Origin of the sequence: Peribacillus sp. NPDC096379, assembly GCF_044762875.1 — a bacterium.
In the GTDB taxonomy this organism is placed as follows: Bacteria; Bacillota; Bacilli; order Bacillales; family DSM-1321; genus Peribacillus.
Genome location: NZ_JBIWFD010000009.1, coordinates 1 through 57,671, shown reverse-complemented (window position 1 = coordinate 57,671; position 57,671 = coordinate 1). Strand labels below are relative to the sequence as shown.

At 37.4% G+C, this 57,671-nt stretch carries 41 protein-coding genes, 3 pseudogenes and 4 riboswitches (1 of these 48 running past the window's edge); of the genes and pseudogenes, 36 read left to right on the top strand and 8 right to left on the bottom strand.

The genetic code is table 11. The features are described from left to right. The 7 genes from ACIQZI_RS22810 to ACIQZI_RS22780 form a co-directional block, all read left to right on the top strand. Positions 1–1,227, top strand: partial view of a methyl-accepting chemotaxis protein gene (locus ACIQZI_RS22810; RefSeq protein WP_403077809.1) — the 3' portion only. Its footprint begins 843 nt before the window's first position; only the last 1,227 of its 2,070 coding nucleotides appear in the window; its start codon lies off the left edge, out of view; its stop codon occupies positions 1,225–1,227. 166 nt (positions 1,228–1,393) lie between these two features. Then, positions 1,394–3,574 (top strand): amidase family protein, encoded by a 2,181-nt coding sequence (locus ACIQZI_RS22805; protein WP_403077806.1) that lies wholly within the window; start codon positions 1,394–1,396, stop codon positions 3,572–3,574. A gap of 996 nt (positions 3,575–4,570) precedes the next feature. Continuing rightward, the gene (locus ACIQZI_RS22800) at positions 4,571–6,925 is read left to right on the top strand and encodes an ABC transporter permease (RefSeq protein WP_403077803.1); all 2,355 of its coding nucleotides are present in this window, start codon (positions 4,571–4,573) and stop codon (positions 6,923–6,925) included. 167 nt (positions 6,926–7,092) lie between these two features. Beyond that, the gene (locus tag ACIQZI_RS22795) at positions 7,093–7,860 is read left to right on the top strand and encodes an ABC transporter ATP-binding protein (protein WP_403077800.1); all 768 of its coding nucleotides are present in this window, start codon (positions 7,093–7,095) and stop codon (positions 7,858–7,860) included. Between the two features lie 837 nt (positions 7,861–8,697). Beyond that, a complete protein-coding gene (locus ACIQZI_RS22790) occupies positions 8,698–9,060 on the top strand; it encodes a DUF2089 domain-containing protein (RefSeq protein ID WP_062187133.1) in 363 nt (120 codons plus the stop codon). Between the two features lie 14 nt (positions 9,061–9,074). Beyond that, positions 9,075–9,470, top strand: a complete 396-nt coding sequence (locus ACIQZI_RS22785; RefSeq protein ID WP_403077796.1) for an SHOCT-like domain-containing protein — start codon at positions 9,075–9,077, stop codon at positions 9,468–9,470. Positions 9,471–9,475: 5 nt separating this feature from the next. After that, positions 9,476–9,763, top strand: coding sequence for a hypothetical protein (locus ACIQZI_RS22780; RefSeq protein WP_403077793.1), 288 nt, complete (start codon positions 9,476–9,478; stop codon positions 9,761–9,763). A gap of 157 nt (positions 9,764–9,920) precedes the next feature. Here ACIQZI_RS22780 and ACIQZI_RS22775 read toward each other — a convergent pair whose 3' ends face one another. After that, positions 9,921–10,253, bottom strand: coding sequence for a tyrosine-type recombinase/integrase (locus ACIQZI_RS22775; protein ID WP_403077790.1), 333 nt, complete (start codon positions 10,251–10,253; stop codon positions 9,921–9,923). A 347-nt stretch (positions 10,254–10,600) separates the two neighbouring features. Between ACIQZI_RS22775 and ACIQZI_RS22770 the strand changes: the two genes are divergently transcribed. The 4 genes and pseudogenes from ACIQZI_RS22770 to ACIQZI_RS22755 form a co-directional block, all read left to right on the top strand. Continuing rightward, positions 10,601–10,927: a PadR family transcriptional regulator gene (locus ACIQZI_RS22770; protein WP_403077787.1), complete on the top strand. Its 327-nt coding sequence runs from the start codon at positions 10,601–10,603 to the stop codon at positions 10,925–10,927. Further along, positions 10,924–11,571, top strand: a complete 648-nt coding sequence (locus ACIQZI_RS22765; protein WP_403077784.1) for a permease prefix domain 1-containing protein — start codon at positions 10,924–10,926, stop codon at positions 11,569–11,571. The genes ACIQZI_RS22770 and ACIQZI_RS22765 overlap by 4 nt, the downstream gene beginning before the upstream one ends. A 24-nt stretch (positions 11,572–11,595) precedes the next feature. Further along, positions 11,596–11,892, top strand: a complete 297-nt coding sequence (locus ACIQZI_RS22760; RefSeq protein ID WP_403077781.1) for a hypothetical protein — start codon at positions 11,596–11,598, stop codon at positions 11,890–11,892. Between the two features lie 504 nt (positions 11,893–12,396). Beyond that, positions 12,397–12,535 (top strand): annotated as a pseudogene (locus ACIQZI_RS22755) (integrase); the annotation flags it as partial. Positions 12,536–12,620: 85 nt separating this feature from the next. On the opposite strand, the gene ACIQZI_RS22750 reads toward ACIQZI_RS22755, so the two are convergent. Continuing rightward, positions 12,621–13,739 (bottom strand): NAD(P)-dependent alcohol dehydrogenase, encoded by a 1,119-nt coding sequence (locus tag ACIQZI_RS22750; protein WP_403077779.1) that lies wholly within the window; start codon positions 13,737–13,739, stop codon positions 12,621–12,623. A 179-nt stretch (positions 13,740–13,918) separates the two neighbouring features. Between ACIQZI_RS22750 and ACIQZI_RS22745 the strand changes: the two genes are divergently transcribed. The 4 genes and pseudogenes from ACIQZI_RS22745 to ACIQZI_RS22730 all read left to right on the top strand — a co-directional run bounded on the left by ACIQZI_RS22745 (position 13,919) and on the right by ACIQZI_RS22730 (position 17,076). Next, a complete protein-coding gene (locus tag ACIQZI_RS22745) occupies positions 13,919–14,599 on the top strand; it encodes a helix-turn-helix transcriptional regulator (protein WP_403077776.1) in 681 nt (226 codons plus the stop codon). Positions 14,600–14,904: 305 nt separating this feature from the next. Continuing rightward, entirely contained in the window at positions 14,905–15,339 is a 435-nt protein-coding gene (locus ACIQZI_RS22740) for a MarR family winged helix-turn-helix transcriptional regulator (RefSeq protein WP_403077773.1), read from the top strand. A gap of 404 nt (positions 15,340–15,743) precedes the next feature. Further along, positions 15,744–16,016, top strand: a pseudogene (locus ACIQZI_RS22735) (NAD(P)H-binding protein); the annotation flags it as partial. A 67-nt stretch (positions 16,017–16,083) separates the two neighbouring features. Continuing rightward, on the top strand, positions 16,084–17,076 hold the full coding sequence (locus ACIQZI_RS22730) for an LLM class flavin-dependent oxidoreductase (protein WP_403077770.1): 993 nt from the start codon (positions 16,084–16,086) through the stop codon (positions 17,074–17,076). 436 nt (positions 17,077–17,512) lie between these two features. On the opposite strand, the gene ACIQZI_RS22725 is transcribed toward ACIQZI_RS22730, so the two are convergent. Next, positions 17,513–18,427: an AraC family transcriptional regulator gene (locus ACIQZI_RS22725; RefSeq protein WP_403077766.1), complete on the bottom strand. Its 915-nt coding sequence runs from the start codon at positions 18,425–18,427 to the stop codon at positions 17,513–17,515. A gap of 191 nt (positions 18,428–18,618) precedes the next feature. On the opposite strand from ACIQZI_RS22725, the gene ACIQZI_RS22720 reads away from it, so the two are divergent. From ACIQZI_RS22720 to ACIQZI_RS22695, 6 genes and pseudogenes are all read left to right on the top strand, one after another. Beyond that, complete coding sequence (locus ACIQZI_RS22720; RefSeq protein ID WP_403077764.1) at positions 18,619–20,742, top strand: glycoside hydrolase family 3 protein; 2,124 nt, start codon at positions 18,619–18,621, stop codon at positions 20,740–20,742. A gap of 557 nt (positions 20,743–21,299) precedes the next feature. Further along, positions 21,300–22,439, top strand: coding sequence for a YibE/F family protein (locus ACIQZI_RS22715; protein ID WP_403077761.1), 1,140 nt, complete (start codon positions 21,300–21,302; stop codon positions 22,437–22,439). Continuing rightward, entirely contained in the window at positions 22,436–23,212 is a 777-nt protein-coding gene (locus ACIQZI_RS22710; protein WP_403077759.1) for a YibE/F family protein, read from the top strand. The genes ACIQZI_RS22715 and ACIQZI_RS22710 overlap by 4 nt, the downstream gene beginning before the upstream one ends. A gap of 60 nt (positions 23,213–23,272) precedes the next feature. Continuing rightward, a pseudogene (locus tag ACIQZI_RS22705) lies at positions 23,273–23,773 on the top strand (plasmid pRiA4b ORF-3 family protein); the annotation flags it as partial. A gap of 350 nt (positions 23,774–24,123) precedes the next feature. Continuing rightward, positions 24,124–24,840: a 3-ketoacyl-ACP reductase gene (locus ACIQZI_RS22700; protein ID WP_062187120.1), complete on the top strand. Its 717-nt coding sequence runs from the start codon at positions 24,124–24,126 to the stop codon at positions 24,838–24,840. A 429-nt stretch (positions 24,841–25,269) separates the two neighbouring features. Further along, positions 25,270–26,067: a GH25 family lysozyme gene (locus tag ACIQZI_RS22695; RefSeq protein WP_403077755.1), complete on the top strand. Its 798-nt coding sequence runs from the start codon at positions 25,270–25,272 to the stop codon at positions 26,065–26,067. 235 nt (positions 26,068–26,302) lie between these two features. Here the strand turns inward: ACIQZI_RS22695 and ACIQZI_RS22690 are convergent, their stop codons facing one another. After that, positions 26,303–27,421 carry a 5-methyltetrahydropteroyltriglutamate--homocysteine S-methyltransferase gene (locus ACIQZI_RS22690; RefSeq protein ID WP_062187118.1) on the bottom strand — a complete coding sequence of 373 codons (1,119 nt, stop codon included), beginning with the start codon at positions 27,419–27,421 and terminating at the stop codon, positions 26,303–26,305. Positions 27,422–27,547: 126 nt separating this feature from the next. After that, a riboswitch (SAM riboswitch) is annotated at positions 27,548–27,656 on the bottom strand. Positions 27,657–28,182: 526 nt separating this feature from the next. On the opposite strand from ACIQZI_RS22690, the gene ACIQZI_RS22685 reads away from it, so the two are divergent. The 6 genes from ACIQZI_RS22685 to essA all read left to right on the top strand — a co-directional run bounded on the left by ACIQZI_RS22685 (position 28,183) and on the right by essA (position 38,000). Beyond that, the gene (locus tag ACIQZI_RS22685; protein ID WP_062187117.1) at positions 28,183–28,476 is read left to right on the top strand and encodes a WXG100 family type VII secretion target; all 294 of its coding nucleotides are present in this window, start codon (positions 28,183–28,185) and stop codon (positions 28,474–28,476) included. A gap of 77 nt (positions 28,477–28,553) precedes the next feature. Then, a complete protein-coding gene (gene yukD, locus ACIQZI_RS22680) occupies positions 28,554–28,805 on the top strand; it encodes an ESX secretion system protein YukD (RefSeq protein ID WP_403077750.1) in 252 nt (83 codons plus the stop codon). A 45-nt stretch (positions 28,806–28,850) separates the two neighbouring features. Beyond that, positions 28,851–30,170 (top strand): type VII secretion protein EssB, encoded by a 1,320-nt coding sequence (essB, locus tag ACIQZI_RS22675; protein ID WP_403077747.1) that lies wholly within the window; start codon positions 28,851–28,853, stop codon positions 30,168–30,170. Positions 30,171–30,191: 21 nt separating this feature from the next. Next, the gene (essC, locus tag ACIQZI_RS22670) at positions 30,192–34,667 is read left to right on the top strand and encodes a type VII secretion protein EssC (protein ID WP_403077742.1); all 4,476 of its coding nucleotides are present in this window, start codon (positions 30,192–30,194) and stop codon (positions 34,665–34,667) included. After that, positions 34,664–37,528: a type VII secretion protein EsaA gene (gene esaA / locus ACIQZI_RS22665; RefSeq protein ID WP_403077737.1), complete on the top strand. Its 2,865-nt coding sequence runs from the start codon at positions 34,664–34,666 to the stop codon at positions 37,526–37,528. The genes essC and esaA overlap by 4 nt, the downstream gene beginning before the upstream one ends. Then, on the top strand, positions 37,518–38,000 hold the full coding sequence (gene essA / locus ACIQZI_RS22660) for a type VII secretion protein EssA (protein ID WP_403077731.1): 483 nt from the start codon (positions 37,518–37,520) through the stop codon (positions 37,998–38,000). Before esaA ends, essA begins: the two co-directional genes overlap by 11 nt. Before the next feature lie 261 nt (positions 38,001–38,261). Here essA and ACIQZI_RS22655 read toward each other — a convergent pair whose 3' ends face one another. Further along, entirely contained in the window at positions 38,262–38,786 is a 525-nt protein-coding gene (locus ACIQZI_RS22655) for a hypothetical protein (protein WP_403077729.1), read from the bottom strand. A 541-nt stretch (positions 38,787–39,327) separates the two neighbouring features. Between ACIQZI_RS22655 and ACIQZI_RS22650 the strand changes: the two genes are divergently transcribed. Next, on the top strand, positions 39,328–42,855 hold the full coding sequence (locus ACIQZI_RS22650; RefSeq protein WP_403077726.1) for a hypothetical protein: 3,528 nt from the start codon (positions 39,328–39,330) through the stop codon (positions 42,853–42,855). 39 nt (positions 42,856–42,894) lie between these two features. Here the strand turns inward: ACIQZI_RS22650 and ACIQZI_RS22645 are convergent, their stop codons facing one another. Genes ACIQZI_RS22645 through ACIQZI_RS22635 form a run of 3 tightly spaced genes read right to left on the bottom strand, consistent with a single transcriptional unit; the run spans position 42,895 to position 44,610 of the window. After that, positions 42,895–43,059: a hypothetical protein gene (locus ACIQZI_RS22645; protein WP_403077724.1), complete on the bottom strand. Its 165-nt coding sequence runs from the start codon at positions 43,057–43,059 to the stop codon at positions 42,895–42,897. A 48-nt stretch (positions 43,060–43,107) separates the two neighbouring features. After that, on the bottom strand, positions 43,108–44,073 hold the full coding sequence (locus ACIQZI_RS22640) for an ABC transporter substrate-binding protein (RefSeq protein ID WP_403077721.1): 966 nt from the start codon (positions 44,071–44,073) through the stop codon (positions 43,108–43,110). 42 nt (positions 44,074–44,115) lie between these two features. Beyond that, entirely contained in the window at positions 44,116–44,610 is a 495-nt protein-coding gene (locus ACIQZI_RS22635; protein WP_403077718.1) for a hypothetical protein, read from the bottom strand. Positions 44,611–44,810: 200 nt separating this feature from the next. Continuing rightward, positions 44,811–45,029: riboswitch (cobalamin riboswitch) on the bottom strand. Between the two features lie 375 nt (positions 45,030–45,404). Here ACIQZI_RS22635 and ACIQZI_RS22630 point away from each other — a divergent pair. From ACIQZI_RS22630 to ACIQZI_RS22595, 8 genes are all read left to right on the top strand, one after another. After that, on the top strand, positions 45,405–46,361 hold the full coding sequence (locus tag ACIQZI_RS22630; RefSeq protein WP_062187100.1) for an AAA family ATPase: 957 nt from the start codon (positions 45,405–45,407) through the stop codon (positions 46,359–46,361). Then, positions 46,361–47,569: a DUF58 domain-containing protein gene (locus tag ACIQZI_RS22625; protein WP_062187099.1), complete on the top strand. Its 1,209-nt coding sequence runs from the start codon at positions 46,361–46,363 to the stop codon at positions 47,567–47,569. Before ACIQZI_RS22630 ends, ACIQZI_RS22625 begins: the two co-directional genes overlap by 1 nt. After that, positions 47,566–49,788, top strand: a complete 2,223-nt coding sequence (locus tag ACIQZI_RS22620; RefSeq protein WP_403077714.1) for a transglutaminaseTgpA domain-containing protein — start codon at positions 47,566–47,568, stop codon at positions 49,786–49,788. The genes ACIQZI_RS22625 and ACIQZI_RS22620 overlap by 4 nt, the downstream gene beginning before the upstream one ends. Positions 49,789–49,817: 29 nt before the next feature. Then, positions 49,818–49,919: riboswitch (purine riboswitch) on the top strand. A 135-nt stretch (positions 49,920–50,054) separates the two neighbouring features. Beyond that, positions 50,055–51,608 (top strand): glutamine-hydrolyzing GMP synthase, encoded by a 1,554-nt coding sequence (gene guaA, locus ACIQZI_RS22615; protein WP_062187097.1) that lies wholly within the window; start codon positions 50,055–50,057, stop codon positions 51,606–51,608. Positions 51,609–51,844: 236 nt separating this feature from the next. Further along, positions 51,845–51,946: riboswitch (purine riboswitch) on the top strand. A 117-nt stretch (positions 51,947–52,063) separates the two neighbouring features. Continuing rightward, positions 52,064–53,395, top strand: a complete 1,332-nt coding sequence (locus tag ACIQZI_RS22610; protein WP_062187095.1) for an NCS2 family permease — start codon at positions 52,064–52,066, stop codon at positions 53,393–53,395. Positions 53,396–53,669: 274 nt separating this feature from the next. Beyond that, positions 53,670–54,512 (top strand): glucose PTS transporter transcription antiterminator GlcT, encoded by an 843-nt coding sequence (gene glcT / locus ACIQZI_RS22605; protein WP_062187093.1) that lies wholly within the window; start codon positions 53,670–53,672, stop codon positions 54,510–54,512. Between the two features lie 243 nt (positions 54,513–54,755). Then, on the top strand, positions 54,756–56,816 hold the full coding sequence (gene ptsG / locus ACIQZI_RS22600; protein WP_403077710.1) for a glucose-specific PTS transporter subunit IIBC: 2,061 nt from the start codon (positions 54,756–54,758) through the stop codon (positions 56,814–56,816). 244 nt (positions 56,817–57,060) lie between these two features. After that, a complete protein-coding gene (locus ACIQZI_RS22595; RefSeq protein WP_403077707.1) occupies positions 57,061–57,216 on the top strand; it encodes a hypothetical protein in 156 nt (51 codons plus the stop codon). Positions 57,217–57,671 lie beyond the last annotated feature (455 nt).

Here is a 57,671-nt window from a genome sequence, read left to right as displayed (position 1 = left end):
ACAATCTCTTCAAAAAATGAAGGCTGGAAGTATATCGCTGTTATTGAGAAGAGCGAACTTTTAACTACTGCAGATTCTATACGCTCGGCGATTTTCATTATAGGCGGGATTTTCGCTGTTGTATCTTTATTAGTTTCCATTTTTGTTAGTTTGAGGATAACACGAAGTATCAAAAGTATTAGTGATTTATCCCTAGCTATGTCTAAAGGTGATTTGACTCAATTAGTCACGATTAAGTCAAATGATGAAATTGGAGATATGGGGAAGAATTACAATATTATGTCTAGTAGTTTAAAAGAAACAATTAAAAAGATTTGGTTTGAATCTCAAGCATTATCAGCTACATCTGAGGAACTAGCTGCTTCTTCCGTTGAGAATCAAAAAGCCTCCAATCAAATAACTGAGTCAATTCAAAGTGTTGCCACCGGAACAGATGAACAGAACGCTGCAATGAAGAATGCAGTAGGTATTATCAATGAAGTATTCAAGCACGTTGATGATGTTACAGTGAGTATGAAAAATGTTAGCAATTCCATCCATTATTCAGCTGAATCCGCTAAACAAGGTAGTGATGTTGTTAACCATACCGTAAAGCAAATGGGTGAAATAGATAAAAATGTAACCTCTTCTGCTGAAAAAATTAGTGTATTAAATGAGAAATCGAACGAAATTGGCCAGATAAGTTTGATCATACAGTCCATTTCAGAGCAAACGAACTTATTAGCTTTGAATGCGGCAATTGAAGCTGCAAGAGCTGGTGAACATGGGAAGGGATTTGCGGTAGTGGCAGATGAAGTAAGGAAACTTGCTGAGCAATCCAGCCATTCAGCATTGCAGATTAATGAAATTATTAATGATATTAAAGATGGCATTGAGGATTCAATGAGTTTCGTAAATCAGGGGGCAACCTCTGCTAAAGAAGGAATGAAACTTGTTAATGAAAGTGGAAAAGCCTTTGGAGAAATTAAGGATTCAGTTCTAGCTGCTACAACAAAAATATCTGAGGTTAGCCTAGCGATGGATAACATGAAAAAACATATAGCAGAAGTTGTAACCCATATAGAGGAAGTTTCAAAAACGAGTTTAGAGGTAAACGAACATTCACAAAATGTTGCTGCATCCTCAGAACAGATGAGTGCCTCAATGGAAGAGGTTTCATTAGCATCTCAAGAGTTAGCAAGAATGTCATTAGAATTAGAGGAAGTTATTCAGCAATTTAAACTGTAATATTATGATTTCTATCAGCAAAATGGCTGAAAAGATTGTTAGATTATCTAATATAATCTTTGACCAAATTTATATCGTGTTTTTAGTCTATTTAAAATGTCTTAAAAAAATAGAGAGATAGAAGAGTTTAATCATTAATTAGGAATTATATTAGGGGGGAAACACCATGTTTAAGACGATATACAAGTTTAGAACTTTGATAGCTTTTATTTTAGTAATAACCATGCTTCCTTTGGTAAGTGTTTCTGCAGAAGAAACCAAATTTGACCCATTCGAAAAGAGTATTGGTGAAATTTCTGAAGCATTAAATAACAATCAGATTACCTCTGAGCAATTGGTTAAATATTATCTAGAGCGTATAGAAAAATATGACAAGCAAGGTCCAACGATTAATTCAATCATTACCATTAATGATCAAGCTTTAGAGATTGCAAAGCAATTGGATGCAGAAAGACAAAGTGAAGGCTCAAGAAGTATTCTTCATGGTATCCCAATCGTTGTTAAAGATAATTTTGATGTCATAGGAATGCCTACGACAGCAGGCTCAGTAGCATTAAAGGATGCTTATCCTACAGAAGACGCTTTTACGATTCAAAAACTTAAGGATGCAGGGGCAATTATCATTGCAAAAACAAATTTATCAGAGTTCGCAGCATCATATGGCAGGTTAGGATACAGCTCATTAGGCGGCTTAACTCTAAATCCGTATAATCTAAACCGAGATGCTTCTGGATCAAGCAGCGGATCTGCAGCGGCAGTTGCAGCCAATTTTGCTGTATTTGGACTAGGGACAGATACATCTGGATCAGTCAGAGGACCAGCTAATGTTACAGGACTAGTTGGTATTAGACCGACACTTGGTTTAACAAGTCGTAGCGGGGTAGTTCCATCCTCGTTAAATTTTGATACTACTGGACCATTAGCGAAGTCTGTGGAAGATGCAGCCATTGCATTAAGTTTTATGGCTGGTGTTGATGAGAAAGATGACAAAACTTTGCTTGCAAAGGATCACATTGTAAAAGACTATAGTAAATTATTAGATAGCAAGGCTTTAAAAAATGCTCGAATCGGAGTAGCTAGTGACTTTTTTGGAGATAACACAGAGGTAGACTCTATTACCAAAAAGGCACTAGAAAAGATGGAGAAAATAGGTACAGAGCTTATTCCAGTTTCTTTCTCAGAAAAGACGAAATATCTTTGGACACCTATTATTGGCCCTGTTAATGACGCGGATTTTAAAGTTCAATTAGAAGAATATCTAAGTCAACTTCCAGAGGGTCAGCCGAGAACTCTAGAAGAAATTATTAAAATCAGTGAATCTCCAGAGGTCTTGAATTCATCGACTCCAGTAAATCCAGCGCGTCTGGAAGGTCTAAAAAACTCTATGGTACAAGCAGAGTTTAAGGACACACCAGAATACAACAATATCGTAACGAAAGAAATGTCTGAAGTACGTCATGAAATCGAAACAATGATGAAAGAAAATGATTTGGATGCCATTGTTTTTCCAACGTTGTCATGTCCAGCTTCACCGAGATTTGATAAGGAAGATCCTACATATGTATGTGAAGCATATGACACGTATGCTGCGGGTTATGTAGCAACGGCCACAGGATTCCCTGAAATTACCGTGCCTGCTGGAGCTACGAAAGAAGAGTTACCTGTTGGGGTTTCTTTCTTAGGTTTGGCATATAGTGAACAATCACTACTCGATTTAGCCTATTCTTTTGAACAGGCAACCGATGCTAGAACTATACCAAAAACAACACCTAATTTCCAAGTTGATTTCGATGGTAAAACTACATTTAAAGATGTAACTTCCTTTGTAGATGAGATTGAGTATTTGACTGATAAAGGAATTATTAAAGGATACAAAGATGGAACATTTAAACCAAATGAACCAATTACTCGTTTGCAAGCTATAGAGATCATTTTAAGAGAAAAAGGAATTACGGATTATTCTAGTGTTCTTAATCCGGGATTTATTGATGTGAAGCCTGATGATTATGGATATGAAGAGATTGCGAAGGCTGTTGAATTAGGTATTATCAATGGGAAAATAAATGCCCAAGGTCAAAAATATTTTGATCCTAACGGAACGTTAACCCGATCACAAATGGCTAAGGTCCTAGTGTTGGCTTATGACTTAAAAGGAACTTATCCAACGGATTTCAAGGATGTCCCAAAAGGATACTGGGCATATAATTCTATATCCATACTGGCAGCAAATAATATTACTGCTGGTTACAAAGATGGAACGTTTAAACCAACTATTAATCTATCACGTCAACATTTTGCTGCTTTTATGGCTCGATGTCTAGATGATAAATTTAAGCCTTCAAAGTAAAGGTTGAAACTAAATCTTTTAGCGGAAGAAACAAGAATAATAATGCAAAAGAGAAGGTTTTTCATCAGTTCACTGAACTGGTGAAGGACCTTTTTTGTTTAGAAATGTTGGTGATATATTCAATAAAATTGCTTGAATAAATATGATAAATGAAATAAAGATTGAATTCTAATTATCACCAAAATCAGTTCGTCACACCCAATACGAAAAAATCCAGAGGAAGGGTTGTGTAAGTGAAGAGGTTATTAAACTATATAGAAATTGTGTAGTAAAAAGTAATACGTCTCCAATGATAAGTAATTTTTGCGAATAGATCTTTTATTAAGGTTCTTTTCGTAAAGATTGTTGTTATTAGCAAAGTAAATTCGAGTAGATGTTGATTGTAGTGGAAGGTGCGAGACTCCTGCGGGACAAGCGTGTTGAGGGAGACCGCCCGCGGAAAGCGAGTACCTGCAACGGAAATCAACCCAGGTTGTTAGTGTAAATATAATTGAAAAGCAACAAAGTATGCGAAAACAGCCTTTATTAAAAATGAAATCATCCAAATCCGATCTAGAACGACTGATAAAAAAGATATAGATTACTAGATCCATTGCTTATCAATAAATACCCATTCTTGACCCTGTGTGCCCATTAGTTCATCAATAAACTCTTCGTGCTTGTCCGTTGCAGTTGAAACGATTATTACTTCTTCCACTACCTTCCTTACATTCCGATTATTTTTTTATAATAACCTCCAATAATCAACTTCCTAAAATAGGGCTGAGGGCTTAGTAAATAATTAGGCTTAAGCGGGTTTGCCTAATAAATACCATTTTGTATGATTACTTTAGTAAGTTCAATAATCATTTAGGTCAAGTCTACTAAGAATTCAGCATGTAAGCACATTATTCATTCAAAAAGTTAATGGAAATTCTTCCTCTGAAGAAATGACCAAATTTGTTAGAGACAAGATAAATTAGAAAAATTTTATCAATGCAGGAAGGAGAAATAATAATGTTTTTGAAAATAATCAAGAATGATTTCCTCAGAAACAAAATTGTAACGATGACAGTATATGTATTTATCACGATGGCCGTTATTTTGGCAGCCAGTGCCATTAATAACATTGCCAATCTGATTCAGTCGATATCAGATCTTCGGGAGCGTGCAGTTCCAGCTGACATTGCGGTAATGCATGCCGGAGAATATAACCAGGCAGAAATCGACCAATTCACAGAACAATACCGTGACCATATAGCGATGCAGGAGACGATGGTTCTTCAGAATATTGATGGAAGTAATATTCATTTTGGCCAAAATCAAACGATGGCTGGAACTATACAGGATATTTCGTTTGTTGTACAGAATAAGAAATTTGATTTTATATTGGATCTGGATAATGAAAAGCTGGATGTAAATGAAGGTTTCGTTGCGGTTCCCATCTATTTCATGGAACAACACGACTTAAAAATAGGTGATACGATTACGGTGAAAAGCGGCGGGGATGAGAAAGAGTTTGTCATTTCAGATTATGCAAGAGATTTTGAGATGAACTCTTCCCTTACTTCTTCAAAACGGTTTGTGATAAATCAGAATGACTATGATGAAATACTTGAAATGCAGGCTGGGGAACTGGAATATCTGATCGAGTTCAAACTGAATGAAAACGGGGATTCTGCTGCGGTTCAGACTGCCTATATCGAAGCCGGTCTTCCGGCAAACGGTCCTATAATCGAAGGGAAGATATTTACGATGTTTAATGCTATATCTGATATGGCAGTTGCGATTATCATTATATTTATTAGTATTCTGCTTATTGTGATTGCTTCGCTCTGTATCAGACTTACATTTCTGGCAACGATTGATGAAGATATTAGAGAAATCGGTGTTATGAAAGCAATGGGAATATCCAAAAAAGATATAAAAAAGGTCTATCTTAATAAATATAGAGTCATCTCAGCAGCAGCCGGTATTATCGGTTATCTGCTTTCCTTGGCAGCGGTAAATCTGTTAAACGGTAATATGAGACTTTACATATCTTCCGATTTATCAGGTAGCTTAACATATGTACCATCGCTTATAGCTCCATTACTTGTATATTTCATGATTGTGATGTACTGCCAGCAAGTGCTGAAAAGAATCGATAAGATTTCTGCGGTGGAAGCTTTACGGAAAGATTCTATGGAGCGCGAAAAGAACCGAAAATACCATTTCCCGCTGCTAAAGAACAAATTCTTCAGCACCAATATTTACATGGGGCTGAGGGATGTATGGAAACGATTCAAATTATACAGGCTGCTGTTTGTTATTTTTATCATATGTACGTTCATTGTCATACTCCCCTTAAATATTTATAACACCATGAATTCACCGGGATTTTCCACATACATGGGAATTGGGAAATCCGACATGAGAATCGATCTTCGAAGGACAGATACGATTACAGAAGATTTTAAAAAGCTACAGGCGGAACTGCAGAATGATTTGGATATTGAAAAGTATGCGGCCTATATCACAAGTTCCTATCAGGTCAAAAATGGGGAAGGTTTCTGGGACTATATGAATATTGAAACCGGAGATTTTTCAGTATTTCCATTAAAATATCTGGAAGGCAGAGCACCTCAGGGTGAAGCGGAAATCTCACTTTCCTTTGCAAATGCGTCAAAAGACGGGGTAAACAAGAAAGTTGGAGATGAAGTAGTAGTAAAGGTTGCCGGGACAGAAAAGACCTTGAAAGTAACTGGTATTTATCAAGATATTACAAATGGCGGAAAAACAGCAAAGGCACATACCAGTCTCGGTTTAAATGAAGAGGCCGTTCTTTGGTATATTGTGAGCATGGACGTGGCTTCAAGCGTCGATGTTCGTGAGAAAATGGACTATTATCAGAATACCTATGATTCTGCGCAGGTAAATGATATCAAAGAATATACTGGGCAGACTCTTGGAAACATCATTGATCAGATGAGCCTGATTGTTATAGGCGGAATCGCAATAGCAGTAATTATTGCTGTATTGATAACTGCATTATTCCTTCGGATGTTATTATCAAAGGATATGTCTCAGATTGCAATTATGCGAAGTATGGGATTAACTTCTAAAAATATTAAACATCAATATATGGCAGGAACTATGATGGTACTCATATCAGGAATCATAGTTGGAGTGCTGGCTTCTAATTATTTAGGAGAATTTCTTGTAAGTATGGCAATGTCCTCTATGGGAGCCGCAAAAATTCAATTAGTTAATGTTGCATGGCAGACTTGGCTACTATGTCCGTTAGCCCTGATTGTAGCCGTTGGATTTACGATATCTGTGTGCTGTAAGGTAACAGCAGAAGATGATTTATCTGTAGTTTTAAGAAGTTAGAACGGATGAAAAAGGTCGGAGTTGAGGCGTATCTCCGAAGATGGAAGAAGCCTACTGCGTGAAGGCACCGATGCAAATAAGAATGCAGATTCCTGAAAAATAAGGCATTCCGGGGTGCCTCTGCGGTATAGAATTTGTTTCAAATATCTTATACCGGAGGAATATATATGAGAAAAATATTAGAAGCAAGAAGTATAAACAAAAAAGTAGATTTAGGAAAAGAAAATGAGCTTCATATCTTAAAGGATGTAAACTTGGAGATAGAGGAAGGTGAATTCGTATCGGTCATGGGGCCATCCGGAAGCGGGAAGACAACGCTTCTATATAATGTAAGCGGTATGGATAGAATTACTTCTGGCAGTATGAAATTTAAAGGCCGTGAAATCGGCAGACTAAAAGAAGAAGAATTGGCGCAGATTCGATTGGAAACAATGGGATTTATCTTTCAGGATATTAATCTATTAAAGAATCTGTCATTGATTGACAATGTTATGTTTCCTGCTCTTGTATCAAAAGATGTGGATAAAAATGCGGTAAATCAAAAAGCAAAAAAACTGTTGGAAATGACAGGAATTGAAAAGCTTGCAGATCATAATATCACCCAAGCATCTGGTGGACAGCTACAGAGAGTCGGCATCTGCAGAGCATTGATCAATAATCCGGATATCATTTTTGGAGATGAACCGACCGGAGCATTAGACTCCAAATCGACAGAAGAGATTATGTCAATTCTTGCAGAGGTTAATCAAAAAGGGACGACCGTAATGCTCGTTACGCATGATGTAAAGGTGGCAGCAAAAACTGAAAGAGTATTGTATATGGTAGATGGAAATCTTGTTGCGCAGAAGAAAATGCGTAAATACGATGCGCGGCATGACGATATTAAGGAAAGAGAAGAAAGCATTATGAAATGGTTAGTGGAAAATGGATTCTAGTTTTTCATTGGCATTCGTATAAAGTTCATATGGGAAATTTATTAGGTAAGCTCGAAAGGAATAGTTAAGAATGTTTGTAAGGAAAGGCACGCTAACAATTTGCTAACGCAATCAAGTGAAAATAATGAAATCATGTTAAAAATGTTACACTCCTAATTTTTACACCCCTAGATATATCGCGTTTTTTGAACACATCACCAAAGATATTACACACTCTCATCTTACGGGCGGCATGACGTAATTCACTGAATTACACCCAGTAATCCCAACGTTTTAGCACTAGGTACCTTAAATTAGGTTCCAAAAAGGTGCCAAGATTTTAAAATTAGAGGCTTCTCCTGAGTTGAGAAAACTTGTGGGAAGCTTCTTTTTTCATTTCTTGTGTCACATGTAGATAGACATCTTTGGTGATGTGATCATCTGAATATCCGAGACGGTCCATGATCTGTAAAAATTCAATTCCTGTTTCTGCAAATAAAGATGTATAAGTATGGCTTAGTGAATGGGACGTTAAATGTCTTGTTATTTTGGACAACTACTTACGCTGGCTATTCGAATTTCTATAATCTTAATAAAATTGGATAAACTAGATAAAATCCCTTCATTTCAATAAAGGGGTTTTTAGGTAGTTGAATATAAATGCATAAAAACCAACTTATCAGAGAAGGTCTTTCATCAGTTTACTGAACTGGTGGGAGGCCTTTTCTTCTATATTGGTTATTATACGAGCATAAATGTTTATTTTGTGAATATAAAAATTAAAATATTTAATTTTATATGTTTACATTTTTAAGATTATTAATTATGATATAAATAATTTAAAGAAGGGGGATGGCTGTGATTTATCCGGTGATTACAACTTGCCCAGTGTGCAGCGATACGTTGAAGATTACAAAATTGCAATGCACCCATTGTCATACAACAATTGAAAACGAATTTGAATTATCGAAACTAGCTTCTCTCACTAAAGAGCAGCACTACTTCATTGAAATATTCCTGAAAAGCCGCGGAAATATAAAGGAAGTGGAAAAAGAGTTAGGCATTTCTTATCCAACTGTACGCGGAAAATTAAATGACATCATCGCTGCTCTTGGTTATGCAGAAAAAAAGAATGAAACAGAAGAGAGAAAAGTCATCTCCATGCTAGAAAAAGGTGAAATTTCTCCAGAGGAAGCAATAAGAATTTTAAAGGACGAGTAAAGGGAGGCTTTGTTATGAAGGAAGACATTTCAAAAATATTGACTATGGTTCAAGAAGGGAAGTTAGGCTCGGAAAAGGCAACTGAACTGATCCATGTATTGAAAGAGAAAGAGGCAGCAGCTATACCTGCGGCTAAGCAAACGGACTATTTGGATAGAATGTTGAGAATTCGCGTTTCATCTGAGCAGGGCGATAATGTGAATGTTAATTTGCCATTACGATTAATCAAAGTAGCGTTAAAAACAGGACTAAGTATCGCTTCAGCCATTCCGGAATCCGCTAAGTATGTAAAGGATATTAACACCATAGATGTTGATCTGATTTTAGAAGCGATTGAAAAAGAATTATCTGGACAAATCGTTGATGTTACAAGTGCAAACGGTGATAAAGTGTTGGTTGTAATTGAGTGAGCCTGATGATCAAAGTGAAGGTCAAACTAAAAGATCGTAAGCAATTAATAGTTCGGGTACCGTATTTTCTATTACGGACAGGGGGCTACGTTATATCTTCACGAATGATATGGTCATTCATTCATCGAATGATTGAAAAATCCAATATGAACGTTAAAGAAAACGTTTGGATTCCTACATCTATTGATCGCAAAGATATTAGGGCATTGTTAAAAGCCGTAAAGCAATATAGAGGGTTGACGATAGTAGAGGTTCAAGATAAAGAAGGTACTGAAGTTGTTGTTAAGCTATAGAGCTAAATTGTTAGACTAGGCGAATTGGCTATTTAAAAGTGGGGTGCCCAGAAAGTAGGATTTAACTGATATGCTGGACCACCCTTTTCTATTTTGGCGGCCAATCGAAGCTTCTCATAAGTTCACTGAACTTTTGGGAGGCTTCTTTTTTCATTTCTTACGTAATGTGGAGATACACATTTTTTGTAATTTGATCATCGGAATGCCCTAACCGATCCATGGTCTGTTCTAAAGCAACTTTAGCCTCGGCAAGAAGTGATGTATGCGTATGGCGTAACGAATGCGGTTTTAACTTAAGGTACAGGCCTGCAATTCTAAGCAGTCTTGCCATTCTATTTTGAACGGTCTTAATGACGATGGGATATCCGTATTGTCGTCCCATCTTTGCAAAAATAAAGTCTTCATTGTAGCAATCGTCCCCTAACCGCTCAATGACTTGATCTTGATCCTTTTTATGCTTCTTCAAAGCGTTTATTACCTCTTCATCCACAATAATTTTCCTTCTTGATTAGCTCTAGCTTTTCGGGAAATCATTCTTCTTGTCCGGTTGATTCCTTCCCTTGTACTGTCTGAGTATCCTTGAACCTTTAAGTCATTCAGCGTGTCTTGATACATTTTCATTTAATATCCTTTGATCTTAACTGAGAGAAATAGGGTAACAACTTACTGATTTCATGATGCCCGATTAGAGAGTGAGTAATCCGTAACGTGATAAACAGAATGAGCAGCAAGGAAGTAAATACAATTGATGGGGAAAATGGGTTTTTTTATAAATCACATTGTTATACGATGTAAATTGTTATACAATGTTGATACAAAAAACTTGGAGGGAATATTATGGACAGGGAGCTGCTAAAGGGCAGTATTGAAATCTTATTACTATCATTATTAGCAGAAGTGGATTGCTATGGGTATGAAATGACAAGAAAATTACGGGTATTAAGCCATGATGCCTACCATATGAATGAAGGAACATTGTACCCTGCATTAAAGAGGCTAGAGAAAAAAGAATGTGTGACGTCGTATTGGAGTCAGGGATCGGAGGGCGGCCGGAGAAAGTATTATTCTATTACTAAAACCGGGCGTACTGTTTTGGCAGAAAAGCTGCGAAATTGGAAACAAATCAATACGTTAATAGAAAATACAGTGGAGGGATTATCATGAAGGAGATTGAACAATATGTAAAGGAAATCACCTTGGGTCTGCCCGATGATGAAAAGGAGGAATTAAGAGAAGAGATTTATGCACATCTTCAGGACCATGTAAAAGAACTATTAATTAAAGGATATTCTGAAGAAAATGCGGTTCGTCAGGCTATTGAATCCTTTGGTAATCAAGGTAAGCTGAATCGAGAGTTAAAGAGGACCATTTTTCCATTTTATAAACCAATTCGGTTCGTGTGGTGCGTTATTTTTGTTACCGGGTTTTTATGTCTTGTTTCCTATTCTGCTATGGAATACTATCATCCAGAATTTGATAATAGTTTGCCGCTTTACAGTGTGTTGATGGGGATGCTCATCGTAACCCTTATTACCGGTACCGGTGAGGTTTTGTATGAAGCCCTTGCCAGCCAAATTAAGGTGAAATGGCTGCTAAATCCTTGGCTGTTCTTTTTGATGCCATCATTGTTATTTGGCGGAATCCAGACGCCGTTGCTGTTTAAGCATCCGGAGCAGTATCAGGACAGCTTGTGGCTGGATTTGTATGCCGTTCCAATTGGTGCTTTTGCGTACATCATTTCAAGGCAGCTGTTTACTTTGCTCTTTGTGCGTAATAAAAATAAACTTAAGAGGACGACGGTCCATTAAAGTTATAAGATGGAGGTTGTATAATTGACTGATATGACAATTAAAAAAATAAACTTATTGATTCCATTATTTTTATTAGTTATCAATCTTATATTCTCAGCTTTTCTTATCGAAGAATTAATCGATGCCTCTGAGCCGAATTACGGAGTAACTGGATTCTTTACACCTATAATTGGTTTAATTTCTTTTATATATATTAGAAAATTAGCAGGAAAAAAGATGATTCTTTTGTTAAGAGTTTTACAACTATTTAACTGGATTTTCATTATTTTTCCTATAGCTGTTTTCATTTATGGGGTCATTATCATGATTGGTTTTTAACTATCGGGTATTATGAGGTAAGAAACGTGCCTTTGCTATATATAGCTCCTATTTACCTGTTCCACTTACGGGTTTATTTAGTCGAAAATGAGATAATAAATTCAATTAATAGGAACAATCATGTGAATATGAAAGATATAATTTATCTTTTGACCAATTGAGATTCCTATTGTCTTAAGAGATAATAAGTGATTTCAAGAAAAATAATGTTTTCTCCTTAGAAGTATTGGATTAAGTTTTATTTTAATGTAATCGTTTTTATATACTGCTTTACTTGATTATTTGTTTGCAAATTCGACAATAAATCGTTTGTAAACTATGGTGCAATCGTATGTTATTTGTATGTTTTTCTAAATTCCTACCGATAGTCACAAAAGGATTTGAAGACATTTCACCGAATTCGAAAGATGATTCTATTGCGAAGAGCGTGATAATAAAAATTGAAGATATTTTGAGCGTTTCTTCAGAAATAAGTAAAACTTTATCATAAAAACAGAAAGCATCATTTATTCAACCGGATGTAGAATTGGGGAAGCTGTTGATATAGATAAGTACTCAATCAATTATAATCAACAGTCTGTCAGTAGAAGGGAAAAAAGAGCGAGAAGTATATTTTAATACGCGATGTAGCGTTTGGTTAAAATGATATTTAAGATGAACGGTGGGGACACAAAAGGAGGGGGATCTGTAAAGGAATACCCCTCCTTTTAAATACGTTGAACGTAAAATTAATTTTCTGGTACGTATGTTTCGTCAATAATCAAGATTGGTTTGATTATTTTACCAGATAGTGATTCTTCTGCAGCTTTATTGATATCTTCAAATTTATAGAATTTCGCAAGTTTGCCAAATGCGAAGTTCCCTGCTTTATAGAAATCAACCATTTGGCGGATTGATAATTGTGGAACTGCTTTACCCATACGGGCACCAACTAAGTTACGATTTTGCATTGTGAAGTCATTTGTCGTGTTAATTTCCATTTCTTGAGCTGCTGCAACCGGTGCTACAGAACCACCTACTGCCAAAACTTCGATGGCGCTATGAACAACGACATTTACACCAGTCGTATCCACACTGTAGTTAACACCTTTACCATTTGTTAATTCCAGAATTGCTTCTTTCACATCGATGTTTTTACTATTGATTATGTGTGTTGCACCAAGCTCTTTCGCTAATTTTAAGCGGTTATCGTGGATATCAACAGCGATAACTTTTGTACAGCCTGCGATTTTCGCAGCCATCATTGCAGCTAAGCCAACTGCACCAGTACCAAAAACAGCCATTGTTGTTCCTGGTTCTGGTTTTAAACCATTAAATACTGTACCACTACCTGTTAAGAAACCACAGCCAAGTGGACCAACTAAACGTAAGTCTACAGATTTATCAACTTTTGTTAAGCTTGATGGACTTACAACCGTATATGTCGAAAATGATGATTGACCGAAGAAACGTGTAACTGGTGTACCATCTTCTTTTGTTAAATAAGGTGTATCATCATCACGTTTACCATAGAAGTTTATATGGTTCCAGTCATCACATGATGCTGGTAAGCCTGTTAAACAGCTATCGCAATGTCCGCAATAAGCAAAAGAAATTACGACATGATCTCCTGGTTCGTAACCCACAACGCTTTTCCCTATTTTTTCAATAATCCCTGACCCCTCGTGTCCAAGAACGATTGGCATAGGGTAATCTGTATAACCTTTACGTACCACATCGTCAGAGTGACACATACCAGATGCCACGATTTTTACTAACACTTCATCATCACGAATTTCACTTAATTCAAGTTCTTCTATTTCATATGGTTGGTGAAGTCCATTTAAAACGGCTGCTTTAATTTTCATTAAAATCTCTCCCGAAATGTTCATATTTTGTCCGCAATTTCATGATATCGCTTTCTTATTTGCTTTAATAGTTATCTTTAAGTACAAAGATTTACTAGACGAAAGTATAGTTTCAATTTATTTCTTTATACTTTCGTCTAGTCTATTTGATATAGTAAAAAAGAATGGAGTGATTTTTGATGATAAAAGATTGGCAAAAGCAACTGTTATCTATTCCACAAACTGAATTCATCAATGAGCGCCTCTTTGAAATGATGAAAATATTTTATGAAGCATTTCCTTGTCGTATTATGCAACTGTTTCAATATTCGATCCTCAATTGTTCCTTTAGTGGTATTTTGTCTTACGAGCATCCGAATGTTCAATCGATTGCCCATATACACGAAACGATGAAAATTAATACGTATGTACATGAATCCATTTTAGATAATGAAGTTCGCTTTTTTTATAATAGTAAATTCCAACTTTCGATTGGTAATCAATTTGTCCTTTCAGAACCAATTCATAATATGATACTCGTTCCTTTTTCAATTAATGGTACCGTAATTGGTTTTATGACCGGTGTCAATGTGCAGTTTAAAGTGACCGACGAAGTGCTACAAGAGATGCGCAGGTTTAGTGATAACTGTGTACACATACTCCATCTAACGGACTATGCGCAAACAAAACATTTTACAGACAAGGAGATCATCGTAATGCAATATATTAGCAATGGCTATACGACAAAGGAAATTAGTAATACTCTTCATATCACCGAATCGACTGTGAAATATTTTTTGAAAAATGTGATGTTGAAAACGAATAGCACCAATCGAACAGAAGCGGTTGCTAAGTTATTTCGTATGAAATTGTTACATTAATGTTTGTTCAACAATCGAGGTAGCATTCCTGTGATATTAGAAGATAAGCTTATAGTTTGTGAAAGAATGTACTTGAACAAAAGGGGTGCGATTGTTCAAGTAGAGCAATCGCTTCTTGTTCTGTGGAGATATACATTTCTGGTTATATGATCATCAGAGTGACCCAATCAATTAATGACTAAGACTGAACTAGATTTAAATAAGCTACAAGTCCCTAAATTGCAGCTTTGAAACATCTTCAACAAAGCAAATTACTTGAAGTTAAAACAATCTCGCGATATAGTTAGCATGCTACCTAGTTGTTTATGAAAGAAGGTGCACTTTTGATTGAAGATGAAATTCGAGAAGTGCTCGATGAAATATCGACGCAAATGCGGCGAAATTACTCGGAAATGTTACGCGAACTAAATCTGCATGTTGGTCAAGATCAGTTGCTATGCCGACTATGGAGAGGGGACGGCATTACACAGATCCAGCTAAGTGAACGTTTGAATTGTGAACCGCCAACTATCGCAAACATGGTAAAAGCATTAGAAAGCTACGGTCTCATTTACCGACAGCGTGATGAATTAGATGGCAGAATCAACAGGGTTTATTTAACTGCTAAAGGTAAAGAGGTAAAAGGCCCGATTGAGAAAGTTTGGCGAAAACAACAAGATAAGTTATTGGATGGAATGTCATCCGATGAACTTTTATTGTTAAAAAAGCTTTTGCAAAAAATGGCTGAGAATATTTCTTAAGCTCAGCTTTTTTGCGAAAATCATTAGCATACTAATGATTTTCTGAATAAAAAAAGCGCAAATCAGATGTCTACAACTCAACCTGAATTAAAATTATTGATTTTAGACCTTACGAGTATTCATCAAGGTAAAACGGCAACCGGATCATTACAGGTTTCAACAGCGCTTGTGTAGGTAGCCCAAAGATTGGTTTATATAAGCTACTAGTTTGCAGAACATTATAATACTAGAAATCAGATTAGCACCTCCCCTAAATGATTAAGCGCACATGCAACGGCAAATTCGAGAGAGATATGTGTGGGGGCGAGTGGTATTAAGTTGTCGAACCATAGCCTACTGAAAATGGTCGGAAATTTCAGATTGTTGGAAACCCTGATAAAAAAGCAATGTAGGAGAGAAAAGTGGAGCAGTATCAAGCATTATATGGTGCCAAACATCACGCGGACAAAATCCTTGAGCAAAGTGGCTTAATCTATACGATTATTCGACCTGGAGGACTATTGAATGAGCCGGGTACTGGAAAAGTTTCAATTGCGGAAGATTTAGAAGCCGCCTCGATTCCACGTGAAGTAGCGCAAACGATTATAACTGCTTTAACGATGGAAAACACTTTTAACCGTTCATTTGATCTAGTGTCGGGTGAAAATCTAATTTCAGATGCATTGAATAAGATTTAAGCATTCAGATGGACTAAAAAAGGTCGATTTTTAGATAGAATAAACTAATAGGAAGGATGTTTTTAGGATGAGATTAAGTATATTGGATCAAGCCCCCATTACGAGTGGGAATACAGCTACAGATGCTTTGAAAAAGGCGGAAGAATTGGCTGTTTTAGGAGATGAATTAGGCTTTCATCGAATGTGGATGGCAGAACATCATGCAACCAATACTTTTGCAAGTTCAGCCCCTGAAGTGACGACAGCTCATTTGGCTGCAAAAACAAAAAGAATTCGTATTGGAACTGGTGGAGTGATGTTGATGCATTATTCCTCGTTGAAACTAGCTGAGGTGTTTAAAACGCTAAGTGCATTTTCACCAGGCCGTATTGATTTTGGTGTGGGTCGAGCTCCTGGTGGGGATAACAATTCCATTTATGCTTTATCTGAAGGACGCCAACCGATGGTAAACAATATGTATGAAAAATTTGATACTGCACTGCAGTTGATCAACGACGAAGTACCTGAAGATGGCTTATATAATAAAACAATCGCAACACCGTCCCAAGTCATTTTGCCAGAAGCTTGGCTGTTGGGGTCGACTGGAAATAGCGCTGTGCAAGCTGGGCGTAGAGGCGTAGGCTATTCTTTTGCACAGTTTTTCAATGGTGAAATGACCAAAGAGATTATAGATACATACAAAAAGAACTTTCAACCTTCAGCTTTTATGGAAAAACCGCAAATCAATGTTTCCTATATGGTAACAACAGCTGAGACAAAAGAAGAAGCTGAATTTGAAGCAAAGCCTCAAGATATTTGGCGGTTACTATTTATGAGAGGCAGGATCGGGGCAGTTTTGACACCAGAAGAGGCCCGTGATTATCCATTGACGGAAATGGATCGCATGACCATTAAAGAAAATCGTAAAATTCATTTAGTGGGCGCAGTAAAGGAAATCGCAACATTGTTACAAGAAGAGCAAGCTCACTATGGGTTTGATGAAGCGATGATTTGTAGTATTCCCCATTCACAAGAGAAACGCCTGGATGTTTATCGACTATTGGCACGGGAATTGTTTTAATGGAGGAGTTGTCTAGACAGTGCAATAGATACCTTGGAAGAAGAGCTCATAATGTCATTTATTCAAGTTAAAAGAATAACGAAGTAAAGAAAGAGGGCCAATTTATTCTATTCTTCTTTTAATTATTATTAAGAGGAGAATAGAATAAATGTATATCATTATCCTCATACTTCTTTACAACGGAAGGTGAAATTATCGGATCGGTGATTATGCCATTAACAGATTTGGCATTACAAATTCTCGACGTTGCAGTAGTTTCCAATTTCGTGTGATCTGCTACTACAAATTTGTTTATTGCATTTTTACTTCAAATTCTCCATATTCGTAATCCATTAACCCTTCTTCAAGTTTATGTGGATATATCTTCATTACGGACATACCTATTGACTAACAAAGACGGGTAAGCGCGCCTAAATGAGTGTTGTGTAGACGCATCTTAGTATAAATTTTTATATTCTTTTTGAAGCTCTTTTGGTGACAGATTGTATTCCTTTTTAAAGAGTCTGTAAAAACTCGAATAATCAGGAAAACCGCATTTTAAGGCAATTTTCTCTATGGAGCTCTGATTTTGTTTAATCATCGTTACAGCAAAAGATAGACGTTTTAGTGATACGTAACGGTAAAAGGGTAGGTTCATGTTCTTTTTAAAGTAATGAGAAAAATAGTATTTATTTAAATGAAAATAATTAGATACATTGTCTAAACTTAAATCTGGCTCTGTCAAATGTGATTCAATGTACTCTAGTACAGATAGGAACCTTTGGTCTAGTTCATCCTTGTTTCTAAGGCTGGGCATACTACTTGCGGGATCAAAGATCACTTGGAGTGCCTGAAATAATTGGTAATTTATTGTGAAGGGGAATTTTTCTTCGCCACTGTTTATTCTATGAGTTACTTCATCTAGTAAAAAAATAATATCTTGAAAATTTTTTGAATGCAGATGTAACACATAAGAGCCTTGTGTCTTTTGATTAACAATATTCTCTTTCATAGAAGGTGAACTAGATAGAAAGTCGCTCATTAAATGCTCACTAACGCTAACAATTATGCGCTCATAGTTATCGATACTCTTAACATTCGCTTTATGAACAGCATAAGGAGGGATCACCACAACATCCCCTCTCTTTAAGGAATATGTCTTTCCTTCACAAAAGAATTCACACTCCCCATCTAAAAATACAAGAACCTCCAAAACATCGTGCCTGTGCAATTGGAATAAAGACTCTAATTGGGAAAATTTTTCGGATGATTCGTTATATTCCTCGAGCCAATCATGGGATTGATTTTTTTTGCTAAAGTAATGAATTTCAAAACCTTTATTGATTACTGGAATAAGAATAGATTGCTTCATTTAATGTCATCCTCTATATAGCAATAATTACAATATTTTGAGCAATATACGCCATTTATTTTTAACTTTTTGTTGTTATTATAACAATATAAAGAAAGCGATATCAAATTTAGTATATATAGTGTGGGAATGATAGATAGATTTTTCTCAAGGGTATAATGAGAAGAAGACCAAGTTTAGGAGGCATTAAAATGGAATTTAACCATAAACAACCCGATTTAGAAGTCAGGGTCAAGAACATCATTGAAGTGGATGGATTAAAATTTAAAGATTTGAATAACAGTGGGAAGCTAGAACCTTATAAGGATTGGCGTTTGAGTCCAAAGGAACGTGCGGAGAACCTAGTCTCATTGATGAACATCGATGAAAAGGTCGGTATGATGCTAATTAATTCACGTAAAATGGGACTTGCTCAGGAAGATAAGGAAAAGACAAGTCATGATGGTATATTAGATGAAGCGATTGTGGAAAAAGGGGAAAATATCTTTGCCGCATCAAAAATATACGGAACAACTCATACTATTGAGAAAAGGAATTTAAGACACTTCATTTTAAGAGACAACTTTAGCCCAGCTGAAATGGCGGAGTGGGTTAATAAAATGAATGAAGTTGCTGAGGGAACCCGTTTAGGTATTCCTGTCTTGATCGCATCTAATTCAAGAAATGAAAATGCAGAACCTATTTTTGGTATGAATGATGCAGGTGGAATTTTCTCCACATGGCCTGGAACCCTAGGACTTGCAGCGGCAGCACAGGGAGAGATTAAAAACGGTGAAGATGCATCACTTATTAGCGAATTTGCTGAAATTGCTCGTAAAGAGTGGGATGCTACTGGTATCAGAAAAGGTTATATGTATATGGCGGACACTGTTACAGATCCAAGATGGCAACGGACATATGGTACGTTTGGAGAAAACCCAGAATTTATTTCTGATGCGATCGGTCGCCTTATCGATGGATTCCAAGGTGAAGAGCTCGGGAAAGATAGTATTGCAATGACAACGAAGCATTTTCCGGGTGGCGGAGCAAGGGAAAATGGATTCGATCCTCATTATGCAGAAGGAAAGTGGAACCTATACCCAACTCCAGGAAGCTTAGAAAAGTATCACTTACCACCATTTAGAGCAGCAGTAGAACATGGAACATCGTCGATCATGCCATATTATTCTATACCAAGCATCAAGAAGAGTGTGGTACAAGAGTTCGAGGGGGAAGACATTCCGTTCGAAGAGGTAGGCTTCACATTTAATCATTATTTCATCAAACATATTCTAAGAGAAAAACTAGGATTTAAAGGCTATATTAATAGTGACAGCGGTATTGTGAATAATATGAGCTGGGGCGTAGAAGAATTGAGTGAGGCGGAACGCTTTGCTAAAGCAGTTAATGCTGGGACAGATATAGTTGCTGATACAAATGATATAGAAAATCTTAAATTAGCTGTTAGCAAAGGATGGATTAGTGAAAAACGTATTAATGAGGCCAATGTACGACTGCTAACAGAAATGTTTACTTTAGGTCTTTTCGATGATCGTACGTATAATTCACCAGAATTAGCTACATCTATAGTTAGTAACCAAGCTCATTGGGATGCTGCATATGAAGGACATAAAAAATCTGTAACCATCCTTAAAAATCAAAGCGAGACATTACCATTAACAGCTGAAAAGCTTAATAATAAGAAGGTTTATGTGGAAGTATTACACAAGGAAGTAGAACGAGCAACGACGTACACTGAAAAGGCAAGAAAAGAATGCCAAGAGCTTGGCCAGTTTACGTTGACTGATAACTATGAAGAAGCTGACGTAGCGATTATGTTCTTACATCCAAAATCTGGTTCTTATTTCAACGCGACAGCAGGACTATTAGAACTTGATATCTGTGAGGATAAAGTAGTATCAGCTTTGGATGGCTCATTATATCAAGAAACTACCGTAACTGGTATGAATCATCTAAAAGAAGTGGCAGATAACATTCATAGCCGTGGCGGAAAAGTGATTATCAGTGTTAATGTGACATTACCATGGATTCTTGGAAGTGTAGAACCGTTGGCAGATGCTTTAATTGCTGGATACGATACTTTCTATAATGCGCAGTTTGAAGTTATCGCAGGCAATAGCCGACCAGTAGGCGTTTTGCCATTGACATTACCAGCAAGTGAGGAAGTAATTGCCGTTTATCAGAATGGTGATTGTGTGTCAAGGAATGATGTACCAGGCTATGACAAGGACAAGTATATGCCTGCAGGACTCAGCTATGCGTACAAGGATAGCGATGGCAATATCTATAAACTAGGCCATGGACTAAGCTATTAATAACAATAGGCTCTGTTAATTCTAAAAGTGCTGTAATATAACCCCCTTTAGGTAGACACCAAAAAAAGAGAACATGATAATATGTTCTTAACAGTCTACTTAGAGGGGATTTTTCATTCATATTGTCAGTCACGTGTGTATAAATGACAAATATATCCAACTCCTAACCCTTTCAGTGTTAAATGATAATCATCATAACACTGAAAGGGTTAGGAGTTTTTTTGACACGAAATGAATGACAAGTGATGTGGCAGGAACGTATCGATGCATGTAAACCAAGCCATAATAATAAGATGAATTGGGAGAGGTTTTCTTGACTGTTAAAATACATTCCTGTTATTCTAATGCCATTATTAACTGACTACAATCGTTAGGTGAGGCTCCTGTGCTGGCGACACCCTAATGCTCAGAATCATGCACTTTTTTGAAAAAAATTATGAAAAATTTCAATTGGTCCCTAAAAACTACATTTAAATTTTACTCCGTATTAACGGGTACCACTGATTGAAGTTTCACTTTATACACTGGGTTCCATCCTGATAGTTGGAGGTTTTTTTTTGAATGTTATCGTAAACAAATTTAAAAAAATGTCTTACAAAAAAATAGTTTTGTACACCATAATAGGACTTTGTTTTGCCGTCTCTGTTTTTTTTATTAATCACAATGATTCGTTTTATGAACGCCCAATAGCCAAAGTCATCAAAATCAATCTGGAAGATACATCTGAAATGATTGATATACATAATAATAAAGATCATCTATTCACACAGCGTATAATAGCTGAAATAAAAAATGGAGAAAATAAAGGGAAAGTTATCCATTTAAAGAATGAATATTCATCATCCGGAGCTTATGATCAAGAATACCGTGTTGGAAATGAATTGTTTGTTTCTATTGATACGAATACAGAAGAAAATGAAGATTTAACTGGCGCCATAAAAGACGTAAAACGTGATAAATACGTTTTATTTATAGCTTGGATTTTTATCTTTATTTTACTTATCGTTGGAAAAAAACAAGGGCTATTTTCTATTATAAGTTTGGCAGTCAATGCGGTTTTATTATCTTATGCATTAGATGTCTATTTGTATGACCCAGAAACGAGTTTGGTATTGATTTGTGGTATAAGTGTTATTTTATTTACTGCCATTTCTTTGTTACTCGTTAACGGTTTTAATGAAAAAACATATGCAGCTATTATTGCGACCTTGCTAGGAACTTTTATCTCACTGTTCATTACCTATCTTGTTATATGGTTAACTTCTGGAAAAGGCCTTCGTTATGAAGAGATGCAATTCCTTACTCGTCCTTATCAAATGGTATTTATGGCGGGGGTATTTATCGGGTCTTTAGGAGCTGTAATGGATGTAGCTATTACAATGTCATCATCTATCTTTGGGTTGTATGAACAGAATAACAACATATCAATCAAAGCACTTAAAACTTCAGGATTGGATATTGGCAAAGACATTATGGGAACGATGACGAATATATTATTTTTTGCATACATAAGTGGTTCCATTCCAATGCTTATTTTGTATTTCAAAAATGCTTCTCCATTGGCGTTTACCCTTTCTATGAACCTTTCATTGGAGTTGGCTCGAGCCTTAGCTGGTGGTATTGGAATTGTGTTAGCGATTCCGATCGGTCTGTATACGTCTATTTATTTTGTTAATCGAAAGAAGGCAAGATCATGACTGTATTAGTGTGGCTGGCGGCTATTTTATTTATACTGATGATACTTATTGGTGGAAAAAAGGGAGCACGGTCTTTTATTTCTTTATTCTTAAACTTTGGTGTGCTACTTCTTACTATACTGTTTATGACAGATCCAAATGCTGATCCGATTATCTTAACATTGATTGCTTGTGCAGTGATTAGTTGTATTAATCTATTTTATATTAATGAAGTAAACAGTAAAACAACTACTGCATTCATTTCTACTATTATCACGATTATTATTTTACTTTCTTTTATTGTCATCGTGACAGAAAATGCTATGATTCAGGGGTTTGGTGAAGAAGAAATAGAAGAGCTTAGCATATTTTCGCTTTATATAGGTGTAGATTTTGTTAAAATTGGAGCTTCCGTGATTATTATGAGTACGATCGGTGCCATTACTGATGTTGCCATTTCTATTACGTCTCCCATGCGCGAGATATTTTATCATAATCCATTAATTAGTAGGAAAGATTTATTCGCATCTGGGTTAAGTATTGGGAAGGATATCTTAGGCACAAATACGAATACGTTATTTTTTGCCTTCTTTGGGGGATATCTGGGATTGCTTCTATGGTTTAAAGATTTATCTTATTCGGTTGGAGAAATCGTAAATTCAAAAGTATTTAGTGCTGAGATGATAACTATACTTTGTGCTGGAATGGGGATAGCTCTGATTATTCCAATTGCCTCCTGGATTAATGCGTATTTTTTAGTGAAAACAAGAGAAAAAGGCAAGATATCTAAATAGGCTTCATGATAGGAAAGCTAGAACGAGTAGAAAAGAAAAAGGAAGGTTCTCTATTTAACCTTTCAATTTGAAAATATTGAGCCAGTTGTGTTGAGAAAAGTAATTGTACCAGGTGGGATTACATTTAATCGTTTGCATGATGTTGTTCAAAATGTAACGAATTTTCAGAGTAGATATCCGTATGAGCTTATTCATTTGTTCGAGTTTCAGCTAGATGATGTTGTTGTAACGAATAATGTACAACAAATAGATGAAGCGAAAAGCAAATCGTATAAAGGAATTCCGGTGAAGCAGCCAACACGTATAAAAATTGATACTTATTTGGAGCGCTTGGATGAATTTTTATATGTGTATGATTTCGGTGATGATTGGCGCATTCATGTGAAGCTAGAAGAAGTCGTGGAGGATTATTATTTTGGTTTCCCAACCGTGCTCGATTGGGCAGGAGAAGCACCGCCGGAGGATGTAGATGGTCTACCTGGATTTGAGCACTTTCTTGAAGTCTATCAAAGCTCTTCTCACCCAGAGCATAACTATTTCCAAAATTGGGCGGCTGAGTAGGGGTTCCGATTATTCGATAAAGCGTCTATGAATCAAGGTCTCAAGCACCATAAATTCAAAAAGACTGAGTGGGATAAAGTAGATCATGAGAATTATCGAATAATATCAGATAAATATATAGATACAACGAAGCAATGAAGTTGAAAATCTTCTGAGCATCTGCTATATGTTAATTAAGCTTTCATATAAAGAAACGTAATTCTCTATTTAGAAGAATGATGTGCCAAAATAATAGTAACTACTTAATTAATCAATTCATCTTACTTAATTATTAAAATGTGTTTACCCACAATTCATTTCAAAAAAGGTGACAATAAAACGATCTCATCTAAAGTAAAGGAGCGGAAAACATGCAAACGATCACAGGAAAAGTAGCGTTAATTACAGGAGCAGGGCGTGGAATTGGACGTGCAACAGCAATAGCTTTTGCCAAAGAAGGTATTCACGTAGGTCTTGTTGGACGTACGCTTGAAAATTTACAACAAGTAGCAGAGGAACTAAAACAGTATGATGTGAAGGTAGCATACGCTTGCGCAAATGTAGCGGATTTAGACTCGATCACGACAGCAGTTGAATCAATTCGTGGAGAGCTTGGTGCAATTGATATTTTAGTAAACAATGCTGGCATTTCAAAATTCGGTGGCTTCATGGACTTAACACCTGAAGAGTGGACAAATATTATCGATGTTAACGTCAAAGGTGTATACTACACAACACGTGCGGTATTACCAGAAATGATCGAGCGTAACACAGGTGACATCATTAATATCTCATCAACAGCTGGACAAAAAGGTGCACCCATTACAAGTGCATACTCGGCTTCAAAAGCCGCAGTGATCGGACTAAGTGAGTCATTAATGCTAGAAGTGCGTAAGAAAAATATTCGTGTTACAACATTAACGCCAAGTACCGTTGCAACAGATATGGCTGTAGAGCTAAATTTAACAGACGGCAATCCAGAAAAAGTGATGCAAGCGGAAGATTTAGCAGACTTAATGGTTGCACAGCTTAAACTGCATCCACGTGTTGTATTAAAACATGCTGGACTTTGGTCAACGAATCCTTAATAGAACTATAACAAGACGCTATCCAATGTTTTTCGGATGGCGTCTTCTTTTTTTGAATAAAAAACTTTAATATTGGTACGGAAATTACAAAAAAGTATCATAGAATGTGAATGTTGGGAGGGCTACAACAGTTACAGTGACTTTTGATTATGCACTCATTAATTTAAGTAATGAAGGTAATAATGATGAAAATGGATGTTTATACATAACCAGGAGGGCATCTGCCAGCCTTTTTTTCATGCCTACCATTGCTGTTAAAATCTTAGAGAATACATACAGGACTGTATGTATTTATGGTTGTTACTAGTAGCTGATGTGTATAGGGAAACATGCTTCCTGGTTAGTCTAAGAAAAATGCTCATAAGTGAGTGAGCTGTCCAATCGATTGTTTTTTTTTCGAATAAATTATTAAAAAGGAGGGGACGAGCGATGGCTAAAAGTCAAATTGTAGACATTTCACATTATCAACCTTCAAATAAAATTAATTGGGAAAAGGCTGCTCAAGAAGTTGCTTTTATGATCATTCGGGTCCAGCACGGATCTAGAATAATTGATAGGGAATATAAAAATCACGTAGCAAATTGTAAAAGATACGGTATCCCATTTGGCCATTATGCATATGCTCACTTTGTTAGTGTGAATGATGCAAAGGTAGAAGCCAATGATTTTCTAAATCGCATTGATCAAGATGCTAAATTTCTAGTTGTAGATGTAGAAGAAAAAACGACTGCCACCGATGCACAAATGGTACCTGCCACGCAAGCATTTATTGATGTTTGTAAAGCAGCTGGATGGAAAACGGGATTATATACCGGACATCACTTTTACAAACCATACTCTATGGATAAAGTGAAAACGGATTTCTTATGGCTGCCAAGATATGGGCCAAATAATGGATCAAGGCAAACACAACCTGATTATCCTTGTGACATTTGGCAATACACGTCAGTTGGGAAAGTTAGCTGGTATGAAGGGGATCTTGATCTAAATGTTTTATATGGCAATAAATCAATCGAGTGGTTTATAGGTATTGATCAAAAGGAGAGTGTTATAGTGGTAGATCATATAGATGATATTACAGGACATTGGGCCGAAAAGTCTTTAGAAAAAGCAAAAAAGGCAGGAATTCTAATGGGCTATGGAGATGGTTCAATGAAGCCGGATGAACCAGTCACAAGGGCACAATTGGCGGTTATCCTAGATCGATTAAAATTGCTGGATAAGTAGTTAAAACTATTATGTCTCAAGGTGCTTGATGATTTTTTTGATACCTTAAATTAAAGAAGAGTCTTCGTGAGTTTACAAAATACACGAAGGCTCTTCTTGTTGGAAATATAAGTATTTATTACGATTGCAAGAAAAACAGCAGAGTACATCGACATATATAGTAGTGCTTTATTAAATTGTACTTTACTACCTGGCGAAGATGGATCTATAGATTGATTAGGACTATTTTCTTTGGTTATTTCCAAACATCTTGTGCAATATTCACAACGTGGCGTACTTTTGCCCATTGTTCTTCTTCTGTCAGTTCATTACCTTCTTCTGTTGAAGCAAACCCGCATTGTGGGCTCAAACAGATTTGATCTAATGAAACATACTCTGAAGCTTCTGCGATTCTTTCCTTAATCCGTTCGGGATCTTCCAATGCGCCTTTTTTAGAAGTGATTAAGCCTAATACAACGGAAAGGTCAGGTCTATTTATATGACGCAGCGGTTCAAAACCACCTGAACGATCATCATCAAATTCAAGGAAAAGACCGTCAAGATTTAATCCACCGAAAATCGTTTTAGAAGCATCTTCATAACCACCAGTGGATGAATATGTTGATCTAAAATTGCCTCGGCAAATGTGCATCGTAATGATCATATCATCTGGCTTATTTGCGATGGATTCATTGATCCCTCTAGCAAACAGTTCTGCTAATGTAGCAGGATCTGACCCTCTCTTAGCGATTTGCTCTCTGCCTTTTTCAGAAAAGAATAGGGACCAAGCCGTATCATCTAATTGGAGGTATCGGCAACCGGCATCATAAAGTGCTTGAATAACCCCTTGATAGGCAGCAATTAAATCATCATAAAATTCTTCGTGAGTACGGTAAACATCAGTTTCTAGTGTTCCTCTGAAATAAAGCATATTGGGACTTGGTATGGCAAATTTTGCAACAGCATCGCCTGCAATATTATGAAGGAACTTATAATGATCAATCATATAATGATCAGAAAATGCGATTTTTTCCGTTACCTTAATGCCGTGCGCTCTTGTTTTAACACCGTTAAATTGAATGCCATCATTCGTTTCATGAAACACAACCCCATCAAAACCTGAAAGAAAATCTAAATGCCACCAAGCGCGTCTAAATTCACCATCAGTAACAGCTGTAAGACCAGCCTCTTTTTGCTTTTCAACTAGCTTTATAATTTCCTCGTCCTCGATTTTTCGTAATTCATCAGCTGTAATTTCACCGTTGTCCTTTTGTAAACGTGCTTGCTTAAGGCGTTCTGGTCGTAAAAAGCTACCGACGTGATCTGCTTTAAATGGTACATTCGTTACTCTTTCTTGCGCTGCTAATTTTGTCATGTTATTTCCTACTTCCTTTTATAGATTTTTCATAAAGCGTTTAATTAGGTCAAGTTTTTTTGCCAATAAACAAAAATAAAAGGGCCCTCGAGTAAGAAGAGGGCCCGCGAAAATACGAAGACGATCTTCTTATCTTCTAGGTATGTTCTATACCTATAGGAATTAGCACCTTGCCGAAACACGGCTGGTTGCTGAGACATCATCGGGCCAATCCCTCCGTCTCTCTTGATAAGAATGTGAGTATTCAGTTATTTGAAAAATTCGATTTATCCAAATTTACCACGCTGTGAAGGAAAATACAAGTAGTTTTTTAAACCGAGAAAGATCGTAGCAAGCCGTTTTTTTTGCAAATGTAGATGGGATCTACTCGATGTAATAAGAGTATTCTCGTTTTATAGATAATAAAGTAAATGAGATTGACAAAGAAATTAAAGATCGGGCTGAACGAATGAATCCACTTCGTGAAGTGAGCTAATCAAATGGGTAAAGCGGCTATTTCAGTTTATTTCTTGAGGAATTTAATAAAGAGATAAAATTACCCATTTCCGATTACAAAGAGCAAAAGTCTTAGTATCTATTTTTTTGAAATAATATTGTTTAAAAACAAGGAAAAAAACCCTATGCGAATCTATATATTATTCGTTTGGTGTGGAAATATTGGGTAATTATTCCTCTTTTTCTCATATGGCTAAGGAATGAATTGACCTTTTCTGTTTGTATTTTTACAATTATAGTAAATATATTGAAAAGGAGAGGATTACATGTCTGGAATTATTCGTGTTACCCCTGCAGAACTAGATAGTATGTCCAACCGTTATACGAGTGAAAGCAATCAGGTAGGAGATCAGATTACTCGCTTAAATACGATGATTGGTGAATTGGAAAGTGTTTGGGAAGGGGAAGCGAGCAGAGCATTTAGTGAGCAATACGATGCATTAAAACCATCGTTTGTACAAATGCAAAATTTACTTGAGGATATTTCTCGGCAGCTTAAAAGCACAGCGAGAGCTCTTGCTGATGCTGATAACCAAATCGCTAGCCAGATTCGCGGGTAACTTCCATCTGAATATGAAGTATGTAGGAGCGCCATTTTCACAAGATGAAGGCGCTCCTTCATCTATGAGGTGAGAAAATGTATATTATCGTTACAATCGATTTAAAACATTATGGAAATGACAGCTTCGACCTCCGTCTATCCAACTATAACTCTGTTAAGAAACTGATTGATATAGTTTGGCAGGCTAAAGCCATCTCTGAACCCCCGCGAGAGGGATATTGGGTACGGATACCTAACAAGCAAATTGTCTTATCTGGAACGGATAAGCTGGTGGAGCACGGAATCGCCACTGGGGATCGTTTTGAAATTTTATCTAACGGGCAGTAAAACCCCCACTGATTGAAATTTCACTTTATAAAGGAGTATTGAATCATGACAGAACAGAGTCGAACGTATCTCGAAGAACAGCTTGAAGCGGTATTAAAGAGAGAAGATAACTCTATTCATTTAATTTTTCAAAGGGAAAAAATTAAATTAAATGATCGAGCGGAAATGGAAATGATTAAAGACATAGACCCTTCTATACATAAAGAGGTTATCTTAACAGAGGATGAACTCAGCCTCGTATTTCAATCGCCTCAAACCTATTTATCCTTTAACGAAATCCAAAGTAAAGATGAAAAAAGCAGATGGGTTTTTGCCTTTCAACTCCTAAAAAAAATCATGAATCATCCCTTCCATCGGCTACATTTGATCGTCTGTCCGGAAAATATTGTAGCAGATGAAAGCTTAACGCCCTATTTTTTACATTATGGAGTCATGGAGAGCATTCCTCCTTATGAACAAGATCGGGAAAGACTTTGGCAGGAGATAAAAGCCGTCGTGGCTGCTTCCGTCGTATCTAAGCATCCCTTTTTACACTATTTCAAGTTTCATGAAACACTAGAGCTGTCACCCAAAGAAGCGGAAATCATGAACACAGAAAATGAAGAGGCGCTTTTGGCTATTATTCAAAAAAATATGAAATTGCTAGATATGCAAGAGAAGAAGTTTGTACGAGTAACCAAAAAGGAATGGAAGATTACTAGATTCGTTTCTCTCGGTCTTTTGATTTTTTTGTTACCGGCACTGATTTATAGCTTGTATTCACTTATTCTTAGCCAACCTAAACAGGCTGCCTTCATTAATAGCCAGGAATACTTTTTGAATAAAGAATACAGTCAGGTAATCAATACTTTATCAGATTATAAAATTAAAGGCATGCCACAGATCGTTCAATATGAACTTGCACAATCTTACATTATTAATGAAGCGCTAAATGAAGATCAAAAAGAAGTGATTCGAAATACAGTTAGTCTTCAGGCAGACCCTCAATATTATCAATATTGGATCCATATTGGTAGAGGTGAGGCAAAGGAAGCTTTGGAAATCGCTCGTTCACTTGAAGATCGAGATATCATTATTCTTGCACTGATTCAGTATAGTGAAGAAATTAAAGCAGATGAAGAGATGAAAAGCGAAGAAAAACAGCAAGAGCTAGATAAAATTCAAACTGAATTAAATGAATACGAGCAAGAACAAAAAGCGCAGGAAGAAGAAGCGAAAAGGCTGGAAGAAGAGGAAAAACGGAATAAAGAAAAACAAGAGGAACAAGCGAAATTGGAGGCTGAGCAACAGCAAGCTTTGGAGCAGGCTGGTAAAACTCAGACAACCGATAGCCAAAAGTCAGCTGAAAGTAAGAATAATGAATAAAGGATTGCAGGAGGAGATAGCATGAGTAATCTCTGGTTGTTCTATAATCAGTATTACCAGAGGGTGCCACTCGGCAAAGATCAAGCTCATTCTTTATCGGTTGGTCCCGATGTCCAGCAAACAGTTACAGTTAGAGAGTTTCCTTTCACTGGGGGAATATTGGATATCGTTATAGAAGAGAGTCGTTTTGTTATTAGACAAAATGAGACATTGATTTTTGAAGGTAAAGTAGAAGAACCGTTCGAACTTGAAGATCGAGGAGAAACATTAAGGATGTTTTTGACTTCCTCGGATGTATTAACATCTACATATTATATGGGGTATCAACAGGAAATTTCTTTTTCATCTGATAATGAGGATGCTGTTTTCTATAAAAAGAAAACAGCCATTTTAAAACAAGACAACGACTCTTTTCATCTTTTAAAAACGGGTGGAAGATGGCAAGTGAAGCCACAAGAGGCTACTCTTTTTGTAAACGGACAAAAGGTCAGGCAGAACATGATCGTGGAAATAGGCGACATTATCTTTTCTCCCTTTATGGAAATCCGTTTATTAGATATCGATTTAATTGAAATCATCAGTCTAGATAAATATGTTACGAGTCTTCCTTTGACCAGACGCCCACAGTCAGAAATGAGCAAAAAGTATCCGACCTATCGTCGTACTCCGAGAATGATTTATGAACTTCCGGAAGAGAAGGTTTCGCTATCGTTCCCATCGCAGGAGTCAGATGATAGCAATAGAGGTCTATGGCTCATCATTATGCCTCCGCTGATTATGTTAATAGTTATGGGTGTAGTTGCCATTATTCAGCCGAGAGGGATCTTTATTATCGTTTCCATGGTTATGTTTATGACTACATTAGTAACCTCATCTGTACAATTTTTTAAAGATAAACAAACCCGGAAGAAGCAGAAAGAGCGAAGATATAGAGTGTATACACTTTATTTGGAAAATAAGCGTAAGGAACTTCAAGAATTAGCCGAAAAACAAAAGCGTGTTCTAGATTATCACTTTCCATCATTTGAAAGAATGAAATACTTAACCGGGTTTATCTCGGACCGGATTTGGGAGAGGTCGATTGAAAGTTATGATTTCCTTCAATTTAGATTGGGTACTGGAACTGTGCCATCTAGCTACCAGGTTTCGGTTAGTTCGGGTGACATGGCCAATCGGGAAATCGACAATTTGTTAGAACAGTCTCAAGTGTTGGAAAAGGTGTATCAGGAAATAAAAAATGTACCGATCGTAGCTGACCTGTCAAAAGGTTCTATCGGTCTGATTGGCAAAGAGAAAGTTGTAAAGAATGAGATTCACCAAATCATCGGGCAGCTTTCTTTCTTTCACAGTTATCACGATATAAGGTTTGTCTGTATATTTAATGAACAGGAATATAGCGAGTGGGAATGGATCAAATGGCTGCCTCATTTTCAATTGCCGCATGCACATGCAAAAGGGCTCATTTATAATGAACAAACTCGTGATCAGTTGCTTTCATCCATATACGAAATACTTCGTGAGCGTAATTTAGAAGAAAATAAGGAAAAAGTAAGATTTACCCCATATATCGTTTTTATCATTATGAATCGGCAGTTAATCGCAGACCATGTCATATTAGAATATTTAGAAGGTGAACATGCTGATCTTGGCATTTCCGTCCTTTTTGCAGCAGAATCAAAAGAAAGCTTGAATGAGAATATCCATACACTCGTTCGTTATATCAATGATCAAGAGGGCGATATCCTGATCCAGGAAAATAAAGCAGTTAGCATTCCATTTAAGCTAGATGCTCATCAAAGCGAAGGAAATGAAGTATTTTCCCGGATGCTAAGAACACTCGACCATCAGGTGGGGATGACGAATTCGATACCTTCAAGTGTTTCTTTTATGGGGATGCTCGATGTAAAAGATATTGACCAGCTTCCAATTAAACAAAATTGGTTAACAAGGCAGGCAAAAAAATCACTTGCAGTACCAGTAGGCCTCAAGGGGAAAGTGGATCTTGTAGAATTGAACCTTCATGAAAAGGCACATGGGCCTCATGGTTTGCTTGCTGGGACAACAGGATCGGGGAAAAGTGAATTTTTACAAACCTACATATTATCACTTGCTGTTCATTTTCATCCCCATGAAGTGGCCTTTCTCCTTATTGATTATAAAGGGGGGGGCATGGCCCAACCTTTTAAAAATATGCCGCATCTCTTAGGCACGATTACAAATATTGAGGGAAGTAAAAATTTCAGTTTACGGGCACTTGCTTCGATCAAAAGTGAGTTGAAGAGACGTCAACGCTTATTCGATCAATATAAGGTTAACCATATTAATGATTATGCCGATTTATATAAAAAAGATGTTGCAGAGGTACCACTTCCTCATCTCTTTCTCATATCCGATGAGTTTGCAGAGTTAAAGAGCGAAGAACCAGAATTTATCCGTGAACTTGTTAGTGCGGCCCGAATTGGGCGAAGTCTAGGTGTTCACCTTATCCTTGCTACGCAAAAGCCAGGTGGAATTATTGACGAACAAATCTGGAGTAATGCTAGATTTAGAGTTGCTTTGAAAGTACAGGACACAGATGACAGTAGAGAAATATTGAAAAATGGCGATGCTGCCTCTATAACTGTAACCGGAAGAGGGTATCTTCAAGTGGGGAATAATGAAGTTTACGAGCTTTTTCAGTCGGCTTGGAGCGGTGCCCCTTATTTGGAAGACACTTCAGAGACAGAAGATGAAATTGCGATCGTAACGGATTTAGGCCTTATCCCATTATCAGATGTTACAGCTAGTGAAAGAAAAAACAAAGAAGTGCTGACAGAAATAGATATGATTGTTGATAAAATTGAAGCGTTGCAACAGTCGATGGGGATAAAGAAATTGAACAGTCCTTGGCTGCCCCCACTCGCAAATCGACTGTCACGAAGAGCGTTTCAAACTATAGAAAAAGGGAACATTCAATTAGCCTTAATCGATGAACCTGAAAAGCAAAGTCAGACACCATATGAGTATGATGTGATGGATGATGGAAATATTGGCATATTTGGTTCGTCCGGCTATGGGAAATCACAAACGGCTTTAACACTTCTTCTTAGCATGGCAGAACGGTACAGCCCGGAAGAAATCCATTATTACTTATTTGACTTTGGGAATGGTTCGCTGCTCCCACTAAAACAGTTACCTCATACGGCCGACTTTTTCTTAATGGATGAGAAGTTGAAAATAGAAAAGTTCATGAGGATTCTGAAGGATGAAATGGCTAGAAGAAAACATTTATTTCAACAACAAGAAGTTAGCAGTATGAAACTATATAATGCTATTAGTAACGAGAAGCTACCACTTGTATTTTTTGCAATTGATAACTTTGACATTATTAAAGAAGAAATGCAAGATCTTGAGGTACAAATCAATCAATTTGCCCGAGACGGCCAATCACTTGGCATTTATATGATCTTTACAGCAACAAGGATCAGCTCGATTCGTCAATCATTGATGAATAACTTAAAAACGAAAGTCGTTCATTATTTGATCGACAATACCGAGGTTTATTCTGTTTTAGGCAAAACTTCATTTGTCCAAGAGCCTATCCCAGGCAGGGCCGTTATAAAAAAAGACGAAGCCTATTTCTCACAGGTGTTCTTGGCTGCAGATGGTAAGGATGATTTTGAATTAATGGATGCAATAAGAAGCGATATTCAGTTGATAAAAGAAAAGTATCAAGGATTCAAAGTTCCTTTAGCTATTCCTATGCTTCCAGATCAACTGAACATGATGAACTTTAAACAGTATACAGACGCAATGGAGGAAACTGGAATAATCCCAATTGGCTTGGATGAAGAACATGTACAACCGGTAATAGCTGATTTTAATAAAAATAACCATTGCATGATACTTGGCCAAGCGCAAAAAGGGAAGACCAATCTAATAAAAGTGATCTTAGATACAGTCTTGTTCCAGGGAACCAAGAGCATCGGAGTGTTTGACTCATTTGATCGAGGATTGTCTAGCTATTCAGAGGAAGAATTGGTCTTCTATATGGAAACAAAGGAACATATTTCAGAATGGTTGTCTAATGTGGAAGAAATCTTATCAAAAAGGGAAGAGGAATATTTGTTCAAGATTCGAAATGGCGCAACCCTTTCAGGCTTTCCGCCACTATTCCTTGTCATAGATGGATATTCCCGCTTTTCACAAACCATTGATAGTCTCATGCAGGATAGAATAGCAAGACTCATGAAAAATTACAGTCATTTGGGCTTTAATGTACTCGTGTCTGGGAGTAATAATGATCTTTCTAAAGGGTACGATCCATTAACAAATGAATTGAAACAAATCCGTCAGGCCGTCATTCTAATGAAGAAGTCCGAACAGACGATATTTACACTTCCTTACGAACGGAAAGAGGAAGAAATTCAAGCAGGATATGGCTATTATGTGATGAATGGAAAAGAGCGTAAAATACAAATTCCGCTATGTGTAATTGAAAGGAAGGTTCTAACATGACGGGGAAAACAAGGTATATCATTAAGCTGATTCTCGCGGTTTTTCTGATTATCGTAACACCTGCGATCTTTTTTGGTGCCATTGGTGATCATCCGATGCAGGTTAGAGAAAATGCAACAAGGACGATTGCAGTTGTAAATGAAGACAATGGAACGGAAAAAGAAGAAAAGTCTTTGGACTTTGGCGATGAGATTTCCGCAATCCTTAAGGATGGATCAGAATATAAATGGACATTTCTAAGTCGGAGTGCGGCGGTTAATGGTTTAAAGAATACAAAGTATGATGCTGTTATTTATATACCGTCCGATTTTTCAAAGCGAATCATGACGTATGAAAGTGAGCATCCTGTCAAAGCAAAATTCGAATACACGATACAAGATCAGTTAAATGTGAATAATCGAGAGAAAGTTTTAAGGGAAGTTGAAAACGCAACGAGTCGGGTTAATGGGAAAGTCTCTACTTTATACTGGACATATGTTTCCCAGGATCTCGAGAATGTCCGAACAAAATTTGATGGAATTCTTCAAAAGGAAATTGATTTTCAAAATGCGATGCTCGCATTTTATAAACCAAGCTCCAAGAATCTTACCGGTGAGATTGAGCAACAACGTAAAATGTTGGAGAATATTCGGTCCACGATGACTACGGTAGGAAAGGCATCCCCTAAGAGGGAAGAAAATGTAAAGCAATTTGAACAAAGCTTCACATCGTTTGTCAAATATGTGGAGGATTATCGAGATTATCAGAATATCCAGCAGTTAATGCTCGAAAAGGTTCAAGATGAAAATATCGTAAGCGTTCAAGCGCTAGCGGCAAATCAGGCCCCAAGATATTCAGATTCTATGGATTACTTGGATGAGCAAAGTGAACAGATTTCCACGAATATTGAGGCAATTAACGAGCAACTTGATGAAAACAATGCAACTGTGAATACTCTTTCAATGGTTCGGCAAAATGAGGTGGAACGCCAAAAGAGTGATTTAATCAACTATTTGAAAGGGCAAGAAACAACAACGTTGAATAAACATGAAAGCACAATTATTACGTTGAAAACTGAATTGAATAAAGGGGCCCCTGAATCGAATCATCCTGATCTTCCGGGTCCTAGCGCAGAATCTGATCCAGCTTTGCCTACTGGTGATCAGGTAGGAACTGTTTCGGCAGCTAATGACAGTTCCATTCAAACTCCAGGTTTGAATGAGGAGAGGAATGAACTGCAAGTTATTATGAATGAGCTTAATGGATTGAAAGGATCTCTTGAAGCCATTGCCGATCCTAAACCAGAGCAGGTCACGGCGGGCATTAATCAATTGCCAGAAATAGCAGGAAGGCTGTCAAAAGTAGAACAAAAGCTTGCCGCATTTGATCAAGCAGAAAATCCGCTGCAAAAAACAGTCGATGAACTAAAAGCGGTTAATAATGAATTGGTGAAGAAAAATGAAATGCTAGCTACAGAGTATAATAGACTGGCGGAGGTGAACCAAAGCTTATTAAATCAACTCAATTCACCGTTAGACAACTTTCAAACTGCAGTAGTAGAAATTGAAAAACAAGAACAGGAAATCCTGGGATTAGAAGCTTTAACAGGGGAAAGAAAGAGAAAATTAGAACCTATATTTAATAAGGAAATTTATTATAGAAGTCCAGAAACCCTTCTGAAATATCATTCTTCTCTCGTTCAGTATAAGGAAACATTACAAAATAGTTTAGCAGGAAATCCAGAGAGCTTAACGCACTTATTAGAAAAAGTGAATTCAATGCTAGGGGTTAATGAACAGGAGCAGAATATATGGGATAAGCTATCAGCTGATATGCCTTTCGCAGGAGAGAAGCTGACAGGATTGCAAGATTACTTTACTGGATTCTTTACAGAATATAGTAAAAAAATGGGGGAGCAACAGGCAGCCATTTTGGAAGATCTAGCTTCATTAGATGAGAGTGCGAACACGGTCATGAATCAAGTTCAGCTTATGTCTACTGATACGCCGATTCCGAGTAATGGAGAAGATGGTAATACAGTCGTTATCCATCACAAGGGAATTGGTCAGGAAATGATTATGATGAATCAACTAATGGACTCACTTGGTGAAAGTCAGGGGAATATCGTCCAATTTACGGATGAGCTTCAAACAAAGGTTCAAGGCGTACAGCAAGATGCCAATAAACTGAATGATAAATGGACGGCGAATGTTGATACAACAACACTGGTTAGGAATGATATCTTTAATCTGCTTGGCAATACATTTGTAGATGGTCAGAAAAATGGCGTCGTGTATGACCATTTATCCAATCCGCTTGAAATAAGCGGGAATGCTATTTCGAAGCAAGAAACAAAGAAAGTGCCTCCAGTAGTGGTGCTAGTGATCGTTTTAATAAGTAGCTTGTTAATTGGTTATTTTAGCTATTATTTTAAAGATGCACCAATGCTCGTAAAAGGATCCATGTTTGTCTTATTAAATCTGATTGTAGGCTTAATCATTAGCTTGTTTGGCTTGAATATTTATCCGCTCGGAGAGGAACGTGCGATTGAATGGTCAATTTTTACGATTCTCCTTCTAATGGCAGCTTCGACAGTCGTATTTGTTTGTTTTTCCATAAGTACTTGGACTGGTTGGCTGGCAAGTGTAGGTCTTGTCATGTTTTTCATTAGTCCATTACTTGCTCTTACAGCACCGAATATCGATTATCAAGACCCGATGTCTCAAGTGTATATGTCGATCCAGTATGGAACAGACTCTCTTTTTATAACGGCAATCATCGTGTTACTTGGCATGATTCTGCTGCTTTCCGTCATTCCGTATGTGATAAGGGCCTTGAAAAGTGTCTTTACTCCGGAAGAGGAACAGGCTCATGAGGCTTAATGGTAAAATCCTTGTATTGCTGATGTTTTTGGTCATCCGTGTCTTATTTACAGATGCGGATTCAGCCAGAGCAGAGTCAAGTATTGATGATTTGACACCAAATACGTATGAGAAGAAAGAATTTAAGGAAAACACCGATTATCTTCATGATGAGTCACTGTATGAAAATAAGAAATCGATACCTAAAGAGGTGCAAGAGCTTACTTTTAAAAAAAATAATTCGAATCCGCTTGAAAAAGTAAAAGCGCAGTTGTTTACAGATATGAATATTGAAACGAATACAATCGCATCACGGGCCTCACAGCTACAACTTTTTACCGATGAAAATGTGAAAAGATATTATCATGAAGATAAAATGCCGCAAACGGAAAAGCAGAAGTCTAAAATATTGATTGTATACATTGGCTTGCTAATAATAGGCTTGCTAATCTTGTTCGTCATACTTATTCCAAAGATGGTTCACAGCAAGTAAGTTCAAGAGTAGCTTCACCTAGTGTCCAATAAGGAAAGGGTCAACCTACGTCGAGAATGTCTCAAAAGGGTCTGACCCTTTGCTTTTGGGACATCCTCGTGAAGTCTGACCCTTTTAGCATCTTTTCGTGTTTGACGAAGTGATTGGATGGCGTTATTTTGAATACTTTATGAAATATCCCTAGCCTACCATGGTGTGCTTTCGCCGCTTACTTAAGTTTTAGCAGCTTCCCGAAAGAAGTCCCTTCCTCAAGGAACAAAGTCAGTAGGGAGGGGATGAATTTCGGTTAGGCGTTGCCGAAAGATTCTCCACGTATTGCCAGTTATTATTGTGATTGAGAAGCTCGCAATCTTTTAGATTAACCTGTTTGTACGACTTATTAGGCTTCGTGATGTAGCTCCCATGAATATCTTTGACATATGCCATACCTGTTCCCGTAAAGCCCGTAATATATCCAATTCGCTCATACACTCGTACTCGATCATTCAGATACAATCCTTTCAGTTGTTTCACATTTTTTTTGTTTCGCTTGCTCTCGATATTCTTCGTCTTCCGACCTTTTCTAGCTGTGGCCTCATGCAACGAACGTTTTTTCCTGCGAAATTGCTTGATGAAGAAGATAGAATCACTCATTTGCTGAATCGTTTCTATTCTACTGATCGCAACCGCATCATTCGCATGAGTTTTTTCTAATCCTAACTCTTTCCTTCGTGGTGTAGTGACTGACCCATACGTCACGTTAGCCTTGGGATACTTTGTAAATACTCGTTTACGGAAGATATTCATAAACGTCCCCTCTTTGATGGAAAAAACAGGGCTATATAATCGAAATGTATGATTTTAGTCTATTTAACTGATGGGTATTATTTACTATTGTGTGATTAGAAGATTGTTGTACGAAGGCATGATTAAGCACAAATATCGACAAGTAATTCGTCATTCAATCATCGTTCGAGTAAGAAAATAAACGGTTTCTTTAATAAATTAATCAATCGATTGATTAATTAAATATTCTCCATTGATTCGACTGTAATGCCAATAGTAGGAATGATCTGTAGGAGTTTAGTACGTTAAATATGCTATCAGCAAATTTTTACAAATTATTCTCACTGCATACATAGCTGAATCGAGAAGATGAGTGAGTTTGCGACGCATTTAATCAATCGATTGATTAATGAGCTTTATCTCGCATTAACGGACAGTAAAACCCAGACTTATTGAAGTTTCACTTTATCCCAACGATTTGATTTTTATTCCAAAATTAGGAATGGTTGTGTATAATTTTCTATAATATAGTAGTAGAGTTTTCAGAGGAAGGGGGCTTATTGTGACGGATTCTAATGACAATATTTCAATTGAAAAGAAGCGAGATATCTTTCATGATGAACTTAAGATACTAAGAGAAAAACGATTGATTCCCAAATCGGATTACATAAGACTTAGTAGTGCGTATGAACGGCATTATCACCAGCTGCTGCAGCAAGTAGCAGTAATGGAAAAGCAAGAGAAAAAAGAAGAAATGGTTCAATCGAGCACGATTCCGAATGAAGCTCCACATAACATACAGCGAACTAAAGAGCACGCTCCAAAATTAATTCAAGATCCAGTACAAACGCCAATGGCTAGCCCTGAACCTAGGATGGTCATTCAACAGCAACCTGTTGTGAAACCTGCAAAGTCAGCAGAGCAAATACGGGAAAGAAATATAACACTAGTCTTGGTGATGGGTGTGATTCTTCTCTTGTTCGGCGGTCTTATCTTAGCGACGTCAACGTGGGGAGCATTGAATGCTGTTCTGAAAGTATTCTGTATTAGCATGGTGTCCGTGTTTTTCTTTGGGATGGCTTTTATCGCCTTTAAATTAAAAATTAAACAAACGGCCTTTGCTTTCCTAACGCTTGCAAGTCTGTTCATTCCAATTACGATATTATCAGCTTCATATTATCGGATATTTGGAGAGTATTTATCGCTGCAAGGTGAGGGGAGAGGGTTATTGGGGTTGATCGGCGGAGTGATTTGTTTGGGCATTTATTTTGTAATTGCTAAGCACTTTGCTTCGAAACTATTTACCATCCTTTCATTGATAACCTTTGCGTTAGCAAGTCTTTTCGGGTTTACCTATGTGGCGCCAACTACAGAAACATTATTTATTCTACTCGTGTTGTTTAACTTATTATTTTTATGGTATATGGATCGTTTGAAAAGTCATCAACCATTGGCTGTATTCAAACCCTATTTATTTTACTTCATCCAATTTAAAATTTTCGTCGAAGCATTTGTCGTGTTTACACTAGCTTCAAGCACAGTATTGTATTCATTTACTTTGCTTTTAACATCCCTGCAATTCCTAGTGTTCACGATAAAATACAATCAAAAGTATTACAATTTTGCATTTAGTCTTGTATTCAGCTATGGCTATATCCATCTTGTCTTGAACGCGGCAGTATTGAGTGACTTCACTTCTATTGCTTTTGCTATGCTTCCGATCATGTTCATTGTTCTTTCTGTATTTATGGCTAAAAGAAATGAAGAAGTATCGAAAAGCTTTGTGTATACGGGCATTACGAGTAGTGTACTTGTATTTGCCTATGCGAATGCACAAGTGTTTGGAGAAGGCTATGCACAGATTTTCATTGCACTAATCCTTCTAGCCGCACAATATGTATTCTTAGCCATTCAAACGAAGCAAGTCGTGTTTACTTATCCAGCAATCGTCTTATTTAATCTGTCACTTGTTTATCTTGGCTGGGCATTTGAATGGACCTTTGCAGTGCACTCTAGTTTCGTATTTGTGCTTCAAATCCTCCTTTATTTAGGGCTGTTTGTATATAATGTCGCAAAAAAAATAGAGGTTTTCCGTTCGAGTGTAGGGATTCTTTCAAGTAGTGTGATGCTGTTTTTGACTTTTATCAATATGGTGAATGGAGATTGGTTAATCGTCAGTCTCTTTCTTGCCGCGATATCTGGTTTATTATTCTTCAGTCATAATAAAGTGACAGAAAAATGGATGAAGGATATTAGTACGTATGGTTTTCCGTTATCCCTAGCGGGTTCATTGCTCATTTTGTATCTGTATATAAGCGAAACAAGCAGATGGTATGACTTTACTATTCCATTTAGTTTACATGTCATGATTGTCGCATTGCTTTTAATCGGGCTAGGCTATTTCTTGCAAAAATCGTATAAAAGCTTTTTTAATATCTTTATTATTACCGGTCAGGTCCTATCGATGGTGTCGTTTATGACGCTCTATTTTGGAACATTGCAATCCACTCTAATTACCGCTTTAATGATGGTTTCAGCAGCAATTCAAGTTCTGTCCGTTTATTTATATCGCCATCATCTTCTATGGATTCCGGTTGTTTATACAAGCGCCGGTGTGTATGCATCCGTATGGGCCATTTTCAAATTTGAGAATGAATATATCTGGATGTCATATCTATTCTTAGGACCATTATTGTTCTATGTTTTGTCAGTATATGTAGGGAAATATTCGAGGATGGGCAGAAATTATTTCTTTTGGTTCAGCCATCTGACCAACCTTCTTGTGGTAGCACTTGGTTATCTTTATATAAGTGTGACAGGTGCAAATATGTATTTCTACTTAATACCGCTCAGTCTTTATGTGGTCAGCGCAGTGAGGACAACGATTGTGTGGGAGCGTTTTACATTCACGTACATTGGATTTACAGTTCTTCAGTTGCAAGTATTACTTGTTTTTCAGGAATATAAGCTTTTCAACTATCTAATCTTTACTTGCACAATTACGGCAGCTTTGATAACGATTCTTTGGAGTCGAGTGAATCCAGAATGGAAACGGATGATTGATTATTATTTACTAGTATTCTTAAATCTGACTCTCCTTGTTTATTTGTCAGATTGGAATATATTCCGTTTTTCTAGCAACTTGAATGTACTTTCAGTTGTACTTTTCACCATTCAAGCCGCGTTTGCGATCTATTTAATGATGAAACGGAAGTGGGAACATTTTATTGCGATCCCGCTGATGCTAACATTCTTATTTTATGTGCGCTATGCAAACGAGTTATCAATACTTGCAGGTACTGTGTTGTTGTTCGTTGCATTATGTGTGATGACTTGGATGAGCAAGGTGTTTTTCCGCGGAATGGTTCGAAAAGAAGAGACGTATCTAGTGATTGATGTGTATCGAATCGTAGGGTTTCTGTATGTGGTGACAATTAACTGGCGTTTTTTTACGAATGTGGAAAGTTATCCCGCGTTAGAAATCATCGCAGCCTGCTTAGTCAGCGGCTATTTACTTGTTATGCGGGCTTTCACTTTAGATCAATTAGAAAAGAAAATCTATCTTACAGCAGCGGTCGTATTAAGCTTATATCCATATTATGTTATTATCGATCAATTTAACATTCCAACTCTCGTAGCAACAGAAGTCACGATTCTTCCATTGTTTATCATCAGCACATTATTGCTGAGAAAAGTATTCGCTGATGGGCATACGACGCAAACCATCGAACTAGTTATTGTTCCTTTGTTATTTTTAGTATTAATCATGGATGCACTACAAGGAAATACCGTATATGATGCATTGGTAATTGGTACGTTGGCATTAGTCGCAATCATCTTCGGATTTATTGTGAAATATAAATCGTATTTCTTAGCGGGGACAGGGACTATTTTGTTAAATATCTATATGAACACTAATCACCTATGGGGCAATCTGCCATGGTGGCTCTACTTGATCATTGGCGGTATCGTTCTTATCGCGCTTGCCAGCTTCTTTGAATGGAAAAAACAAAAGGAAAATACGACGTCCAAGAAAATTCTTGAACGTAACAAAGAAAAAATTCGGAAATGGTTTGAACGGTGGAGGTAGAATGATGAGATTGATATGTCAAATGACTATGATTCGTTTTTAGATAAATGAAGAATGGACCGAAATAGGTAGAAGGTTCAAGATAGAAAGAACAGAAAAGGCTGTCCCGCGGGGCAGCCTTTTCTGTTCTTTACGTTTTCTGTGATTGTCTGGATAAGCCTTAAGAATATGAGCAATGTTACTGAAAAAGAAGCGTTTCAGCATATTTGGTTCCTCCTGGTTGTCATTCAATAAAGAGGATTTGTATCGATCTTATTTAAATAGATCTGGGTAAACGGTTTTGGCAACAAGCTCGACAGCTTCACCAATACGTGGTCCTGGACGGGACATCACGTCTTCATTTAAGTAGTATACTTTGTCTTCCTTAACGGCTGTAAGTTGGTCCCACCCTGTACGGCTCTTAATTTCTTGTTCAGGTTTTTCAATAAAACCGGCAGTTGTTGTGATGACAGCAGGGTTGCGTTTAATAACTTCTTCCTCAGAAACTTTGATCCAACCTTCTTGATCCTCAAATATGTTGGTTACACCCGCTTTTGCAAGGATTTCTTGTTGAAATGTCTTCTTTCCAGGTGTGTAGATTTCTGGAGCAGGACTTATTTCTAAATAGACACTTTTCTTTTCATTAATAGAGTCTGTTTTTTCAATGACAGCTGCAACTTGGTTTTTAATCGTATCGACGATTTCGCTCCCTTTCTCCTTAACGCCCATTACTTCAGCAATTTGCTGAATGTCTCCGTAAACATCTTCAAATGTAGCAGCAGATGCAATGACAAAGATTGGGATTCCCGCATCTTTCAGCGGCTGTAAAGTAGCTTCGTCGCCAATTGTATAGGCGATGATGACGTCTGGGTTTAACGCAATTATTTTCTCTGCGTTAATATTCATTGAATCAGAAACAGATTCAATATCGGCAGCTTCTTTTGGATAGTTATCAACATCTGTGACCCCAACTACTTTTTCACCTGCTCCTAGAGCAAAGAGAATTTCTGTATTGCTTGGTTGAAGGGAGATCACTTTTTCAGGTACTTTATCAAAGGTGATCTTGTCGCCAAGATCATCAGTTACTGAATAGGGCTGGTCTTTTTCTTTTTTAATTTCACTTGCAGGGGCATTATCCTTACTTGGTGCTGTTTGATTATTATTCCCACAGCCAGCAAGTACTAAAATAAAAGAAAGCATTAGTGCGAGTAACCAATTGTTCCATATGAATTTTTTCATTGTGTTCTCCTCATTTCTCATTCCTATAAATGGATGGATGTATTATTTTTTCGTCGATTTAATGTCATAGCATATACTCTCGTGAGGGATTTCCTCAACACCAAGTTGTTTATTTACATAGACGGCCATAACGAATAAAACGTTTGCTAGTAAATGAGCGTAATCGAACAGGATTTTAGGAACTTCTCTTTCAAGACTCACTTTATGTAGCGCTCTTACTGACTTCTTCGCTTCACTGCGGCAAGTGTGCAAAATACAGGCACCGGGAGTTCCTTGTGGCAAGACAAAAGTACCGATAGAGTCTTTGACCTCTGCTGTATAAAAATCATACATACCACTTAGGCGATCTAAGTCTTCTTGCGTGATACCTAATCGTCCGCGTACTGAGCCGTTTAGATTATAGCCCATGTCGAGTAAGTACATTAAATCTTTGTGTACAACAGGTACGTTTTTAGTAAATGCACAAGCTAAGCCAATACGAGATGTCAAGGAGTCAGTCCTGATCTCGAAGTCCACTGTTGAAGCGGATTCGCGCATGTACGGGTAACACATAAAACGGAAATCTTTTTTTGTCAAATGTAATCCCCCTTATATGATGAATAGAGTGAATAGCCCTTGAAATCGTTTTTTATAACAAAAAAACCGACCAAGAAAATTGGGCGGCACACCATCCTACATATCCAGTTGGAAAGAAAAGATGAGAGTTGCCGTACAATCCTCTTATCTTCCGAAGAGTATAATACGATGGAAAGAAGGCAGGTCTCCTGGCTTGTGCATCCATTTACTTTAAGGTCCTTCCCATTTTATATAACGGATTGCGTGCTACGTCCGATTCCGTTAAATAAAACAGTGGCATATCCTTATTTCATCGCACTTACAGTTGCGGAAACAGCTTCGGTTCTTCACCGAATTCCCTATTAAGCTGAAAGTTCAGCACCTTTTTTCTGCAAGATTATATTCACTTATCAATAGTTTACCATATAATTCCGATAAGAAAGTCATACTTTTTGTGATGTTTACTAATACATATGTTTACTAGATCTAAAAATTTGAAAATTTGTGCAATTATGATATATGTTGAATGAAAGATCCACCATTTTTCTTCCAGTTTGATAAAACTCATTTTGATGCGAAATATGCTCAACTCTACTGGGTAAGGCCATTATGTAAAGTTTGTAAATATATTGGAAAAAGAAGGGTTAGAAAGGGAGTCGTCGAATGTAGTTTAAGTTAAAGTAATTTTAAATGAATTGTGTCGATAGGATGAAAAGGTTAGTTGTTTTTTCAGATCTTTTGAAAATCGATAAGGGATGAATCACAGGAGGTAAGGTATGACATATGAAGGAAAGCACCCAAAGTTAAATGAAGTGATACGTAATATCGAGAAGGTTATTATTGGGAAAAGAGATATAGCAGAATTAAGTGTAGTGGCTTTACTTTCGGGAGGTCATGTTTTATTGGAAGATGTTCCAGGTGTAGGTAAGACGATGATGGTCCGTGCGCTGGCCAAGTCAATCAGTGCAGACTTTAAACGAATTCAATTCACACCTGACCTGCTGCCGTCTGATGTAACAGGCGTTTCCATATATAATCCAAGGGAGCAAGAATTTACTTTTCGTCCTGGGCCGATTATGGGGAATATTATCCTGGCTGACGAGATTAATCGAACATCTCCGAAAACTCAGTCAGCCTTATTAGAAGGGATGGAAGAGGCAAGTGTGACGATTGATGGTGTAACGAGAGTGCTGGAGCAACCATTCTTTGTTATGGCAACACAAAACCCTATCGAATATGAAGGAACGTACCCTCTTCCTGAAGCTCAACTTGATCGTTTTTTATTAAAAATGAAAATGGGATACCCAGATATATTTGAAGAAGTGGAAGTTTTGAATCGTGCGCGTTTGGCTTCACCGCTTGATAGTCTTGGACCCGTTATGTCATTGGTTGAACTACGCGGTTTGCAGCAAGAGTCAAAGGCGGTTATTGTCGATGATGCGATTAAGCATTATATTGTTGAAATGACACAAACAACGCGCCAGCATCGCAGTGTATATTTAGGTGCGAGTCCTCGTGGTTCGATTGCCTTAATGAAAGCATCTCAAAGCTACGCTCTATTATATGACCGGGATTATGTGTTGCCGGACGATGTTCAATATCTTGCCCCATTTGTGTTATCGCATCGCCTTATCTTGAAATCTGAAGCGAAGTACGAAGGGATTACAGCTGAGCAGGTGGTTGCTGAAATTATTGATAATATTCCTGTACCAGTAAAAAGGGCTGTGAATTAATGATGAAATCGTTGGTAGAGAAAATGAGACCTTATGCAAAGGTTGTAGTGCTTATTAGTTTGGTAGTCTTGGCATTTGGGTTTGCGATGTTTCAGGGAGGTTTTCTCAGTTGGTTTCTGTTCTATACGTTTCTGCCATTTGCCCTTTATTCGATAGGGCTGTTTTTCTATCCTATCCACAAGTTCACGGTAACAAGATCGTTAGATAAAACGGAACTCAGAACAGGGGAATCGATTGAAGCCAGAATTGAAATCACACGAAAAGACCGCTTCCCGTTGTTATTTCTTCTAGTGGAAGAAGAGCTTAATGGCCGATTAGGCAAAAACACGTCCATGAAGAAGGCGTTCATTTTCCCTTGGTTCCGGAAATCATTTTCGATTACGTTTTTGCTTCATAATCTTCCAAGAGGGGAGCACGGCTTGTCTGCGATCCGTCTGAAAACTGGAGATATGATTGGATTATTTGAAAAGGAAGCCAATTATGATCTTCCAAAAAAAGTCCTAGTCTGGCCTGCTTATTATGATTTGTCGTATAAGCAATTGGAGAATTTCTTTAATCAAGGAGAAGCAGGGTCTGTAAAAAAGATGCAAAGAGAGCATTCAATTGTCAGTGGAGTTCGAGAATACCAGCCGGGTGACCAAATGTCATGGATTAACTGGAAAGCGACAGCCAATAAGAATGCCATTATGACCAAGGAATTTGAAGAACAGAAAAGTCATGATGTATATTTGGTCCTGGATGAAGCTTCATCAGAGTCCTTTGAAGATTCGGTAGTATTTGCTGCCTCCTTCGCGCATGTTCTTCTGAAGAAAGGGATACTAGTTGGCTATGCAGGTTCGGCGATGCATGAGGCGCCACTACCGATCCGAGGTGGAGATGGACAGCTCCAAAGAATCCTTTACCGACTTGCCAAAACAGAAGCAGATGAAAAAGGGAGTTTAAGTTCCTTGCTTGGATCACATCAAACCGTATTATCTCAAAATGTAGCGATCATCTTGATTACTTCGCATTTGGATCAAAGAATGGTGGAACAAATCAGTGCGTATAAAATGAACCAGTCCATTACGATAGTTTGTATAAAAAAAGAAGGACAGTTAGCAGCTGAAGATCTTTTTGCAAAGCGATCCGCCTATATAAGAGGGATGAGAGTTAGTTATTTGGAGCAGGGACATTTTGAATCTGGATTAGTCGAGGTGATGGCTCAATGATTCAAAGAACTAGTCTACTCGATATATTGTTGAAAGTGGTTTTATACGGATACGGCACTTTGTTGTTATGGGAATGGCTACAGCCGGTTAATCAACTGACAGATACCGATAATATGGGCGTGTTTATTGTATTTATGTGTCTTTCTTTGCTTTCGTACTTTTTACAGGTGCATTGGGTTGTAAGAATAATGATTTTTGTGGTATATACAACTGTTTCCATTCAATATTTATATTCGCAGTTTTCACTTTTTGAACTCGCTTGGATTGGGGAACTTATAAGTGATATGAAAATGAATATTTCAAGAATGGTGAAAGCGGACTGGATGTTATTAACAAACAGCTTTAGAACCTTATTGTTTTTTGTTTTGATTTGGCTCATTTCATATTTAATTCATTACTGGGTAGCTGTCCGTCGAAATCTTTTTTTATTTTTTCTGCTAACCATTGTTTTTTTAGCGGTTCTTGATACGTTTACCCCGTATGATGCGGATGGTTCCATTGTTCGGGTTGTTATCATTGGTTTTGCTGTACTGGGATTGCTCGCTTTTTTCCGTTTATTTGAACAGGAAAGATTAACAGTGTCTATTGATGGTTTACGAAGATGGCTTATTCCATTAACAATTATGCTGTTGTTTAGTGGGACAATTGGTTTTGCAGCACCGAAACTAAACCCCCAATGGCCAGATCCTGTTCCATTTATTATATCCTATTCAACTAAAACAACAGGAGATTCGAAATCAGCAGGAAGCAAGCGTACTGGGTATGGAGAAAATGATACCCAACTGGGTGGTTCAATTTCTGACGACCATGCAGTTGTTTTTTATGCAGATACTCCCACTCGACACTATTGGAAGGTGGAGAACAAGTATTATTACACTGGCAAGGGCTGGACAAGGCTTAATTATCCAGGAGAATTGACAGAGTATGAAAATGATCAGGATATGGTGGATCTTACAGATACAGAATTACCTGGAATAAAGCTTCAAGAACAAAAGGCGTCCGTTAAAATGGAGCAGTTCTACAATCATGTTCCATATCCTACTCCTAGTTTACTTAAAAGAGTTTCAGCTGAAGAAATAGATCAGTATATTTTTAATGACTCGACGAATTTATTGACAGCTCAATCGAAAAATTGGGGTAGGATCAAGCTTACGGATTATGAAGTGAATTATTATCTTAAAACATTTGATCGAAATTATTTAAAAAAGGTTACATCTGCAAATGATGTTCCTGAAGACATTATAGGTATTTATACACAGTTACCAAGGAACCTACCTGAAAGAATTCGTAATTTAGCGTTAGAGATCACTAGTAATAAAGATAATTGGTATGACAAGGTAAAAGCTGTTGAAAATCATTTTGATGGTCCTGAGTTTGTGTATGATAAGCAAGATATTCCTTATCCAGAAGAGCAACAGGATTATGTGGATCAATTCCTATTTGAAACACTGCGGGGGTATTGTGATAATTTCTCTACAGCAATGGTTGTTCTATTACGTTCACTCGACATTCCGGCACGCTGGGCAAAAGGTTATTCTGATGGTGTGGCAACGATAAAAAACGGTGAATCCGTTTATATGATCACGAATAATAATGCTCATTCATGGGTAGAGGTTTATTTTCCTGAGGTTGGTTGGGTTCCATTTGAGCCAACAAAAGGCTTTAATAATACAAATCAGTTTTATGATGCTTCTTTGACTACTCAAGCTAACGAGAATGACCATAATACGGCTGTGACGACTCCGGAAAAAAGAGAGCCAACTCAGCCCGATAAAAAAACACTTCCAGATACGGATAAATCGGATCAATCAGCATCTTTGGGATCAGGTGATATTTCTTGGAAGATCATTTTACGAAATACAGTAATTGGTCTTGTAGGTGTAATGTTTCTTGCTTTCTTGCTTTATCAATCGAGAAGAAAATGGCTACCATATGTATTTATTACAAGATATAAAGGGAAAAATGGTACGGACACATTTACAAGTGCTTATAATGTTCTCCTCAAGCAATTGAATCGCGCTGGTGTACCGCGACCTGAAGGCCAAACATTGCGAGAATACGCGGTTTATGTTGATCGTGTCTATCGTATGTCTAATGATAATATGCAGCAAATGACGAAGGAATACGAAAGAATTTTATACCGTGGGGATCAGGAAAACCAAGCTTGGAGGCAGTATCGAGAATTGTGGGAAAATTTAATTAAAGAGACAACCTCTTGACCATGTTTTTAACATGTTGGTACAATTGAAACATTCAAATACGAGCCCTTCATATATCCTCGATAATATGGATCGAAAGTCTCTACCGAATCACCGTAAATGATTTGACTATGAAGGCAGATGTTTCAGTGTAACAGCTAGAATTCTGCCTTTTTAGACTTTTTAGGGTGGAGTTTAGCTTTTTTGTGTTTTATTTTTACATTTTTGAAATAATAAGAACAAACCGCTTCTTTAAAGAAGTGAATATATCAAATGAGGTGACAATAGTGACGGGGAAAACAGACTTACAGAACCAGGAAATGATTGTCGTATTAGACTTCGGCAGTCAATATAATCAATTAATCACTAGACGTATTCGTGAATTTGGCGTGTACAGTGAATTACATCCCCATACTATTACGGTAGAAGAAATTCAAAAATTAAATCCAACTGGAATTATTTTCTCTGGTGGGCCGAATAGTGTATACGATGCATCTGCTTTTGGGTGTGATGAGCGCATTTTTGAACTAGGATTACCGATTTTCGGGATTTGTTATGGTATGCAGTTGATGACGAAGCATTTCGGTGGAAAAGTTGAACAAGCAAAGAACCGTGAATATGGTAAAGCGACGCTCGCGATTCAAAACGATTCAAAACTATTTAAGGACCTACCTAAAGAACAAATTGTCTGGATGAGTCATGGAGATCTTGTTGTGGAAACTCCAGAAGGATTTACAATTGATGGAACGAATGCATCTTGTCCAATTGCGGCGATGAGCGATGAATCAAGAAAGCTCTACGCAGTACAATTCCATCCAGAAGTTCGTCACTCTGTTTACGGAAACGACATCTTGAAAAACTTCGTGTTTGATGTTTGTGGCTGTAAAGGTGACTGGTCTATGGGGAATTTCATTGAAATTGAGTTGGAAAAAATTCGTCAAACAGTAGGCGACAAAAAAGTTTTGTGTGCCCTAAGCGGTGGAGTGGATTCATCTGTTGTTGCGGTGCTTATTCATAAAGCAATCGGAGACCAATTAACATGTATTTTCGTTGATCATGGTCTATTGCGTAAAGGCGAAGCGGAAGGCGTTATGAAAATGCTGGGCGACGGCTTCCAAATGAATGTTATTAAAGTGGATGCCAAAGAACGTTTCCTTTCTAAGCTTGAAGGCGTTTCTGATCCTGAGAAAAAACGTAAAATTATTGGGAATGAGTTTATCTATGTATTTGATGATGAAGCAACGAAATTAGAAGGAATTGAATTCCTTGCTCAAGGTACTCTTTATACAGATATTATCGAAAGTGGTACAGCAACAGCACAAACGATTAAATCGCATCACAATGTTGGTGGTCTGCCTGAAGATATGCAGTTCAAGCTGATTGAACCGCTAAACACACTGTTCAAAGATGAAGTACGTGCACTTGGAACAGAACTGGGGATGCCTGATGAAATTGTTTGGCGTCAACCATTCCCAGGTCCTGGATTGGGAATTCGTGTATTAGGAGAGATCACAGAAGACAAGCTAGAAATTGTACGTGAATCTGACTATATTTTGCGTGAAGAAATAAGTAAAGCTGGTCTGGATCGTGAAATTTGGCAGTACTTTACCGTTCTTCCGGATATTCGTAGTGTTGGTGTTATGGGAGATACGCGTACGTATGACCATACAATTGGTATTCGCGCTGTCACTTCAATCGATGGTATGACTTCAGATTGGGCTCGTATCCCTTGGGATGTTCTTGAACTTATTTCAACGAGAATTGTTAATGAAGTAAACCATGTAAACCGTGTCGTTTATGATATTACAAGTAAACCACCTGCAACGATTGAATGGGAGTAGACGAAAGATACTGAATTTTTCCGATTTGAAATAAGATTATATGGCTTATAAACGAACGTTGTTTCTTCTTGAGAGAAACAACGTTCGTTTTTTTGTTGACAGCTAGTATCACTTTTAGTACAATTGAAAAGTAAATTATTAATAGTGTGTGTTCAAAAAGGAGCCGAGCAGTTCGAGGAAAGATAGAGCTTTGATGCAATTCGCAAGCATTTGTACCGAACCTTTTGAACATCCTCTAATAGATACTATTTATTCGCCGTATAATATTGGGGATATGGCCCAAAAGTTTCTACCGAGCTACCGAAAATAGCTTGACTACGAAGTGAAGGATACGCATAACCGATGGAGTGTATCTAACTCTTTTAAAACCCTTTACATAATTTGCAGGTAAGCATCGTTTCGGTTAGAAGTGAGGCTTTTGGTCAGTGTTGAATTTATTTAAGGGAGACTGAATGATGAAAAAGTATTTTCAATTTCAAGAACTTGGCACGAATTATCGTCGAGAAATAATTGGGGGTCTGACAACCTTCTTAGCTATGGCTTATATTCTAGTGGTAAATCCAAGTATTTTAACACTTCAGGGCATTGAAGGATATCCTGATGAACTACGAATGAATTATGGTGCAGTATTCGTTGCGACAGCATTAGCGGCGGGTATCGGTTCGATCCTTATGGGGGTTATTGCCAGATATCCGATTTCACTTGCTCCAGGCATGGGACTAAATGCCTTCTTTGCTTTCACAGTTGTACTCGGATTCGGTATTCCGTGGCAAACAGCGTTAACAGGTGTACTGATTTCTGGAATTATTTTCGTTATCCTTTCTTTATCGGGGATTCGTGAGAAAATAATAAATGCAATTCCTGCGGAGCTTAAATTTGCGGTTGGAGCAGGTATTGGTTTATTTATCACATTTGTTGGTTTTCAAAACTCACGCATTATTGTTAAGAACGATGCCACCCTTGTTGGGTTAGGTGACTTGACTTCAGGTAACACACTTCTTGCGGTTTTTGGTATTGTTATTACAGTTATTTTAATGGCGAGAGGTATTAAGAGCGCCGTTTTTCTAGGTATGATTATTACGGCGATTGCTGGTATGATCTTCGGGCTTGTACCGTTTCCGGAGAAAATTGTTGGAGCTGCACCGAGCATTGCTCCTACATTTGGAGCTGCGTTTGAAGCATTCGGGAATTTGCCTGACCTATTCTCAGGTCAGATGTTGATTGTTATTTTAACCTTCTTATTCGTTGCATTCTTTGATACAGCAGGAACATTAGTGGCTGTTGCTCAGCAAGCAGGATTAATGAAAGATAACGTCCTGCCGCGCGTAGGAAAAGGGTTGCTTGCGGATTCATTAGCTATCGTATCTGGAGCAATTTTAGGAACATCTACAACAACATCTTATGTTGAGTCGACTTCAGGTGTAGCTGCCGGGGCACGAAGCGGTTTTGCGGCGGTCGTTACAGGATTATTATTTATTCTTGCTATTTTCTTTTTCCCACTTCTATCGGTGGTAACATCCGCGGTAACGGCTCCAGCCTTAATCGTAGTCGGTGTTCTAATGGCAACTGGTTTGAAACATATTGATTGGTCACGATTTGAAATTGCAGTACCAGCTTTCTTCACAGTCATCATGATGCCGTTAACTTACAGCATCGCAACAGGTATTGCTTGTGGTTTCGTCTTCTATCCGATTACGATGATTATGACAGGAAAAGCCAAGCAAGTTCACCCAATCATGTACGGATTGTTCGTTATCTTTATCGCTTATTTTATTTTCTTAGTTTAATAAATGATCAGAGGACCTTAACGGGTTCTCTTTTTTTATCCCGTATTGTTGGCATGTATGGCATTCTTGGTAGGGGTAACTATCCGCGAACTCCTCTGATACAATGACTCAGACTAAAAGCTCCATAATTTTATGTTGTCGTCTTAACGCTCTTTTAGGAAACCTCATTAAATGGTAGGTGTAATGATTCGGTTGAGGGATTGTTCGTGTTGATTTAATTGAATGAATTGACTAACATAGATGACATAGATTATAGGGTGAAAGAGGGAAGCAGATGGGAGTAGCTATAATTAATAAAGTTTTGAATAATAATGTCGTCATAGCAAACCATCCTTCTTATGGTGAAACCGTAATAATTGGCAAAGGGATTGGATTCAATCGAAAAAGAGACGACGAAATATCTTTAGTCAATGCTGATAAGATGTTTGTTTTGACCGGAAAAAAAGAACAGGAAGACTATAAAAAGTTACTTCCAGAAATCGATGAAAAACACCAAGGGGCAATCATTGAAGCAATCAATCATATTAGTAAAAGAGTGTCTGGAAGTGTCAATGAATATATACATGTCGGAATGACCGATCATTTGCTTTTTGCCTTAAACAGGATTGAAAATGGCCTTTCGATAAACAATCCATTTTTAGTTGAAACGAGTACGCTTTATCCATTTGAATATGAAATCGCAAAAGAAGTAATCGAGATTTTAGAAATAAAGACGGGAATTAGTCTTCCGGAAGGAGAAGCTGGCTTTATTACGCTTCATATTCACAGTGCGCTAACGAATAAAGAGTTAGCGAAAGTGAATCAACATTCTCAGCTAGTCACGCATTTGATTAATCTTATAGAAGAACAACTGCAAATAGATATTGATAAAGAAAGTATTGACTATGTAAGGCTTGTCCGTCACTTGCGGTATACCATCGATCGAGTATTAAGAGGTGAGAAAGTAGAGGAACCTGAAATACTCACTACCCTCTTGAAAGACGAGTATCCGTTATGCTATAATTTGGCTTGGAAACTGATAAAAATTATGCAACAGCACTTGAAAGAACAAGTATATGATGCAGAAGCCATCTATTTGACGATGCATCTTCAGCGATTACAAAAGAAAATTACATAAAAATCATAACCTTTACGTGTTACTGATTCGATCAGGCATAAGTGAAGAAAGTGATTGGACGAAGCGAATGGGGGTATAGTATACCCGTACGCTCTTTCAATGCTTTTTTTACTTATGCCTTTTTTATTTGTCTTTTTCGTTGTAAACGTTTTATACAGCATTACCGGGTCTGGTTATCAGGGGAAACAGAGACTAAGTTTTACTTTATCGGTTTTCAAATCTTAATTTCGGAGGTTTTGCACCATGTGGAAGAAAGTTTTTGGTGTTCTACAAAATTTAGGGAAAGCGTTTATGCTTCCTGTAGCTATGTTGCCAGCAGCAGGATTGCTACTAGGGTTAGGAAATGCGGCTCAACAAGATGTGACGCTGCAGTACCTACCATTCCTAGATGCTAATTGGATTCAGTTGGTCGCTAGGGTAATGGAAGATTCCGGTGGTATTATATTTAGTAACTTGGCGCTGATCTTTGCAATTGGAATCGCCATTGGGTTAGCTGGTGATGGAGCGGCTGCGCTCGCTGCGCTCGTTGGCTATTTAGTATTGAATCGGGTCATGAGTACATGGATGGGTGTAACGCCGGAAATGGTTGCAAGTGACCCTAGTTTTGCAAATGTTTTGGGTATTCCTACGTTACAAACTGGTGTGTTCGGAGGGATTATCGTTGGACTGATTGCAGCCTATAGCTACAACCGCTTTCATAATATTGAAATGCCTTCATTCCTCGGTTTCTTTGCGGGAAAACGTTTTGTTCCAATCGCTTCAGCTGTTCTGTCTTTGCTTGTAGGTCTATTAATGCTGTTAGTTTGGCCTCCAATTCAAGGCGCGATGAACAGTGCATCACTTTGGTTAATTGAAGAGGGGACCTATTTTGCGGTATTCTTCTTTGGTTTTATCAAACGATTATTAATACCATTTGGGCTACATCATATTTTCTATGCCCCATTTTGGTATGAATTTGGTACATATACAACGGTCGCTGGGGAAATCGTTCGTGGTGATATGACAATTTTCTTTGCTCAGCTAAAAGATGGCGTAGACATAACGGCAGGTAACTTCATGGCTGGTGAATATCCAATAATGATGTTTGGTCTGCCAGCGGCGGCGTTAGCGATGTATCATACAGCAAGACCTGAAAAGAAAAAGTTTGTTGCAGGTTTATTAGGCTCGGCTGCACTGACTTCTTTCTTAACGGGTATAACTGAACCACTTGAATTTTCATTTATGTTTATTTCTCCTGTGTTGTATGTGATTCATGCGGTTTTAGATGGATTAGCATTCGTGTTAATGACCTTCTTTAGTGTCAATATCGGTTATACATTCTCGGGTGGTGCAATTGACTTTCTACTCTTTGGTATCTTACCAGGAAAAGAGCCATGGTGGATTGCGATCATTCTAGGAATTATATTTGCGGTAATCTACTATGTTATTTTCCGTTTTGCAATCAATAAATTTAATTTAATGACTCCGGGCCGTGAAAAAGCAGAAGATGAACAATCGCAAGAAGGTAAAAAAGGAACGGTAAGCGAACTTCCCTATAACATTCTTGATGCAATGGGAGGACGAGAAAATATCGCAAATCTTGATGCTTGTATTACTCGACTACGTGTATCTGTTAACGACGTTAAAGATGTTGATAAAAATCGTTTGAAACAGCTTGGTGCTGCAGGTGTACTTGAAGTCGGAAACAACATTCAGGCTATTTTTGGCCCACGCTCAGAGATCATTAAGTCACAAATGAAAGATATCATGAGTGGGAAAGCGCCAAAAAACGTAGTAACAAATCAGGAAGAAGAAGTAGAACAACAAATTGAAGAAGTTATGCCAGGTGTTTTGCAAGCAGAGGTGAAAGCAGACATCTTCGTTTCGCCGATTACTGGAGAAATCAAACCAATCAGTGAAGTGCCAGATGCTGTTTTTGCTGAGAAAATGATGGGTGACGGTTTTGCGATCCTACCAACAGACGGAGCGATTGTTTCTCCTGTGGATGGAACGATCGTGAACCTCTTCCCGACCAAGCATGCACTGGGCATCGAAACTGACAATGGTCTTGAAATTCTGATCCATATTGGTATTGATACAGTGAAGTTGGAAGGGAACGGTTTTGAAGCGCTCGTTGCCCAAGGTGACAAAGTGAAAAGAGGTCAACTACTATTAAAGGTTGATTTAGCCTACGTGAAAGAGCATGCTCCTTCTATTATTACACCAATCGTCTTCACAAACTTAAAAGAAGGCGAAACTATTCAAATTGATAAAAACGGTAATGTGAAAAGTGGAGAAAAAGACGTTATCTCCATAATCAAATAAATAAAAGTAGAAGAAAAAGTTCCAAGAGGGTCTTGCCTTACAGATTATACATTGTGGGGTATGATCCTCTGTTTTGTATTGTGGAGTCGATAAGTAGGAAGAAGATAAATGTTAAGTTCATTAACGAGATATTAAGAAACGGTTAATTAATGTGAAAATTCTAACTATATTGACTATTTTTATTTAGAAGCCTGTATTATAGTTTTGTAATCTAAAATGGAACTACGAGGAGGCAATAAGAAGTATGAAAAATTTTCAAAAATGGCTTTTAACATTTATGGCAGCTTTCATGTTAGTAGGAGTTGCCACTGGTTGCTCGAGTGAGGATACTAATACGGACGATACTAAAACCGAAGACACAGGAACTGAAGATTCGAATACTGAAGAAAAAGCAGAGTAATAGTAGAGAGGCTGAATCTGTAAAGATCCAGCCTCTTATTATTTTACAGATAATATCGAAATTAAAATAACAGAATGAAATTGTATGCTTAGAAAGGTTCGTGGTATCCTTTTAAGCTATAAGTAATTAGTGTAGAGAAAAAGTTATTATTTTTATTGACAGTGTATTTAGAGAGTGGTACTATAGGAAATACGCCACAGAACACCATTGTGATTTTGGAAATAACAAAAAAACTTTTTTCGAAAGTTATTGACAGTTCAGTTGGTGGGTGTTATGATATAAAAGTTGCTTACGAGATAAGTGACAACGATAAATTGCTCTTTGAAAACTGAACAAAACAAAGCGCCAACGTTTAAATTTAAGTGAGTACACACTATAAAAACAAATGAGCAAGTCAAACACTTTTTGGAGAGTTTGATCCTGGCTCAGGACGAACGCTGGCGGCGTGCCTAATA

Bases quoted from the DNA above. Each gene is read 5' to 3' on its own strand.
- ACIQZI_RS22805 (WP_403077806.1), top strand. From the start codon at position 1,394: ATGTTTAAGACGATATACAAGTTTAGAACTTTGATAGCTTTTATTTTA.
- ACIQZI_RS22800 (WP_403077803.1), top strand. From the start codon at position 4,571: ATGTTTTTGAAAATAATCAAGAATGATTTCCTCAGAAACAAAATTGTA.
- ACIQZI_RS22795 (WP_403077800.1), top strand. From the start codon at position 7,093: ATGAGAAAAATATTAGAAGCAAGAAGTATAAACAAAAAAGTAGATTTA.
- ACIQZI_RS22785 (WP_403077796.1), top strand. From the start codon at position 9,075: ATGAAGGAAGACATTTCAAAAATATTGACTATGGTTCAAGAAGGGAAG.
- ACIQZI_RS22780 (WP_403077793.1), top strand. From the start codon at position 9,476: ATGATCAAAGTGAAGGTCAAACTAAAAGATCGTAAGCAATTAATAGTT.
- ACIQZI_RS22770 (WP_403077787.1), top strand. From the start codon at position 10,601: ATGGACAGGGAGCTGCTAAAGGGCAGTATTGAAATCTTATTACTATCA.
- ACIQZI_RS22765 (WP_403077784.1), top strand. From the start codon at position 10,924: ATGAAGGAGATTGAACAATATGTAAAGGAAATCACCTTGGGTCTGCCC.
- ACIQZI_RS22750 (WP_403077779.1), bottom strand. From the start codon at position 13,739: ATGAAAATTAAAGCAGCCGTTTTAAATGGACTTCACCAACCATATGAA.
- ACIQZI_RS22745 (WP_403077776.1), top strand. From the start codon at position 13,919: ATGATAAAAGATTGGCAAAAGCAACTGTTATCTATTCCACAAACTGAA.
- ACIQZI_RS22740 (WP_403077773.1), top strand. From the start codon at position 14,905: ATGAAAGAAGGTGCACTTTTGATTGAAGATGAAATTCGAGAAGTGCTC.
- ACIQZI_RS22730 (WP_403077770.1), top strand. From the start codon at position 16,084: ATGAGATTAAGTATATTGGATCAAGCCCCCATTACGAGTGGGAATACA.
- ACIQZI_RS22725 (WP_403077766.1), bottom strand. From the start codon at position 18,427: ATGAAGCAATCTATTCTTATTCCAGTAATCAATAAAGGTTTTGAAATT.
- ACIQZI_RS22720 (WP_403077764.1), top strand. From the start codon at position 18,619: ATGGAATTTAACCATAAACAACCCGATTTAGAAGTCAGGGTCAAGAAC.
- ACIQZI_RS22710 (WP_403077759.1), top strand. From the start codon at position 22,436: ATGACTGTATTAGTGTGGCTGGCGGCTATTTTATTTATACTGATGATA.
- ACIQZI_RS22700 (WP_062187120.1), top strand. From the start codon at position 24,124: ATGCAAACGATCACAGGAAAAGTAGCGTTAATTACAGGAGCAGGGCGT.
- ACIQZI_RS22695 (WP_403077755.1), top strand. From the start codon at position 25,270: ATGGCTAAAAGTCAAATTGTAGACATTTCACATTATCAACCTTCAAAT.
- ACIQZI_RS22690 (WP_062187118.1), bottom strand. From the start codon at position 27,421: ATGACAAAATTAGCAGCGCAAGAAAGAGTAACGAATGTACCATTTAAA.
- ACIQZI_RS22685 (WP_062187117.1), top strand. From the start codon at position 28,183: ATGTCTGGAATTATTCGTGTTACCCCTGCAGAACTAGATAGTATGTCC.
- yukD (WP_403077750.1), top strand. From the start codon at position 28,554: ATGTATATTATCGTTACAATCGATTTAAAACATTATGGAAATGACAGC.
- essB (WP_403077747.1), top strand. From the start codon at position 28,851: ATGACAGAACAGAGTCGAACGTATCTCGAAGAACAGCTTGAAGCGGTA.
- essC (WP_403077742.1), top strand. From the start codon at position 30,192: ATGAGTAATCTCTGGTTGTTCTATAATCAGTATTACCAGAGGGTGCCA.
- esaA (WP_403077737.1), top strand. From the start codon at position 34,664: ATGACGGGGAAAACAAGGTATATCATTAAGCTGATTCTCGCGGTTTTT.
- essA (WP_403077731.1), top strand. From the start codon at position 37,518: ATGAGGCTTAATGGTAAAATCCTTGTATTGCTGATGTTTTTGGTCATC.
- ACIQZI_RS22655 (WP_403077729.1), bottom strand. From the start codon at position 38,786: ATGAATATCTTCCGTAAACGAGTATTTACAAAGTATCCCAAGGCTAAC.
- ACIQZI_RS22645 (WP_403077724.1), bottom strand. From the start codon at position 43,059: ATGCTGAAACGCTTCTTTTTCAGTAACATTGCTCATATTCTTAAGGCT.
- ACIQZI_RS22640 (WP_403077721.1), bottom strand. From the start codon at position 44,073: ATGAAAAAATTCATATGGAACAATTGGTTACTCGCACTAATGCTTTCT.
- ACIQZI_RS22635 (WP_403077718.1), bottom strand. From the start codon at position 44,610: ATGCGCGAATCCGCTTCAACAGTGGACTTCGAGATCAGGACTGACTCC.
- ACIQZI_RS22630 (WP_062187100.1), top strand. From the start codon at position 45,405: ATGACATATGAAGGAAAGCACCCAAAGTTAAATGAAGTGATACGTAAT.
- ACIQZI_RS22625 (WP_062187099.1), top strand. From the start codon at position 46,361: ATGATGAAATCGTTGGTAGAGAAAATGAGACCTTATGCAAAGGTTGTA.
- ACIQZI_RS22620 (WP_403077714.1), top strand. From the start codon at position 47,566: ATGATTCAAAGAACTAGTCTACTCGATATATTGTTGAAAGTGGTTTTA.
- ACIQZI_RS22610 (WP_062187095.1), top strand. From the start codon at position 52,064: ATGAAAAAGTATTTTCAATTTCAAGAACTTGGCACGAATTATCGTCGA.
- glcT (WP_062187093.1), top strand. From the start codon at position 53,670: ATGGGAGTAGCTATAATTAATAAAGTTTTGAATAATAATGTCGTCATA.
- ptsG (WP_403077710.1), top strand. From the start codon at position 54,756: ATGTGGAAGAAAGTTTTTGGTGTTCTACAAAATTTAGGGAAAGCGTTT.
- ACIQZI_RS22595 (WP_403077707.1), top strand. From the start codon at position 57,061: ATGAAAAATTTTCAAAAATGGCTTTTAACATTTATGGCAGCTTTCATG.